Origin of the sequence: Pseudomonas macauensis (assembly GCF_047902425.1) — a bacterium.
In the GTDB taxonomy this organism is placed as follows: domain Bacteria; phylum Pseudomonadota; class Gammaproteobacteria; order Pseudomonadales; family Pseudomonadaceae; genus Pseudomonas.
The window spans coordinates 2,019,898-2,075,963 of the sequence record NZ_CP138377.1; the positions used below are offsets into that span (position 1 = coordinate 2,019,898).

Annotated in this window: 52 protein-coding genes and 2 pseudogenes (2 of these 54 only partly in view); 21 read left to right on the top strand and 33 right to left on the bottom strand. The window is 62.0% G+C overall.

Features of this window, described 5'->3' with window-relative positions:
• The 4 genes from SD196_RS09615 to modC form a co-directional block, all read left to right on the top strand.
• Positions 1–1,053, top strand: partial view of an ATP-binding protein gene (locus SD196_RS09615; RefSeq protein WP_416311353.1) — the 3' portion only. Its footprint begins 567 nt before the window's first position; 1,053 of the gene's 1,620 nt are visible here — the last part of the coding sequence; the start codon falls outside the window, past its left edge; the stop codon is at positions 1,051–1,053.
• Between the two features lie 277 nt (positions 1,054–1,330).
• The gene (gene modA, locus SD196_RS09620) at positions 1,331–2,086 is read left to right on the top strand and encodes a molybdate ABC transporter substrate-binding protein (RefSeq protein WP_416311354.1); all 756 of its coding nucleotides are present in this window, start codon (positions 1,331–1,333) and stop codon (positions 2,084–2,086) included.
• A gap of 24 nt (positions 2,087–2,110) precedes the next feature.
• Positions 2,111–2,791 carry a molybdate ABC transporter permease subunit gene (gene modB / locus SD196_RS09625; RefSeq protein ID WP_343577891.1) on the top strand — a complete coding sequence of 227 codons (681 nt, stop codon included), beginning with the start codon at positions 2,111–2,113 and terminating at the stop codon, positions 2,789–2,791.
• 7 nt (positions 2,792–2,798) lie between these two features.
• The gene (gene modC / locus SD196_RS09630; protein WP_416311355.1) at positions 2,799–3,902 is read left to right on the top strand and encodes a molybdenum ABC transporter ATP-binding protein; all 1,104 of its coding nucleotides are present in this window, start codon (positions 2,799–2,801) and stop codon (positions 3,900–3,902) included.
• A 243-nt stretch (positions 3,903–4,145) separates the two neighbouring features.
• On the opposite strand, the gene SD196_RS09635 is transcribed toward modC, so the two are convergent.
• Together SD196_RS09635 and SD196_RS09640 are read right to left on the bottom strand one after the other, a co-directional pair.
• Positions 4,146–4,859, bottom strand: coding sequence for a 4'-phosphopantetheinyl transferase superfamily protein (locus SD196_RS09635; protein WP_416311356.1), 714 nt, complete (start codon positions 4,857–4,859; stop codon positions 4,146–4,148).
• Positions 4,860–5,116: 257 nt separating this feature from the next.
• A complete protein-coding gene (locus SD196_RS09640) occupies positions 5,117–5,908 on the bottom strand; it encodes a dienelactone hydrolase family protein (RefSeq protein ID WP_275607874.1) in 792 nt (263 codons plus the stop codon).
• A 169-nt stretch (positions 5,909–6,077) separates the two neighbouring features.
• On the opposite strand from SD196_RS09640, the gene SD196_RS09645 reads away from it, so the two are divergent.
• Both SD196_RS09645 and SD196_RS09650 read left to right on the top strand, forming a co-directional pair.
• Positions 6,078–6,749 (top strand): polysaccharide lyase family 7 protein, encoded by a 672-nt coding sequence (locus tag SD196_RS09645; protein ID WP_275607873.1) that lies wholly within the window; start codon positions 6,078–6,080, stop codon positions 6,747–6,749.
• An 11-nt stretch (positions 6,750–6,760) separates the two neighbouring features.
• Complete coding sequence (locus SD196_RS09650) at positions 6,761–7,954, top strand: lytic murein transglycosylase (RefSeq protein ID WP_370601113.1); 1,194 nt, start codon at positions 6,761–6,763, stop codon at positions 7,952–7,954.
• Between the two features lie 359 nt (positions 7,955–8,313).
• Here the strand turns inward: SD196_RS09650 and SD196_RS09655 are convergent, their stop codons facing one another.
• From SD196_RS09655 to napE, 6 genes are read right to left on the bottom strand one after another with little or no spacing between them, the layout of a single operon-like run.
• Complete coding sequence (locus SD196_RS09655; RefSeq protein ID WP_275607872.1) at positions 8,314–8,913, bottom strand: cytochrome c3 family protein; 600 nt, start codon at positions 8,911–8,913, stop codon at positions 8,314–8,316.
• A gap of 10 nt (positions 8,914–8,923) precedes the next feature.
• Positions 8,924–9,409 carry a nitrate reductase cytochrome c-type subunit gene (locus tag SD196_RS09660; RefSeq protein WP_416311357.1) on the bottom strand — a complete coding sequence of 162 codons (486 nt, stop codon included), beginning with the start codon at positions 9,407–9,409 and terminating at the stop codon, positions 8,924–8,926.
• 10 nt (positions 9,410–9,419) lie between these two features.
• The gene (gene napA, locus SD196_RS09665; protein ID WP_416311358.1) at positions 9,420–11,924 is read right to left on the bottom strand and encodes a nitrate reductase catalytic subunit NapA; all 2,505 of its coding nucleotides are present in this window, start codon (positions 11,922–11,924) and stop codon (positions 9,420–9,422) included.
• Positions 11,921–12,223 (bottom strand): chaperone NapD, encoded by a 303-nt coding sequence (locus SD196_RS09670; RefSeq protein ID WP_331320122.1) that lies wholly within the window; start codon positions 12,221–12,223, stop codon positions 11,921–11,923. The genes napA and SD196_RS09670 overlap by 4 nt, the downstream gene beginning before the upstream one ends.
• 7 nt (positions 12,224–12,230) lie before the next feature.
• On the bottom strand, positions 12,231–12,707 hold the full coding sequence (gene napF / locus SD196_RS09675) for a ferredoxin-type protein NapF (protein WP_331320110.1): 477 nt from the start codon (positions 12,705–12,707) through the stop codon (positions 12,231–12,233).
• Positions 12,708–12,717: 10 nt separating this feature from the next.
• Positions 12,718–12,885, bottom strand: coding sequence for a periplasmic nitrate reductase, NapE protein (napE, locus tag SD196_RS09680; protein WP_331320109.1), 168 nt, complete (start codon positions 12,883–12,885; stop codon positions 12,718–12,720).
• A 201-nt stretch (positions 12,886–13,086) separates the two neighbouring features.
• On the opposite strand from napE, the gene SD196_RS09685 reads away from it, so the two are divergent.
• From SD196_RS09685 to SD196_RS09695, 3 genes are read left to right on the top strand one after another with little or no spacing between them, the layout of a single operon-like run.
• On the top strand, positions 13,087–13,698 hold the full coding sequence (locus tag SD196_RS09685; RefSeq protein WP_416311359.1) for a hypothetical protein: 612 nt from the start codon (positions 13,087–13,089) through the stop codon (positions 13,696–13,698).
• A 55-nt stretch (positions 13,699–13,753) separates the two neighbouring features.
• Entirely contained in the window at positions 13,754–14,431 is a 678-nt protein-coding gene (locus tag SD196_RS09690) for a response regulator (protein WP_275607865.1), read from the top strand.
• On the top strand, positions 14,428–15,771 hold the full coding sequence (locus SD196_RS09695; RefSeq protein WP_416311360.1) for an ATP-binding protein: 1,344 nt from the start codon (positions 14,428–14,430) through the stop codon (positions 15,769–15,771). Before SD196_RS09690 ends, SD196_RS09695 begins: the two co-directional genes overlap by 4 nt.
• A gap of 294 nt (positions 15,772–16,065) precedes the next feature.
• Here SD196_RS09695 and SD196_RS09700 read toward each other — a convergent pair whose 3' ends face one another.
• A complete protein-coding gene (locus SD196_RS09700; protein ID WP_275607863.1) occupies positions 16,066–17,067 on the bottom strand; it encodes an AraC family transcriptional regulator in 1,002 nt (333 codons plus the stop codon).
• Between the two features lie 370 nt (positions 17,068–17,437).
• On the opposite strand from SD196_RS09700, the gene SD196_RS09705 reads away from it, so the two are divergent.
• Positions 17,438–18,739: a dicarboxylate/amino acid:cation symporter gene (locus SD196_RS09705; RefSeq protein WP_275607862.1), complete on the top strand. Its 1,302-nt coding sequence runs from the start codon at positions 17,438–17,440 to the stop codon at positions 18,737–18,739.
• Between the two features lie 644 nt (positions 18,740–19,383).
• Here SD196_RS09705 and SD196_RS09710 read toward each other — a convergent pair.
• Positions 19,384–20,775 carry an adenylate/guanylate cyclase domain-containing protein gene (locus SD196_RS09710; protein ID WP_343577885.1) on the bottom strand — a complete coding sequence of 464 codons (1,392 nt, stop codon included), beginning with the start codon at positions 20,773–20,775 and terminating at the stop codon, positions 19,384–19,386.
• 141 nt (positions 20,776–20,916) lie between these two features.
• A pseudogene (locus tag SD196_RS09715) lies at positions 20,917–21,195 on the bottom strand (phosphohydrolase); the annotation flags it as partial.
• Positions 21,196–21,233: 38 nt separating this feature from the next.
• On the opposite strand from SD196_RS09715, the gene SD196_RS09720 reads away from it, so the two are divergent.
• Both SD196_RS09720 and SD196_RS09725 read left to right on the top strand, forming a co-directional pair.
• Positions 21,234–22,820: a recombinase family protein gene (locus tag SD196_RS09720; RefSeq protein WP_416311361.1), complete on the top strand. Its 1,587-nt coding sequence runs from the start codon at positions 21,234–21,236 to the stop codon at positions 22,818–22,820.
• 156 nt (positions 22,821–22,976) lie between these two features.
• Positions 22,977–23,282, top strand: a complete 306-nt coding sequence (locus tag SD196_RS09725) for a hypothetical protein (RefSeq protein WP_416311362.1) — start codon at positions 22,977–22,979, stop codon at positions 23,280–23,282.
• Positions 23,283–24,382: 1,100 nt separating this feature from the next.
• On the opposite strand, the gene SD196_RS09730 is transcribed toward SD196_RS09725, so the two are convergent.
• The 11 genes and pseudogenes from SD196_RS09730 to SD196_RS09780 form a co-directional block, all read right to left on the bottom strand.
• On the bottom strand, positions 24,383–25,072 hold the full coding sequence (locus SD196_RS09730; protein ID WP_416311363.1) for a recombinase family protein: 690 nt from the start codon (positions 25,070–25,072) through the stop codon (positions 24,383–24,385).
• A 733-nt stretch (positions 25,073–25,805) separates the two neighbouring features.
• Positions 25,806–27,143, bottom strand: coding sequence for a hypothetical protein (locus tag SD196_RS09735; RefSeq protein WP_416311364.1), 1,338 nt, complete (start codon positions 27,141–27,143; stop codon positions 25,806–25,808).
• A gap of 493 nt (positions 27,144–27,636) precedes the next feature.
• Positions 27,637–28,092: a hypothetical protein gene (locus SD196_RS09740; protein ID WP_416311365.1), complete on the bottom strand. Its 456-nt coding sequence runs from the start codon at positions 28,090–28,092 to the stop codon at positions 27,637–27,639.
• Positions 28,093–28,114: 22 nt separating this feature from the next.
• Complete coding sequence (locus SD196_RS09745) at positions 28,115–30,400, bottom strand: hypothetical protein (RefSeq protein WP_416311366.1); 2,286 nt, start codon at positions 30,398–30,400, stop codon at positions 28,115–28,117.
• Positions 30,401–30,808: 408 nt separating this feature from the next.
• Complete coding sequence (locus SD196_RS09750) at positions 30,809–31,381, bottom strand: hypothetical protein (protein ID WP_416311367.1); 573 nt, start codon at positions 31,379–31,381, stop codon at positions 30,809–30,811.
• A 115-nt stretch (positions 31,382–31,496) separates the two neighbouring features.
• On the bottom strand, positions 31,497–31,739 hold the full coding sequence (locus SD196_RS09755) for a hypothetical protein (RefSeq protein ID WP_416311368.1): 243 nt from the start codon (positions 31,737–31,739) through the stop codon (positions 31,497–31,499).
• The gene (locus SD196_RS09760) at positions 31,739–32,236 is read right to left on the bottom strand and encodes a hypothetical protein (RefSeq protein ID WP_416311369.1); all 498 of its coding nucleotides are present in this window, start codon (positions 32,234–32,236) and stop codon (positions 31,739–31,741) included. The genes SD196_RS09755 and SD196_RS09760 overlap by 1 nt, the downstream gene beginning before the upstream one ends.
• A 15-nt stretch (positions 32,237–32,251) precedes the next feature.
• Positions 32,252–32,407, bottom strand: coding sequence for a hypothetical protein (locus SD196_RS09765; RefSeq protein WP_416311370.1), 156 nt, complete (start codon positions 32,405–32,407; stop codon positions 32,252–32,254).
• Between the two features lie 3 nt (positions 32,408–32,410).
• Positions 32,411–32,641 (bottom strand): hypothetical protein, encoded by a 231-nt coding sequence (locus SD196_RS09770; RefSeq protein WP_416311371.1) that lies wholly within the window; start codon positions 32,639–32,641, stop codon positions 32,411–32,413.
• An 806-nt stretch (positions 32,642–33,447) separates the two neighbouring features.
• A pseudogene (locus tag SD196_RS09775) lies at positions 33,448–33,759 on the bottom strand (HD domain-containing protein); the annotation flags it as partial.
• Positions 33,760–33,902: 143 nt separating this feature from the next.
• Positions 33,903–34,706 (bottom strand): helix-turn-helix transcriptional regulator, encoded by an 804-nt coding sequence (locus tag SD196_RS09780; protein ID WP_343577884.1) that lies wholly within the window; start codon positions 34,704–34,706, stop codon positions 33,903–33,905.
• Positions 34,707–34,902: 196 nt separating this feature from the next.
• Here SD196_RS09780 and SD196_RS09785 point away from each other — a divergent pair, with 196 nt between their 5' ends.
• Positions 34,903–36,267, top strand: a complete 1,365-nt coding sequence (locus tag SD196_RS09785; protein WP_275607858.1) for an APC family permease — start codon at positions 34,903–34,905, stop codon at positions 36,265–36,267.
• Positions 36,268–36,282: 15 nt separating this feature from the next.
• Positions 36,283–37,380: a P1 family peptidase gene (locus SD196_RS09790; protein WP_343577883.1), complete on the top strand. Its 1,098-nt coding sequence runs from the start codon at positions 36,283–36,285 to the stop codon at positions 37,378–37,380.
• 193 nt (positions 37,381–37,573) lie between these two features.
• Here SD196_RS09790 and SD196_RS09795 read toward each other — a convergent pair whose 3' ends face one another.
• The 9 genes from SD196_RS09795 to gcl form a co-directional block, all read right to left on the bottom strand.
• On the bottom strand, positions 37,574–38,572 hold the full coding sequence (locus tag SD196_RS09795; RefSeq protein ID WP_331320100.1) for a sulfate ABC transporter substrate-binding protein: 999 nt from the start codon (positions 38,570–38,572) through the stop codon (positions 37,574–37,576).
• Between the two features lie 186 nt (positions 38,573–38,758).
• On the bottom strand, positions 38,759–40,006 hold the full coding sequence (sstT, locus tag SD196_RS09800; protein ID WP_343577882.1) for a serine/threonine transporter SstT: 1,248 nt from the start codon (positions 40,004–40,006) through the stop codon (positions 38,759–38,761).
• A 205-nt stretch (positions 40,007–40,211) separates the two neighbouring features.
• Positions 40,212–41,048, bottom strand: coding sequence for a diaminopimelate epimerase (gene dapF / locus SD196_RS09805; RefSeq protein WP_343577881.1), 837 nt, complete (start codon positions 41,046–41,048; stop codon positions 40,212–40,214).
• Between the two features lie 32 nt (positions 41,049–41,080).
• Entirely contained in the window at positions 41,081–41,983 is a 903-nt protein-coding gene (locus tag SD196_RS09810; RefSeq protein WP_343577880.1) for an urea transporter, read from the bottom strand.
• Positions 41,984–42,402: 419 nt separating this feature from the next.
• On the bottom strand, positions 42,403–43,833 hold the full coding sequence (gene pyk / locus SD196_RS09815) for a pyruvate kinase (RefSeq protein ID WP_331320098.1): 1,431 nt from the start codon (positions 43,831–43,833) through the stop codon (positions 42,403–42,405).
• A complete protein-coding gene (locus SD196_RS09820) occupies positions 43,830–45,101 on the bottom strand; it encodes a glycerate kinase type-2 family protein (RefSeq protein WP_275607851.1) in 1,272 nt (423 codons plus the stop codon). The genes pyk and SD196_RS09820 overlap by 4 nt, the downstream gene beginning before the upstream one ends.
• A 278-nt stretch (positions 45,102–45,379) precedes the next feature.
• Positions 45,380–46,270 carry a 2-hydroxy-3-oxopropionate reductase gene (locus SD196_RS09825; RefSeq protein ID WP_275607850.1) on the bottom strand — a complete coding sequence of 297 codons (891 nt, stop codon included), beginning with the start codon at positions 46,268–46,270 and terminating at the stop codon, positions 45,380–45,382.
• A gap of 105 nt (positions 46,271–46,375) precedes the next feature.
• The gene (gene hyi / locus SD196_RS09830) at positions 46,376–47,158 is read right to left on the bottom strand and encodes a hydroxypyruvate isomerase (protein WP_275607849.1); all 783 of its coding nucleotides are present in this window, start codon (positions 47,156–47,158) and stop codon (positions 46,376–46,378) included.
• Positions 47,159–47,254: 96 nt separating this feature from the next.
• Positions 47,255–49,030 (bottom strand): glyoxylate carboligase, encoded by a 1,776-nt coding sequence (gene gcl / locus SD196_RS09835; protein ID WP_275607848.1) that lies wholly within the window; start codon positions 49,028–49,030, stop codon positions 47,255–47,257.
• Positions 49,031–49,369: 339 nt separating this feature from the next.
• Here gcl and SD196_RS09840 point away from each other — a divergent pair, with 339 nt between their 5' ends.
• Positions 49,370–49,801, top strand: coding sequence for a GlcG/HbpS family heme-binding protein (locus tag SD196_RS09840; RefSeq protein WP_275607847.1), 432 nt, complete (start codon positions 49,370–49,372; stop codon positions 49,799–49,801).
• Between the two features lie 246 nt (positions 49,802–50,047).
• Here SD196_RS09840 and SD196_RS09845 read toward each other — a convergent pair whose 3' ends face one another.
• Positions 50,048–50,701: a TetR/AcrR family transcriptional regulator gene (locus SD196_RS09845; RefSeq protein WP_331320096.1), complete on the bottom strand. Its 654-nt coding sequence runs from the start codon at positions 50,699–50,701 to the stop codon at positions 50,048–50,050.
• 195 nt (positions 50,702–50,896) lie between these two features.
• Between SD196_RS09845 and moaA the strand changes: the two genes are divergently transcribed.
• The 6 genes from moaA to SD196_RS09875 all read left to right on the top strand — a co-directional run bounded on the left by moaA (position 50,897) and on the right by SD196_RS09875 (position 55,127).
• Entirely contained in the window at positions 50,897–51,892 is a 996-nt protein-coding gene (gene moaA, locus SD196_RS09850) for a GTP 3',8-cyclase MoaA (protein WP_275607845.1), read from the top strand.
• A gap of 49 nt (positions 51,893–51,941) precedes the next feature.
• Positions 51,942–52,769 carry a substrate-binding periplasmic protein gene (locus tag SD196_RS09855; protein ID WP_275607844.1) on the top strand — a complete coding sequence of 276 codons (828 nt, stop codon included), beginning with the start codon at positions 51,942–51,944 and terminating at the stop codon, positions 52,767–52,769.
• A 59-nt stretch (positions 52,770–52,828) separates the two neighbouring features.
• Positions 52,829–53,164: a low molecular weight protein tyrosine phosphatase family protein gene (locus tag SD196_RS09860; RefSeq protein WP_343577879.1), complete on the top strand. Its 336-nt coding sequence runs from the start codon at positions 52,829–52,831 to the stop codon at positions 53,162–53,164.
• Positions 53,161–53,643, top strand: coding sequence for a hypothetical protein (locus tag SD196_RS09865; RefSeq protein ID WP_343577878.1), 483 nt, complete (start codon positions 53,161–53,163; stop codon positions 53,641–53,643). Before SD196_RS09860 ends, SD196_RS09865 begins: the two co-directional genes overlap by 4 nt.
• Positions 53,644–53,811: 168 nt before the next feature.
• Positions 53,812–54,171, top strand: coding sequence for a PA2779 family protein (locus tag SD196_RS09870; RefSeq protein ID WP_370601658.1), 360 nt, complete (start codon positions 53,812–53,814; stop codon positions 54,169–54,171).
• Positions 54,172–54,182: 11 nt separating this feature from the next.
• Positions 54,183–55,127: a PA2778 family cysteine peptidase gene (locus SD196_RS09875; RefSeq protein WP_331320092.1), complete on the top strand. Its 945-nt coding sequence runs from the start codon at positions 54,183–54,185 to the stop codon at positions 55,125–55,127.
• A gap of 65 nt (positions 55,128–55,192) precedes the next feature.
• Here SD196_RS09875 and SD196_RS09880 read toward each other — a convergent pair whose 3' ends face one another.
• A protein-coding gene (locus SD196_RS09880; protein WP_343577877.1) for an FAD-binding oxidoreductase crosses the window boundary here: on the bottom strand, positions 55,193–56,066 show its 3' portion. It continues 410 nt past the right edge of the window; the window shows 874 of its 1,284 coding nt (coding positions 411–1,284); its start codon lies off the right edge, out of view; its stop codon occupies positions 55,193–55,195.

A 56,066-nucleotide genomic window follows, 5' to 3' on the forward strand; every position in this document is an offset into this window, starting at 1 on the left:
CGCGTGGAGGAGGGCGACACGGTGATGGCGCTGGGCAAGGACGGCGATTCCATTCGCGTGCTGGCCGGCATCCTCGATACGCCCTGGGTGCTGGAGCTGGGGCCGATCTATCAGATGAATCCTTATCCGCCTCAGTTGCTGTCGATCATCGTGATCGTCGCCCTGAGTCTGATCGGCCTGACCCTGTACCTGCTGATCAGCGGCCTGGAGCAGCGCCTGCGCAGCCTGGAGTCGGCGGCCACACGCATCGCCCGTGGCAGCCTGGATACCCGCGTGGAGGCGCGCGGCGCCGACTCGGTGGGGCGCCTGGCGGGGGCGTTCAACCACATGGCGGAGCAGTTGCAGCTGCTGCTGACGATGCAGCGCGAGCTGGTGCGCGCGGTGTCCCATGAGTTGCGCACGCCGGTGGCGCGCCTGCGTTTCGGCCTGGAGATGATCGAGTCCGCCGAAACCGAAACGGCGCGGCGCAAGTACATGGAGGGCATGGACGGCGACATCCAGGACCTCGACCAACTGGTGGACGAGATGCTCACCTATGCGCGCCTGGAACAGGGCTCGCCGGCGCTGACCTACCAGCGTCTGGAGCTGGCCGCTCTGGTGGCGCAGGTGGTTTCGGAAATCGCGCCGCTGCGGCGGGAGATTGCCGTCAGCATCGAGCCGGGGCCGCTGGTGCCGTTCGACCAGGGCAGCTGGGTGGAGGCCGAACCGCGCTACCTGCACCGCGCGCTGCAGAACCTGCTGACCAATGCCCTGCGCTATGCCGAGGGTCGGGTGCGGGTCAGCTTCCGGGTCAGCGTGGATCGCTGCCAGGTGGATGTCGAAGACGATGGGCCGGGAGTGCCGGAGTCGCAGTGGCCGCGCCTGTTCCAGCCGTTCTTCCGGGCCGACGACAGCCGTGCGCGGGGCACGGGCGGGCATGGGTTGGGGCTGTCGATCGTGCGGCGGATCGTCCATTGGCATGGCGGGCGGGCGTCGATCGCGCGCAGCGAGAGCCTGGGCGGCGCCTGCTTCACGCTGGTCTGGCCGCGCCGGCAGGCGCCCAAGGTCGAATGAGACGGGCGCTCAAAGCTGGGTGAGTTTACGCCAGCGTCTTTGTAATATTTGACCTTGAGGTCAAAAAATGCAGAATGCTGCCGGTGCCACTGCCTTGCCGGTGGCCATTCCGGTCTGCGCTGCTTTCTCCCTTTCGCTTGCGTTATCCCATGAGGGGTATTGCAGCTTCACGGCTATCGTTATGTAATTTTAGTTATAGCGAGCATGCCAACGCAGCCGGTGCGTTCGTCCGTCTCGATCTCGAAGCCTGATAACAACAACCCACTGGAGCCTCACGATGAAACACCGCTTCGCTCGTCTCTCCCTGCTGGTCGCTTCCTGCTTCGCCCTGCACTCGGCGCTGGCCGATGAGGTGCAGGTTGCCGTCGCCGCCAACTTCACCGCGCCGATCCAGACGATCGCCAAGGACTTCGAGAAGGACACCGGCCACAAGCTGGTCGCCGCTTACGGCGCCACCGGCCAGTTCTACACCCAGATCAAGAACGGCGCGCCGTTCGAGGTGCTCCTCGCCGCCGACGACAGCACGCCGAAGAAGCTGGAGGCGGAGAAGGAGATCGTCCCCGGCTCGCGCTTCACCTACGCCATCGGCACCCTGGCGCTGTGGTCGCCGAAGGACGGCTACGTCGACGCCAAGGGCGAGGTGCTGAAGAAGGACGGGTTCAAGCACCTGTCCATCGCCAACCCGAAAGCCGCGCCCTACGGCCTGGCCGCCACCCAGGTGCTGGACAAGATGGGCTTGAAGGACAAGGTCGCCGGCAAGATCGTCGAAGGCCAGAACATCGCCCAGGCGTTCCAGTTCGTTTCCACCGGCAATGCCGAACTGGGCTTCGTGGCGTTGTCGCAGATCTACAAGGATGGCAAGGTGACGGGTGGCTCCGCGTGGATCGTGCCGGCCGACCTGCATGACCCGATCCGCCAGGACGCGGTGATCCTCAACAAGGGCAAGGACAGTGCTGCCGCCAAGGCGCTGGTCGAGTACCTGAAGGGGCCGAAAGCTGCCGCGGTGATCAAGTCCTACGGCTACGAAATCTGATTCTCGAACAGGCAAGGAAGAGCAATGCCCCTGACACAGGAGGATTTCCAGGCCATCTGGCTCACCGTCGAGCTGGCGGCCCTGAGCACGGCAATTCTCCTGCTGATCGGCACGCCCATCGCCTGGTGGCTGGCGCGCACCCGCTCCTGGCTGAAAGGCCCGCTGGGGGCAGTGGTGGCGCTGCCGCTGGTGCTGCCGCCGACGGTGATCGGCTTCTACCTGCTGATCACCCTGGGGCCAAACGGTTTCATCGGACAGGCAACCGAGAGCCTGGGCCTGGGGCGTTTGCCCTTCACCTTCGCAGGCCTCGTGGTGGGCTCGGTGTTCTATTCGCTGCCGTTCGTGGTGCAGCCGTTGCAGAACGCCTTCGAGGCGATCGGCAACAAACCGCTGGAGGCCGCCGCAACGCTGCGGGCGAGCCCCCTGGATACCTTCTTCTCCGTGGTCCTGCCGCTGGCGCGGCCGGGCTTCATCACCGCCAGCATCCTCGGCTTCGCCCATACGGTTGGCGAGTTCGGCGTGGTGCTGATGATCGGCGGCAACATCCCGGGCAAGACCCGCGTGGTGTCGGTGCAGATATTTGATCATGTCGAGGCCATGGAGTATGCCCAGGCGCACTGGCTGGCCGGTGGCATGGTGGTGTTCTCCTTCCTCGTCCTGCTGGCGCTCTACGCGAGCCGCCGCAGCCGTTCGGCCTGGGCCTGAGGTGGGCATGAACGAAGCCGTCGGCGGGCGAGCCATCGAAGCGCGTTTCCAGATCGCCTACTCGGGCTTCAGCCTGGAGGTGGACCTGCAATTGCCGGGGCGCGGCGTCACCGCGCTGTTCGGCCATTCCGGCTCCGGCAAGACCACCTGCCTGCGCTGCGTGGCGGGCCTTGAGCGCGCGCCGCTCGGCCGCCTGGTGGTGAACGGGGAGGTCTGGCAGGACAGCGCCACGGGCGTGTTCCTGCCGCCGCACCGGCGTGCGCTGGGCTATGTGTTCCAGGATGCCAACCTGTTCGAGCACCTGTCGGTGCGGCGCAATCTCACCTACGGCATGAAGCGTGTCCCGCGCGACCAGCATCGCGTGGTGCTGGAACAGGCCACCGAGCTGCTGGGCATCGGCCATCTGCTGGAGCGCATGCCGGCGAACCTCTCCGGCGGCGAGCGGCAGCGAGTCGGCATGGCTCGCGCGCTGCTGACCAGCCCGCGCCTGCTGCTGATGGATGAGCCACTGGCGGCGCTGGATCTCAAGCGCAAGGCGGAAATCCTGCCGTATCTGGAGCGCCTGCACGACGAGCTGGATATCCCGATCCTCTATGTCAGCCACTCGCCGGACGAAGTCGCGCGGCTGGCCGACCACCTGGTGCTGCTCGACCAGGGCAAGGCGATTGCCAGCGGATCGGTGGCCCAGACCCTGGCGCGCACCGATCTACCGATTTCGCATCTGGAAGACGCCGGCGTGGTCATCGATGGGCAGGTACTGGGGCACAACGCCGAGTACGGCCTGCTAACCCTGGCGCTGCCGCACTGCGAGCAGCGCATCCGCCTGGCCCATGCGCCGATGGAAAAGGGCAGGGCGCTGCGCATCAAGGTACAGGCGCGGGACGTCAGCCTGAGCCTGGAGCCGGCGGTGCACAGCAGCATCCTCAACGTGCTGCCGGCGACGATGGTGGAGATGGTGCCCACGGACAACCCCGCGCACCTGCTGGTGAAGCTGGACGTGGCCGGCACGCCGCTGCTGGCGCGGATCACCCGCTATTCCTTCGACCAGCTCGGGCTGCATGCCGGGCAGGTGGTGTGGGCGCAGATCAAGTCGGTGGCGTTGCTGGCCTGAGGCTGCGTGCTTTTCGTAGGAGCGAGCTTGCTCGCGAACGGGGCCGCGACCCAGTGTCAGGTTGATAGGAAGAGCTTCGCGAGCAAGCTCGCTCCTACAGGATAGGCCCCGTGCCCAAAGGACACGGGCAAAGAAAAAGGACGACCAACACGGGCCGCCCTTTTTTCTTTCAGATTACGCCTTGCGCCCGTGACGAGCATCCTGGTCGCGCCGGGAGCCGGCGCCGATGCTGTGGCATGGCCGTCAGATGTCAGCGGGAATCGCCACCAGGCTGAGCAGACGATCACCGAGCAGGCTGAATTGCCCATCGATTTCCTTGCCGTGGTGCCACTCCGCCGACAGGTCGGTGAGCAAACGCAGGCGGGCATGGCCGCCGGCCGACCACTGGACCAGTTCGGCGTGCTCGAAGTAGAAGCGCTGGCGGACCAGCGGGAAGAGAGCCTTGAACAGGCTTTCCTTGAGCGAGAAGGTGAGGGTGACCTGCAGGGCGGCCTGCTCGGGGTTGAGCCGGGACAGCTCGTCCGGGGTGAGGATTTCACCGGCCAGGCGCTGGGCGCGGGTGCTGTCGAGGCGGCTCTCCACGTCCAGCCCCAGGCCGCGCCAGGCATGGCTCTGGGCGACCACGGCGGCTGCCCAGCCATCGCCATGGGTGATCGATCCGCAGAAGCCCGATGGCCAGATCGGTGCGCGCTCGTCGTCGGTGCCGGGCACCGTGGGGTCGGCACCGCTGGCCTGCAACGCCGCGCGGGCGCAGAGGCGGCCGGCGAGGTATTCGGCCTGACGCTTGGCGACGGCGCGCTGGATGTTCGCCGGGGCCGGCACCTGGCTGGCCTGGAAGTCATCGGGTAGCAGGCGGTTGCGATCGAAGTGGGTGCTGCGCAGCTGGCAGCCGGCCAGCGGGGTGGGCAGCGGCCAGTCGGCGGAGAGCGGGGTGCAGAAGGCGGGCAGGGTGGTCATGGCGAACATTCTGCCGCGCCGAAACGTGGCTCACCAGTCACGCGGCGATTACATTCCTTTGCAAACCTTCACCAAAGGCGTACGGATTCGCCGGCGCGGCTTTGCCAAACTGCCGGCCGCGTTTCCCAATGGGGACGCAGGTGAGGTTGTTGTCGGGGCGCCGCCAAGGCGGGCTCCGGCCTTTACACTTGATTGAGTGCGGGAGCCCCCAGGGGCTCCCGTTTTTTTTGCGCTGCGTTTTTGTTGACGGAGAAGGCTCAGGACTTCTCCTCGAAGATGTCCTTGAAGAACGCCTGCAGGTCCGCCCAGGACTTCTGGTCGGCGGTCTTGTCGTAGCCCACGTCGAGGCCGTGGCCCTTGTGCTTGTCGGCGTCCGGGTTGGTGAAGCTGTGCTTGGCGCCCGGCTGCACCACCAGCTTGTAGTCGGCCTTGGCGTTGTCCATCTCGCTCTTGAAGGCGGTCACGCTCTCGGCTGTCACCAGGGTATCGGCGCCGCCGTGCTCGACCAGTATCTTCGCCTTCACCGCGCCCGGTTGCGCCGGCGTGTCGGTGGCCAGCACGCCGTGGAAGCTCGCCACGCCGGCCAGCGGCAGGCCGGCGCGGGCCATGTTCAGCACCACCGCACCACCGAAGCAGTAGCCGATCGCGGCGATCTTGCTGGGGTCGGTCTGCGGTTGCTTCTTCAGCAGGTCGAGGCCGGCCTGGAAACGCGCCTTGGCGGCGTCGGGGTTCTTCAGGGCTTCGGCCATGAAAGTCTTGGCATCGTTGGGGTGCTCGGTGTGCTTGCCGCCGCCGTACATGTCGATGGCCAGCGCGCTGTAGCCCAGCGCGGCGAGGTCGCGGGCGCGGCGCTTGGCGTAGTCGTTGAGCCCCCACCATTCGTGCACCACCAGTACGCCAGGGCGGATGCCGGATTTGGCGTCGTCGTAGGCGAAGTAGCCGATCATCTTGGTGCCATCGGCGGACTGGTAGGGGATTTCCTGGGTCTTGATCGCGGCGCCGGCACTGGCGGCGAAGGCGAACAGCAACAGGGCGGTGAACAGGCGCATGGGACTCTCCGTGGCGGTGGCCGAAGGCAACCTTGAGAAGATAGACGCTTCTGCGGCGAGTGCTCGCCGACGTGGCGACGACCCGCTCAAGCTCGCGGCGATGGATGAAATGTAAGACGGCCTCGACTACCCTTGGCGCCATTCCCCGACCCCGGAAAGCGATTGGCCGATGCTGGACCTCAGTACCTGGAACCTGACCATTCCCCAGCGCGGCCCGGCCGCGACCATTTCCACTGCAATGCTGAATCGCGATTACCAGAGCCCGTACTTCCAGCGCAACGTCAACGGCGTGGAGCTCTGGGTACCGGTCAACGGCGCGCACACCAACGGCACCGAGTACCCGCGCACCGAACTGCGCGAGACGGCGCGCAACGGTGCGCTGTCTTTCTGGCGCTATCCGAAGGCCGACAACCTGCTGGTGGCTACCCTGCGAGTCGACATGGTGCCGTCGTCCCGACGCATGGTGATCGGGCAGATCCACAGCAACGGCAGCGGCAGTGCCGAAGCGCTGCCGCTGGTGAAGCTGGTCTACCAGCAGCGCCTGAACCTGGGCCGCGTGCAGGCGCTGGTGCGCGAGCATCCCGATGATGTCTCCACCCGTACCTATACCGTGTACGAAGGCATCCCCCTGGGCGAGGCGTTCAGCTACCGGTTGGGCGTATCGCGCAGCGGCCTGCTGACCGTCCAGGTCAAGGACGGCCAGGTGACCCAGCAACTGGACCCGCAGTGGGCCTTCCAGGGGCTGTACTTCAAGGCCGGGCTCTATCTGCAGGACAATCGCGGACCCGCGAGCGAAGGTGGCCGGGCCACCTTCAGCAACCTGACCATTTACCACCAATGAGGATGTTTTCCATGGCGTTGCGCACTTCCCTGGCCCTTTCCCTGCTGTTGCCGGCCGCGCTGGCGCAGGCGGTTCCCGGCGACGACTTCGGCGCCTGCCTGGATCGCCTGCAGGACAAGGCCCGGGCCAGTGGCGTCAGCGCCGCCAGCTACGCGCGCTTCACCCAGGGCCTGCAGGCGGACATGAGCGTGCTGCCGCTGCTCGATGCGCAGCCGGAGTTCACCACGCCGATCTGGGATTACCTGGCGGGGCTGGTGGACGAGCAGCGCGTGGCCGACGGCAAGGCGATGATGACCGAGCACGCCGAGCTGCTGCGCAAGGTTGCCGCGCGTTACCAGGTCGACCCGGCCGCCGTGGTCGCGGTGTGGGGCGTGGAGAGCGATTACGGGCGCATCACCGGCAAGCGGCCGCTGCTGGTGTCGCTGTCCACCTTGTCCTGCTACGGGCGGCGGCAGTCGTTCTTCCAGGGCGAGTTCATCGCCACCCTCAAGCTGCTGCAGGCGGGCGACATCCGCGACAGCGGCATCACCGGCTCCTGGGCCGGCGCCTTCGGCCAGACGCAGTTCATGCCGTCCACCTACGCGCGCATTGCCGAAGACTTCGACGGCGACGGCCATCGCGACCTGGTAGGCAGCACCGCCGACGCCCTGGCATCAACCGCCAACTACCTGCGCAAGGCGGGCTGGCGCGAAGGCCAACCGTGGGGCTACGAGGTGAAACTGCCAGCTGGCTTCGACCCGGCGCTGGCCGGGCGCACCAAGCGCCGGGCGCTTTCGGACTGGACCGCGCGCGGTGTGCGGCGCATCGATGGCAAGCCGATCCCGAGCCTGGATTCGAAGGCTGCCATCCTGTTGCCGGCCGGGGCGCAGGGGCCGGCCTTCCTGGTGCTGCGCAACTACGACGCGATCTACTCCTACAACGCGGCGGAGAGCTATGCGCTGGCCATTTCCCTGCTGTCCGATCGCCTGCGCGGCGAACCGGGGCTGCGCACTGCGTGGCCGACCGACGATCCGGGTCTGAGCCGGGTGCAGCGCAAGGAGTTGCAGGAACTGTTGCAGCAGCGCGGTTATGACATCGGCAAGGCCGACGGCATGATCGGCGACGTGACGCGCCGGGCGATCCAGGAAGAGCAGCGCAAGCGCGGCATCAGCCCGGCGGATGGGCGGGCGGGGCAGAAGATTCTCAAGGCGTTGCAGGGCGGGTAATTGGCGTCGTCTCTACGTCCCTGACAGCAGAGGCCCCGGCATATGCCGGGGCCTCTGCTTTTGTAGGGGCAGCTGTATTCTTCTGGACAGCCTGTGCCGGTCCATCCCCTCACCCCAACCCTCTCCCGGAGGGAGAGGGGGCAGATCGTGCCGGCTGATGCCGTGGTTTCATCCTGCACCGAACGGTCCCCTCTCCCCCTGGGAGAGGGTTAGGGTGAGGGCCGCCCCAAGCGCAGATGTATCTCGTAGGAGCGGACTTCGTCCGCGATTTAGCCTCGCGTGAGATTCATCGCGGACGGAGTCCGCTCCTACGAAAACCGTCCCGTGCCTGGCAGGAATCGCGCTCGCGCCTGCCCGCCTCACTCCCAGCCCTTCACCCCGCTCATGTCCGGCAGGTGGTGGGCGATGCCCTTGTGGCAGTCGATGCAGGTGGCGCTTCCGGAGGCCAGTGCCGTGGAGTGCATCTGCCGGGCACGCTGGCTCTGGCGGGTGAAGTCCATGGATTCGAAGTTGTGGCAGTTGCGGCACTCCAGCGAGTCGTTGGCCTTGAGCCGCGCCCATTCGTGCTCGGCCAGTTCGCGGCGGTGGTCGAGGAATTTCTCCCGTGTGTTGATGGTGCCGAAGATCTTGCCCCAGACCTCCTTGGACGCCTGCATCTTGCGCGCGATCTTGTCGGTCCACTTGTGCGGCACGTGGCAATCCGGGCAGGTGGCGCGCACGCCGGAGCGGTTGCTGTAGTGGATGGTGTCCTTGAGCTCGACGAAGACGTTGTCGCGCATCTCATGGCAGGAGGTACAGAAGGCCTCGCTGTTGGTCGCCTCCAGTGCGGTGTTGAAGCCGCCCCAGAAGATGATCCCGGCGATGAACCCGGCCAGGGTCAGGAAGCCCAGGCTGTAGTGCACGCTGGGTCGGCGCAGGACGGTCCAGTACCCCATGAGCCAGGCGAACAGAGCTTTCATGGGCGCCTCCTCAGGGTTTGCCGTTCGCAGCGGCGTCGCGCTGGAGGATCGTGTCGATGTCTTCGAAGGTGTTGCCCACCAGCGGCTTCACGTCCTTCTGCGGGACATGGCACTGCACGCAGAAGTAGCGCCGTGGCGCGACAGCGGCCAGCGGCTGGCCGTCGCGGTCCATGTAGTGGGTGATGCTGATCATCGGCGCCTGCACCCGCGCGCTGTTGGAGCGGCTGTGGCAGGACAGGCACTTGTTGCTGTTGCTGTCGATGCGGTAGCCGACGATGGTGTGCGGGATGGTCGGTGGTTGCTCGGGGTAATTGCGCTCGCGGCGGATGTCCTTGTTTTCGTCATTGGCCAGCGGCGGCGCGGGACGGTCCTGGCTGATGGTGCCGCCGGGGCGGCGGCCGTCAGGGGCCGGGGCATCCAGCGGATAGTTCACGTCGGCGGCCAGCGCGGTCAGGGTGACCAGCATCAGCACCAGGGTAGAGATCGTCTTGTTCATCGCGCGCTCCTCAGGCCAGGCTGACCAGTTCGATGCGCACCGCGCATTTCTTGTAGTCGGTCTGCTTGGAGATCGGGTCGGTGGCGTCCAGCGTGACCTTGTTGATCAGCTTGTTGGCATCGAAGAAGGGCACGAACACCAACCCTTGCGGCGGCTTGTTGCGCCCGCGCGTTTCGATGCGGGCACGGATTTCGCCGCGCCGGCTGATCACCTTCACCTCGCTGCCGCGCCGCATCTTCAGCTCGCGGGCGTCGTCGGGGTGCATGTACACCACGGCGTCAGGCACTGCCTTGTACAGCTCGGGCACGCGCTGGGTCATGCTGCCGGTGTGCCAGTGTTCGAGCACGCGGCCAGTGGCGAGCCAGAACGGGTACTCCTTGTCCGGCGCCTCCGCCGGCGGCTCGTAGGGCAGGGCGAAGATGATCGCCTTCTTGTCCGGGTAGCCATAGAACTGCAGGCCGCTGCCCTTGGCCACGTAGGGGTCGTAGCCTTCTCGGTAGCGCCAGCGGGTTTCCTTGCCGTCCACCACCGGCCAGCGCAGGCCGCGCGCCTCGTGGTAGGCGTCGAAGGGCGCGAGGTCGTGACCGTGGCCACGGCCGAAGCTGGCGTATTCCTCGAACAGGCCTTTCTGGATGTAGAAGCCGAAGGCCTTGGCCTCGTCGTTCTCGAAGCCCTTGGCGACCTGGTCGGCGCCGAAGGCGTCCACCTGGCCGTTCTTGAAGAGCACCTCATACAGCGTCTTGCCCTTGAGCTGCGGTGCCTTGGCCAGCAGCTCGGCGGGCCAGACCTCGTCGGTGGTGAAGCGCCTGGAGAATTCCACCAGTTGCCAGAGGTCGGATTTCGCCTCGCCCGGCGCCTTCACCAGTTGATGCCAGAACTGCGTGCGGCGCTCGGCGTTGCCGTAGGCACCTTCCTTTTCCACCCACATGGCGCTGGGCAGGATCAGGTCGGCGGCCTGGGCCGAGACGGTGGGGTAGACGTCGGAGACGATCACGAAGTTTTCCGGGTTGCGCCAGCCCGGCAGGACTTCCTGCATGACGTTGGGCCCGGCCTGCATGTTGTTGCTGACCTGGGTCCAGTACACGTTGAGCACGCCATCCTTGAGCATCCGGCTCTGCTGCACGGCGTGGAAGCCGATCTTTTCCTGGATGGTGCCGGCGGGCACTTTCCAGATCTTCTCGGCGGTCTCGCGGTGCTTCGGATTGGTCACCACCAGGTCGGCCGGCAGGCGATGGGCGAAGGTGCCCACTTCGCGCGCAGTGCCGCAGGCCGAGGGCTGGCCGGTGAGGGAGAAGGGGCTGTTGCCCGGCTCGCTGATCTTCCCGGTGAGCAGGTGGATGTTGTAGATCAGGTTGTTCGCCCAGACCCCGCGGGTGTGCTGGTTGAAGCCCATGGTCCAGAAGGACATCACCTTGCGCTTGGGGTCGGCATACATCTCGGCCAGGGCCTTGAGGCGTTCGGCCGGCACGCCGGTTTCCTTGGCGGTGCGCTCCAGGGTGTAGGGTTTGACGAAGGCGGCGAATTCCTCGAAGCCGATGTCGCTCCAGGTGTTGGCCTTGTCCGCGTTCTTCGCCTTCTTCTCCAGCGGGTCGGTGGGCCGCAGGCCATAGCCGATGTCCTCGGCGCCATGGGCGAAGCGGGTGTGCTTGTCGACGAAGTCGCGGTTCACCGCGCCGCTTTCGATGATGTGGTTGGCGATGTAGTTGAGGATGTAGAGGTCGGTTTGCGGCTTGAACACCATGGGGATGTCGGCCAGGTCGAAGCTGCGGTGTTCGAAGGTGGACAGCACCGCGACTTTCACCTGCGGGGCGCTCAGGCGCCGGTCGGTGACCCGCGACCAGAGCACCGGGTGCATCTCGGCCATGTTCGAGCCCCAGAGCACGAAGGTGTCGGTGGCCTCGATGTCGTCGTAGCAGCCCATGGGCTCGTCCATGCCGAAGGTGCGCATGAAGCCCATCACCGCCGAAGCCATGCAGTGTCGCGCATTGGGGTCGATGTTGTTGCTGCGCAGGCCGGCCTTGAACAGTTTGTTGGCGGCGTAGCCTTCCCACACCGTCCACTGCCCGGAGCCGAACATGCCTACCGAGCCCGGGCCCTTGGCCTTGATCGCGGCCTTGAACTTCTCGGCCATGATGTCGAAGGCGGCATCCCAGCTGATCGGCTGGAACTCGCCCTGCTTGTCGAACTTGCCGTCCTTCATGCGCAGCAGCGGGCGGGTCAGGCGGTCGCTGCCGTACATGATCTTCGACAGGAAGTAGCCTTTCACGCAGTTGATGCCGCGGTTGACCTCGGCCTTGATGTCGCCGTGGGTGGCGACCACCTTGCCGTCGCGGGTGGCGACCATCACGCTGCAGCCGGTGCCGCAGAAGCGGCAGGGCGCCTTGTTCCAGTCCAGGCGGGTCATGTCCGCCTCGGTGACCAGGTTGCTGGCGGAACTCAGGATCGGCAGGCCGGCGGCGGCCGCGGCGATGGCGGCGGCGTTGGCCTTGGCGAACTGGCGGCGGGTCAGGTTCATCGGGCACCTCCGGCCTGGGCGGGAACGGGTTCGGGTTCGATCTGCGGGTGTTCGGGGGACTCGACGATCTCGTGGTAGATCAGCACCGCGTTGAGCACACCGGGCAGGTTCTGAATGGCATTGAGGCTGTCGAGGATGCTCTGCTCATGCTCGGCTTCGAGCACCACCACCAGCTTTCCCTGGGGGCTCTGCTGGTGCACTTCCAGGTGCGGCAGGCACTGCAGGTTGGTCTTCACCGCGTCCAGCAGTTCCGGGCGCGTGTGCACGATCAGGCTGGCGATCTGGATGCTCTCGGGCAGCGTGTTTTCAGGCATGTAGGGCCTCAGGGTTCAGGTGAATGGCGTTGCCGGGGCAGGGCGCGAGACAGGCGCCGCAGCCGGTGCAGAGTTCGGTGTCGAGGGTGGGCAGCGCCGGGCCGCCCAGCTGTGGGCGGAAGCGGATGGCGCGCGGCTCGCAGGCGTCGTCGCAACTGCGGCAATGGATGCCGGCCTGGGCCAGGCAGTGCTCGTCGATCCGCGCGCGCCAGGGCAGGGCTTCGCGGCGCAGGTCGAATACCGGGGCCTCGCAGGCGCGCGCGCAGTCGCCGCACAGGCTGCAGCCGGCATGGCTGAAATCCAGCTGCGGATAGCCGCCGTCGCCCACGCGCAGCACCTGCTCCGGGCAGGCGTCGATGCAGGCGTTGCAGCGGGTGCAGCCTTCGAGGAAATCGCTGGCGGTCCATGGCGGGCGACGAATTTCGGACGCACCACCCAGGCGTCGCAGCAGGGCGCGGCGGGCAAGCACGGCGGCGCTCCTACGACGGCGGACCGGGCGGCCCCGCCAGCAGCTGGAACATCCACACGATGAAGCCGTAGCCACCGACGATGGCCACCGACAGCAAGGGGAACAGGCAGATCACGAGGAACAGGAACAGCCGGGTTTCTTTGCCTTTCTCCGCATCGGCGCCGGTCTTTTCTGTCATGGGGGTCAGCCTCCCGCCAACAATTGGGAATCAGACTAGACCCTGCTTTGTGTGTGGGCAAAGTTGCACTGGCGCTGTTCTTTTTTCCTATAGCGCTTTTCGTTCAGCCCTGGTTCAGCAGGCGGACAGGTTGCGTTCAGTGGCCCGCCCTTAACCTGCTCCCCGTCAACCAATCACTGAAGTCCTGACGGGAGAATCCCCATGAAAACCATGAAGAAAATCGCCCTCGCCAGTGCCATTCTCGGTGCCGGTTTTGTTGCCACCGCCGCTAATGCAGCCGAAACCTTCGTTGGCATGACCTGGGGCGAAACCAGCAACAACATCCAGAAATCCGCGGCGCTGAACCGCAACCTGGACAACCCGAAGTTCGACAGCGTGATCAACAACAGCAGCACCTGGGGCGTACGCGCCGGCCAGCAGATGGAGCAGGGGCGCTACTACATCACCTATGAAAACGTGTCCGACACCGACAGTGGCCTGAAGCTGCGCCAGCAGAACCTGCTTGGCAGCTACGACGCCTTCCTGCCGATCAATGACAGCGGCACCAAGCTGTTCGGCGGTGGCACCCTTGGCCTGGTCAAGCTGGAGCAGGATTCCAAGGGCTACAGTCGCGACAGTGATGTCGGTTACGCCATCGGCGCCCAGGCCGGTATCCTCCAGGAAATCGGCAGGAACGCCTCCGTCGAAGGCGGCTACCGTTACCTGCGTACCAACGCCAGTACCGAGATGAGTCCGCATGGCGGCGGCAAGGTCGGATCGCTGGACCTGCACAGCAGCTCGCAGCTTTACCTGGGGGCCAACTACAAGTTCTGACCGATACTGCAACCGGGCCCTGCTGGCCCGGTTGCCTGATTCAGGGAGCACGTGCATGAAACTGCTGGTGGTGGAAGACGAGGCGCTGCTGCGCCATCACCTGTACACCCGGCTCGGCGAACAGGGCCATGTGGTCGACGCCGTCGCCGATGCCGAGGAAGCGCTGTATCGCGCCAACGAATACCACCATGACCTGGCGATGATCGACCTGGGTCTGCCGGGCATGAGCGGCCTGGACCTGATCCGCGAATTCCGCAGCCAGGGCAAGACCTTCCCGATCCTGATCCTCACCGCGCGCGGCAACTGGCAGGACAAGGTCGAAGGCCTGGCCGCCGGCGCCGACGATTACGTGGTCAAACCCTTCCAGTTCGAAGAGTTGGAGGCGCGCCTGAACGCGCTGCTGCGCCGCTCCAGTGGCTTCTCACAGTCGACCATCGAGGCCGGCCCGCTGGTGCTCGACACCCATCGCAAGCAGGCGCTGGTGAGTGGTGAATCGCTGCAACTGACCGCCTTCGAGTACCGCATCCTCGAATACCTCATGCGTCATCACCAGCAGGTGGTGGCCAAGGAGCGGCTGATCGAGCAGCTCTACCCGGATGACGACGAGCGCGATCCGAACGTGATCGAAGTGCTGGTCGGCCGTGTGCGGCGCAAGCTGGAGGCGGCCTCCGGCTTCAAGCCCATCGATACCGTGCGCGGCCAGGGCTACATCTTCAACGAGTTGTGCAAATGATCCGTTCGCTGCGCCTGCGCCTGATGATCGGCGCGGCGACCCTGGCGATCCTGTTCATGGCGGCCCTGCTGCCGGCGTTGCAGCGGGCGTTCAGCATCGCCCTGGAAGATGCCATCCAGCAGCGCCTGGCGGCCGATGTGGCGACGCTGGTGTCGGCCGCGCGCATCGAGGGCGGGCAGTTGAGCATGCCGGACCACCTGCCGGTGGAGGACTTCAATCTGCCCGAGTCCAAGCTGCTGGGCTACATCTACGACCAGCACGGCCAACTGGTCTGGCGCTCCACCTCGGCGCAGGACGAGAGCATCGACTACTCGCCCAAGTACGATGGGCTGGTCGACGAATTCACCCGCATCCGCGATCGCACCGGCCAGGAATTCTTCGTCTACGACGTGGAAATTGATCTGCTCGGTGGCAAGCAGGCGGCCTACAGCATCGTTACCATGCAGCCGGAGAGCGACTTTCGCGAGCTGGTGCGGGGCTTTCGCGAGCAGCTCTACGTGTGGCTGGGCGGGGCGCTGCTGGTGCTGCTGGGGATGCTCTGGCTCGGCCTGAGCTGGGGTTTTCGCTCCATGCGCGGGCTGCGCGCCGAGCTCGATCAGATCGAGGCGGGCGAACGCGAACGCCTGAGCGACGAGCACCCGGACGAAATGCTGCGTCTGACCGGCTCGCTGAACCGCCTGCTCGACAGCGAACGCGCCCAGCGCGAGCGCTACCGCAACTCCCTGGGGGACCTCGCCCACAGCCTGAAGACGCCGCTGGCGGTGCTGCAGGGCGTCAGCGAAAACCTCGCCGGGCAGCCGCAGAACCGCGAGCAGGTGCAGGTGCTGCAGACCCAGATCGAACGCATGAGCCAGCAGATTGGCTATCAGCTGCAGCGCGCCAGCCTGCGCAAGAGCGGCCTGATCCGCCACCGGGCGGCTCTCGAACCACTGCTCGATACGCTCAGCGGCGCGCTGGACAAGGTCTACCGGGACAAGCGTGTAGTCCTGGAGCGCGATATCCCGCCGGGGTTCGCCTTGCCGCTGGAGCGGGGGGCGCTGCTGGAAATGCTCGGCAACCTGCTGGAGAACGCCTACCGCCTGTGCCTGACGAAAGTGAAGGTCAGCGCCAGCAGGCAGGGACGCTTCGTCGAGTTGGCCGTCGAGGACGACGGCCCCGGGGTTCCGGCCAGCCAGCGTGAACGCATCCTCAAGCGCGGCGAACGCCTGGACACCCAGCACCCCGGCCAGGGCATCGGCACGGCGGTGGTGAAGGACATCATCGACAGCTACGACGGCGAGCTGGCGCTGGAGGACTCCGAGCTGGGCGGTGCGTGTTTCCGGATTCGGCTGCCGGGGTAGTGACGCCGGTCGGTTTGGCGTAGGGCGTACAACCGTTCGCGGTTGTACGCCGATACACCTGGATCATCGGCTGGCGTATTGGCCGAGTTCGAAGCGCCAGCCGGTCGCAGTCCGTGCAACCGGAAACCAAGGTCAAACGGCGCATAACGTCGAACGTTATACGCCCTACGCTTCCGCCCTGGCCCTCGTAGGAGCGAGCTTGCTCGCGAACATTCCTCGCGTCGGAGGTGTGGTCGCGCCCATCGGGCGGACCTACCGGTTGGCGCCGCTCCTACAAGAGCATTCTCGCCAACCTCACTCTCCCTGCTGCGCCCGGTACGCCCCCGGCGTCAGCCCCGTCCACTTCTTGAACGCGCGGTGGAAGGCCGAGGGCTCGGAAAAACCGAGCTGGTCGGCGATGTCCTGGATCGAGAGCTCGTCGCGCCCCAGGTAGTAGATCGCCAGGTCGCGGCGCAACTGGTCCTTGAGCTCCTGGAAATTCGGCCCTTCCTCGCGCAGGTGGCGGCGCAGGGTCTGCGGGCTCATGTGCAGTTGCGCGGCGACCTGTTCCAGGTCCGGCCAGTTGCGGCAGTCGCGGCCGAGCAGGCGGCGAATCTGGCTGGTCAGGCTGTCGCCACCGTCGGGGCGGGCGAGCAGGTCGGCGGGGGAGTCCTTGAGGAAGTGCTTGAGGGTGCGTTCGTCCTGCAGCAGCGGCATGTCCAGGTAGCGCGCCGGCAGTAGCAGGCTGGTGCTGTCGGCGGCAAAGCGCCGCGGGCAGGGGAACAGCAGGTCGTACTCGGCCTGGTGCTCTGGCGTGGGATAGCTGAAGGTGGCTTCCTCCAGGCGGATGCGCTGGCCGATCAGCCAGCTGGCCAGGCGATGCCAGATCAGCAGCAGGCTCTCGGCGAGGAAGTGATCGGGGTCGCGCAGGTGGCTTTCGTCCAGGGTCAGGCGCGCCCGGTCGCCCTCGCGCATCAGTCGAATCGCCGGGGCCTCGGGAAACAGGCCATAGAACAGCGAGCCTCGGCTCAGCGCCTTTTCCAGCGTGCGGCAATGGATGATGGCATTGCACATCATGGCGAAGGTGCCGCGCTTGCTGGGGCTGCTGCCAAAGCCCATGTACTCGTCGTCCAGCGCCTCCCACAGGCGCTGCAGCAGCCGTGTGAACTGGTCGGGGTCGACGCGTGCGCGGGGCTCGTCGAGTACCGCCGTGGCGATGCCGGCATCGCGCAGCAGCGCCGCTGTATCCAGCCCCTGGCGCTGTGCGCCTTGTACGGCGGCACGGACGAAATGGCTGGCGATGGTGCGTTCTCGCATGGGAAGTCCTTGTTGTTCCGTCCGGGCGTCATTCGTGCGCGCGGTGTGCCCGGCTGCGTTGGGGCGACGGGGCCGGGGTCTACAATCTACGGTACGAAGGTCCTGGCGGATACCCGCCAGAGGGCGGGAAATCCGCCAGCCAGAAGGCGGGTTTCCGCCATTTCTGGTTGATAATGTGCCTTGCCTTTGCGTGCAAGTTATTGAAATTAAAGGATTAAATTGATTTTTAAAGGTCTGGCACAGCACTTGCCATAAGCGTTCAAGGCCTGCCTGTGGGCAAGCCCTGAAAACAAATTCTCCCAATGCAGGGAGATAACGCGTTCGGTCTTGCGTCCCTCTGCGGATGCACGCCCGTGAGGACAAAGCTGCCATGACCAAGCAACCCTTCTACAAGAGCCTGTACGTGCAGGTGCTGATCGCCATCGCCATCGGTATCGCACTGGGTCACTTCTACCCCGACACCGCCAAGTTGATGAAGCCGCTGGGCGATGGCTTCGTCAAACTGATCAAGATGGCCATCGCGCCGATCATCTTCTGCACCGTGGTCACCGGCATCGCCGGCATGCAGAACATGAAGGCCGTGGGCAAGACGGGCGGCATGGCGCTGCTGTACTTCGAAATCGTTTCCACCATCGCGCTGCTCATCGGCCTGTTTGTCGTCAACGTCGTGCAGCCGGGTGCCGGCATGCACGCCGACGTTGCCAGCCTCACCGCCGAAATGAGCAAGAACGCCACCCTGACAGCCTACGTGGCGTCCGGCGAGAAGCAGAGCACCATCGAGTTCTTCATGAACGTGATCCCGAACACCGTGGTCGGCGCCTTCGCCAATGGCGACATCCTGCAGGTGCTGTTCTTCTCGGTGCTGTTCGGCTACGCGCTGCACCGCCTGGGCGATTACGGCCAGCCGGTGTTCCAGTTCATCGATCGCATCACCCACGTGATGTTCAACATCATCAACGTGATCATGAAGGTCGCCCCGATCGGCGCCTTCGGCGCAATGGCCTTCACCATCGGCGCCTATGGCCTGGGTTCGCTGGTGCAACTCGGCCAACTGATGCTGTGCTTCTACATCACCTGCATCCTCTTCGTGCTGATCGTGCTCGGCGGCATTGCCCGCTACCACGGCTTCAGCATCCTGCGTTTCATCTCCTACATCCGTGAGGAGCTGCTGATCGTGCTGGGCACCTCGTCCTCCGAGTCGGCGCTGCCGCGCATGATCGCCAAGATGGAGAAGCTGGGCGCCGACAAGAGCGTCGTCGGCCTGGTGATTCCCACCGGCTACTCGTTCAACCTGGACGGCACCTCGATCTACCTGACCATGGCGGCGGTGTTCATTGCCCAGGCTACCGACACGCCGATGGACATCAGCCATCAGATCACCCTGCTGGTGGTGCTGCTGATTGCTTCCAAGGGCGCCGCCGGCGTCACCGGCTCGGGCTTCATCGTGCTGGCCGCGACCCTGTCCGCCGTGGGCCACCTGCCGGTTGCGGGTCTTGCGCTGATCCTGGGTATCGACCGCTTCATGTCCGAAGCTCGCGCCCTGACCAACCTGGTGGGCAACGGCGTGGCCACCCTGGTGGTCGCCAAGTGGTGCAAGCAGCTCAACGAGAAGACCCTGCACGACGAACTGGCCGCCGGCCCCGGCAACTCCACGGAGCTGCAGCCTTCCTGATGTGTGTATTCGGCCCGGTGAACGTGAAGCACCGGAGCCTTTCCAGCCCGCTCTCTTGAGCGGGCTTTTTTATGGGCAGGTGGATTGTGGGGGCGGTTGCAGGGGCGAGTTTTCCGGCAGCTCCTGAGCTGGGCGGTTCGCGAGCAAGCTCGCTCCTACAGGTGGGCGACAAACCAAGGCGCTTTCCTGTCAGCGCGGATTTCGCCGCGATGGATTTCGCGGACAAGGGCTAGGCGCCCCCGTCGCTCCTACGAAAGGCGGTTTCCAGAGAAGCATCCGCGCGCACCGGAGTGCCCCTTCAGGAGGCCGAGTGGAATCGGGGTTTCAGGGGGTGAGCGGCATGGATGCCGCGAGAGCCGCGATGGGCCATGGATGGCCCTTCGCGGCGTGCCCCTGGAGCAATGATGCAGGGAGGGAATCCCGGCGAAGCCGGGGCCGGATGCAGGGGCAAGACCTTTGGTTACTTTGCGTCGTTTGGCAAAGTGACTCGCCCGAGAGGGCGAAACAAAAAATCCCGGTGCACATCGAAGCGGCGCGGAAACACCCGACCCCCAGAAACGGCGGATAACGCTTTAGGCGTTATGCTCCCTACGAAGAGCGAAAGCATCGCGGACGGAGTCCGCTCCTGCGGGGATGGAGCACGATCAGAGAATGATCTTGTCCTTGAGCTTCTCGGCGGCCTGCTGCAGCGCCTCGATGACCCGCTCCTTGTCGTAGTTCTGCACATTGTTGGTGTCCAGATACATGGAGAAGCCCGGCACTTCGTGCTCGATGAAGCTGGGGTTGGAGCCCAGGTCGCGGCGGAAGTCGACCACCTGGTAGATCTGCACCGGCTTGCTGAAACCCTTCACCGTGATCTGGCCCTTGTCGCGGCACATCAGGATGTCCTTCACCAGCGAGTAGGTCTCGTGGCTGATGAGGATTTCGCCCGCTTCGGCGGCGTTTTCCAGGCGGCTGGCGAGGTTCACTTCGCGGCCGATGATGGTGTAGTCCATGCGCGTATCGGCGCCGAAGTTGCCCACGGTGCAGTAGCCGGTGTTCAGGCCCATGCGCACTTCCAGGGGCTTGGTGATGCCCTGGGCGCGCCACTGCTGGCGCATGACCTTCATGTGCTTGCGCATGGCGACCGCCATGGACACCGCTGCTGCCGCGTCCTTGCGCGCGCCCTGGGTGGAGGGGTCGCCGAAGAACACCATCACGCAGTCGCCGACGAACTTGTCGATGGTGCCGCCGTACTTGAGGGCGATCTTCGACATTTCGTTGAGATAGTTGTTGAGCATGTCGGTGAGGGCTTCGGCTTCCAGCTCTTCGGACAGCTCGGTGAAGCCCTTGATGTCGGAGAAGAACACGGTGAGCTTCTTGCGCTGGGTTTCCAGGCGCACGCTCTTCTTGCCGCTGAAGATCGACTCCCACACCTGGGGCGACAGGTACTTGGCCAGGTTGCTGGCCAGCCGCGCGGCTTTCTCCTGTTCCCGGGTGATTTCCGCGCGGGCCACGGCCAGGCGCAGGCCCTGCTGGTGAACGAAGAAGGCGGTGATGCAGATGTACAGCGTGGAGAACAGCACGCTGACCAGCGCCACGAGGGTCGGGGTGGCGCCCTTGTAGGCCGGGGAGAGCAGCGCCGCGGTGAAGACCGAGGCGCTGAGCATGACCAGCAGGCCAAGGCCCAGGGAGCGCAGGCCGCCGATGATCAGCGAGGAGAAGGCCAGCACCAGCACCAGCATCAGGCTCGGTACTTCCGAGAAGCCCATCAGCGCCGTGGCGGCGCCGGCGTGCAGGGCGTCGACGAACATCAGGACCAGGCGCGTGCGCTGCGGGTGGTCGTGCTTGAAGCGGCGGCTCAACTGCTGGGCGAGGTGCGGGTAGAGCAGGGCGTAGGGGACCATCCAGAGGATGTCGTAGCCGAAGTACTGGCTGAAGGTGCCGGCGGTGATGGTTGCCGCCGTTGCGACATAGGCCAGCACGCGGGAATGGTATTCGCGCAGGGGGGCGGAGGAGAGCGGACCGGCGGGGCGCTCGGTGACGATAGGCTTCATGCGCAGGAAAAGTCCCTGGTTAGTGTCGGCGCAATCCACATTGGCGCCTCCCGCGCGATTGCGGGTGTAGGAATCTTATTCCATGCGCAGCCCGCTGGGCCAGCGGCGGCACGCGACGGCTCGTCGCGCGCCGCTGCCGTATCAGACCATGCTGCCGTCGGGTTTCTGGTAGATCGAGCGGCGTGGCTGGGCGAAAACCCGGCGCAGCATGGGTTCGAAGAACTCCAGCGGCAGCACTTCGCCATCCGGATCGAAGGCGGCGGCGTCGTAGCGGGCGCAGAACTCGATGGTCCGGGCGTACTGCGGGTGGTCCTTGAACTGCTCGCGCAGGTGCCGGTCCAGGCCCAGGTGATGGAAGAAGTAGTAACCCTGGAAGATCGCGTGTTTCTCGATCATCCACAGGTTCTCCTCGCTGATATAGTGTGCATCTTCTTGATGAGATATCGGGGACGACCAGAATGGCCAAGGCATGGTCTTACATCCGCTTCAGCTCCATGAAACAAAAGGAGGGCGACAGCACCGACCGACAGAAAGCAATGGTCGCCAAGTGGCGTGATGAACACCCGGAGTATGAGTACATCGAGACAGCCTTTGAAGACTTGGGCGTGTCTGGTTGGACTGGGGAAACGCTGGCCGGGGGCATGGGCAAGCTGCACGCTGCTGTAGAGGCTGGGGTTATCCAAAGCGGGGATGTTGTCGTCTGCGAGGCCATTGACCGTACAGGCCGGATGGACACCTTCACCATGATGACCGAGGTGATTGCACCAATCCTCAAAGCGGGTGTGTCAATCATCACCTTGGACGATGGAAACGTCTACGACAAGGGATCGTTGAGCGGGCCGCTGTACTACCTCCTAGGAGCGCGGCTCCAAGCTGCGAATGCTTACAGCGAAGCCCTATCGAGACGACTGCGGAGTGTAAATAAGAAGAAGGTGCAGGCGGCGCGGGAAGGTAAGGGCGTCAAGCGGAGGTCCGCGTTCTGGCTTACGTCAGATGGGGAAGTGATTGAAGAGATCGCAGAGCCCATCGCAGAGGCATTCAACCTGTACGCCAACGGGCTAGGGGAGAGGCGGATACTTGCACGGCTACGGGAAATGAACCCTGTATTCAACGAGCGTGGCCCCAGCGTCGTGAAGAAGTGGCTCACGAACAAAACTGCGCTCGGCTACTGGGTCAGGAAGAACAAGCAGGGCGAAGTGATTGAAGAGATTGCGGACGTGTATCCGGCCATCGTCACGCCGGAACTGTTCTACACCGTACAAGCAAGGATCAAGGCAAAGGGACGGCCACGGTCGGCACCATCGAAGTATTTCCTATCAGGGCTAGTGAGGTGCGGACACTGCGGACGAAACTTCGGTGTCAGGAGCTACAAGCACGCGAATCATGCGATGGCGTGCAACTGGCGGACCTTCAAAGGCGCTGATGCTTGCGAGAACAGCAAGGAGGTGCCGTACAAGGTTCTTGAGTATGTGTTTCAGCAGACGAAGCACCGAGCTATTGCACAGCTCCAGCAGCAACAGGCGGAAATGGCGAATGCTCAAGACGAAGTGCGTGTGCGTGGGGAGCTGGATGACATCGATGCACAGATTGAGCGGCTTGTTGAACTGGTTGCAGCTACCGGGGGCAAGGTAGGGGCGATTGCCAAGCGTATGACGGGGCTACAGGAGCAGCGGGACGCACTTGCGACAGAGCTCCTGATCATCGAGCAGCAGCCCAAGGCACCGCCATTCGTGCTCCATGTGTACGATGCTGAGCTTCCACTGAGTGATATGGAACTGAACAGCCAACTCCAACAGGCAGGGTATGCAATCACTTGTCATGCGGATGGCACGCTGAATGTTGGTGATGTTGGTGTCAGGTTCCTAGGGGCGAGTAGGAAGGATGGCATTTACAATCTGATCATCGACGGGACGAAGCACATCATACCGCTACGTGGCGAAGCTGAAGAAGATTACCCGTATGTTGAGCCATTCCAAGGCGATGTTGGAGCATCGAACACGTGGACGGCAGACGATTATGAGAACCTGCGGAATCAGCATGAGTGAGGTAAGGTATTGATTTTAAATGGTTTGTCTTTTTCTGCTTGGTTGGTAAGCTTGTAGTGTTGTTGATTTTTAACGTAAAAAGTTAATGTTAACTATTGACTCTTAACGTTAAGAGAGTAGGATTCGCTCCATCAACAACGCACACGGAGCTAAATCATGAGCAAAGCTAAACGCTACACTCCCGAAGAGCGCGAAGCTCTTATTGCAGAATTCAACCTGTCGGGCTTGTCCATTAATGCCTTCTGCAAGCAGGAGGGTAAGCCGGCCTATCAAGTGTTTAAGAACTGGCTTGAAGGAACCGGGCACAGCGGTGGGGCGCCTGTCTCCCGCACTGGCCTCAGCCTGAAAGAAGAGTTCCAAGCTCGCCAAGAAGACGCCTACAAGGCTTTCTTGAAAGAGAAGATTGCAGAGCTTGAAGGGCAGCTCGCCGCTGTGAAAGGCGAGCTGTCGAAGCTCGGCTGATTGGTAGCTGAAAAGAAGAAGGGCACTCCATTGAGTGCCCTTTATTTTTGCCTATAGATAGCACTGCATGGTGGCCTGAGCGGGGTGTTCATCGGCTGAGGTAGTAATCAGAGAGGTCTTGCTGCTATCTGGCTGACGATTGCTGTTACCATACGTGAACTCGGTATGTAACGAGAAAAAACGGACCAGAGTTTTGGTTTGTTCGCAAGTCATTTCGTAGCGAGACGAAAAAAAGACGCCTCATGTGAAAAACGACTTTTTATGGGCAGAAATTGCCGGGTAAGATTTCGTTGTCTTCGGAAACGAAGGCATAGAAAAGCCTCAACCCCTTTCGGGGCTGAGGCTCATGCAAGGTCGATCTTCAGGGGCAGCCTGCAAGCATAAGCCCTAAAGACGACGAAACCCCACGCACGGCATGCGAGAGGCTTTAGCGGAGTGGAGTATCGTTTAGCAAATGCTAATTTACAACCTCCGGTTGTAGAAGTCCGACCGCTGACGTCAGTTTGTCGCCGGTTGTCTCGCATGTCCGTGTTTCACACTAGCCAATATGGAGCCTATGCCCATGGCACAACGTGGAACGCGGCGTCATCGCCGTCAGCGGTACAACCCTCAAGCTGTCCGTCCAGTGCACGTAAATCCGTATACCCGCCATCGGCGTGGCAAGACGGAGCATGTGTGCGAGCACTGGCGTAGCTTGCCGGGTACGCAACTAGCGTTTGACTTCTAACCCCGAGAGGTAATCGAAATGGCCAAGAAACACTCTGGGAGCAAGCATCCCGTAAATCACCGCAGCTCCATCACGGGTCGGTATGTCACGGAAGAGTATGCAAAGAAGCATCCGAAGACGACCGAGAAGGAAAAGCGTGACTAAGCGGTAGCTACAACGAGAGGAAGGGCGGCAGCAATGCCGCCCTTTTCATTTCTGAAATTCCAGTCCCGCCGTGAAAACAGAAGTGCACATTGCGGGTGATCTTGGATTCTGGTCTGGAAAATAATAAATCCGGGTTGTTGCCCGCATTGCTAAGCACGACACAACCGGCCAAATGAGAATCTGTCTTAATTCTAAAGTAAGTCTGTGCGCCTCTGAGAGTTGCAACGACTCAAGCAGCGAGGCGAGACACTAGACGTTGCACGGAGCAGGCGGTGTGTTGCTTGCCTTGGGCTGTGGTGACGCCATGTTCATTCAGGAAGCCAGCGATAGCGCGGAGCGAGCTGTGTCCCTTGGAGCGCGCTAGGGCGAGCATGGCCTCAGCCTTGCGGGCTTGTGTGTCGGCCTGATCCATCCGGGCCTTACGTGCCTTCACCACATTCTCACTACGGATGGCCTTGGAAGCGCCCTGAGAACGTCTCTGCACTTTGGCAACAGCTTCACTGTCTCCAGCATCAGCACGCATCTGGAGTGATTGCAGGGCCTCTTTTGTACGTTGGCTGATGAACTCTCTTTCTTGCTCCGCAAGGGCTGCGAATAGGTGAAGCTGGAACGTGTTGGCGTGGGGCATTGTCGCTACCTTGAACTCAACACGTTTCATCAGGCCTGCGATGTGTTCAACGTCCCGGCTCAGTCGATCCAGCTTGGCAACGACAACAGGCAGCTTGTGTGACAGGGCTTCTTTGAACGCTGGGCGCTCCAGTGGATGAATCGTCCCGCTCACTACCTCAATGCATTCAGCAACGATGCTCCAGCCTTGCTGAGCTGCTGCACTGGTGACGTATGAACGTTGTGCCTCAAGGCCAAGGCCGCTTTCACCCTGACCCTTGGTCGATACTCGGTAGTAAGCAACAACGTTCATTTTCAGCACCTGATGTGTTGGGTGTGTGTTGTGAGTGCTGAGTGTATCACGTAGTGATAGACGTGTCTTGAATGATACGGAGTTTGAGGAATGGGTTCTGATCGAAAAGTGATCAATTCATTTCCGTCGCATTATCTATAGAGCGGGGCGTGACACTCGCCGGGAGCTGGGTTGAGACTGGGCCTAGGGCCAGCCCTTCACATCTGCTCATTTTTACCGCCCCGGCGTTAATTCGCATGCTAACAATCCTTTCGAGCTTAACAACCTTGTGTCCTCCGGACTCACACCACAGCTACAAGGTGCGTAGATTCTGGCTTGTAGCAATCTTGGCTGTTTCACATTGTGGGTGGGATCATGTTGAATGCTCCGCATTCGGAGACGTTTACAACAGGTTGTTAAGGGATGTTCCAACGAAACCACTTGGTTTCATGAGCCACGACGAAAGCGTCGCTTTCATGTACAAACTTGGCTCATTCTTTATTTCCAAGGAAATGAAGTGATTTTATAATGCTCTATTACCAATGCGTAGCATTACGTGTTACCAGCCTTCAGCGGAGCTGATGTTGTTGAGGGGACAATTATACGAACTACGTTCGGTCCCCTCGCTCTTGATCTTCAATCGTCCGAAGGACAAGAGTGATTCCCTCGACAGCATACGCTGTCAGTATTAGTCCTGATGTCTTCCAGACGGGAGAAGAGCAGGGGGATGGACGTTAGTCCATTAGTTTCCCCCTTAACATGCTCTCAACTCCGTTGAGTGTCCCACTCTCAAAGCTTCGCTTTGGTGCATATATTCGAATTCGAATACTCCGGAACAGGCTGGAGCCCTAGTGAGAGTAGGTGTGCACTCTTCTAACGGTGTCACTGTTGTTCCTACCTTCCTTGTGCAAGATTCTTTAACAGCTCCCGCTGTTGCTTCTGCACGAATGCCAACAACAACATTGGCAAACACATCATCTTCATTCTCTTGTGCGAGAACATCGTCAGCTTGGCTGACATAACCCTCTCCGTGCAGCTTACGAAGCACATCATCAGAATTGTTCAGCAGAAGCTCCAGAGTGGTCCTGTGAGCACTGAACATGGCATCACGAGATTTGACGTAAGCGTGGTAATGAGAACTGCTGTACCTGTTCTCAAGCTGAGTGGCTTTGTACTCGTCATCTAGGGCGGTTGTATCGCAATCCAATGTCAGGCTAGCTGCTAGGTCAGCAATGTCAGCACGGAAAGCAGACAGACGAATGATTTCACTTTTCAGCACATATTCAAGATCAGATGCGGAGAAGCTGAAAGCACTAACGTCTTTCCCCTTGAGGCTGGCGATGATCTTGCCAAGCTCTGGAGTGGTTGTCTTGCCGTCTACAGCATTCTTCCAAATCTTCTGATGTTCTTTGTTAGAGAAGTCTAGGAGCTTTTCCAGAGTGTCAATGTGCTTGTAGCGTGTGGCGGGCTTTAGCCTCACTTTGATTGCAAAATCAGTGAACAGCTCCTTACCAATCACTTTGATAACACGATTGACAACATCGCTTTCTTTTTCGTCTTCGAAAACAATGTTGGAAGGTGTTAGGGATGTGCGAGGGATGTGACGACCAGCGTCAAGACTGAAAGTCTTAGCCCCTAGACGACGATTGAAGGAGCGGGGAGCAATCACCAGATTGTCAGCACGTAGCAAGCCAATGACGGAATGATGTTTTACAGGGACGATGTGCGACAGTTCGTAGGGGTCAGTTTTGTTGTCGCCCCATCCGTTGAAGTGTCCACAGTCTTTCCAAAGGCTGTACAGGGACTCCAGCTCTTCCATTGTGATTCCAGAAACAATATCAAGTGTGCGTGCACGGATGCATTGCTTGGCTAGGTAGTATGTGAATGGAGCGCGGACGTTGATTGTGTTGTGAGTCTTCTTACGCTTGTCTGCCGTCTTCTTGCGTTTGGCAGAATTGGCGTAGTCGTTTTTACAGTCTCTGTCACAGAACATGCGTGTGCGGCCTGTCTTCATCACTTCTTTGCAATGATTGCAGATGCACCAGCCGGAACTGTTCTTTTGAATTGTTGGTTTCTTATAAGATGCTTGCATTGTGTCTCCTAGTTCAGGTCAGACGGTAGTTATTATTAGTTGTTTGTGTTACGAGATTTGCGGCATTGTCTGGAGCAATAGAAACGAGGGCGTCTCGATAGAAAGAGGCGTCCGCAACAAATGCACGTGGTATAACTTCGAATATCGACAAACATAGTGAATCCCTCCACTGTTGGACGTTGTTGTGTGTTTGCGTTTTGTGTGAATCAGAGAAGCCCCGGCTAGATGCTGGGGCTTATTTCATTCTGCAATAGCTCTCAAACTCCGTGGGAGTTCGAAGTAGCTAAAGTCTTCATCCTGTACGGCCCTGGAAGGGGCCTTCCTTGCACGATAAGAATCAGGCAATGGCACAGGGTATTCTTGGCGAGATAACGCATCTATGAAGCTCTTAGCGGCCTCTGTGCGTTGGAATGCAGGAATGATTGTTGCGTGCTTGTTCAATAGAGTGAGGATGCCTCGCAATAGCTCCCCACTATCGAAGATGGGCTCTGTGTTATTCGTCATGGTATTCTTCTCTGTTGTGGTAAATGGGCGGACGATCAGGGGCAGGACTAGGCGGGGGATTACTTCCGTTTGAGTATTTGAGCGTTAGGCTTTGATCCAAGGATTTAAGCCTGTTCAATCTCATGGAGTCGTCTGTGTAACCAATGCACAAGCCATATTGCCTAGCTAAGGCAGCGTTTGTGCTGTAGAACTGTCCATCAAACTTGGTTGTAAGGTTGTTTTCCCTAGCTCTTGCGTTCTGATCGTATTCTTTCATTCGTTTCTCAACGATTTCTTCGACAGCTTGTTGATCAACTCCCTTCCCCAGCATGTTCTGCACGTAGGGCATTAGGACAATAAGTGCACCTGCAAGCCATTTGAGCCATGTAGGGCCGGGGAGGGTGTTGATTAGGTCTGTGAGTTGTTGAGTGTTGCCGCCTGCGTCTGTTGCATTGTTGTCAGCCATTGGCGGTATCCTAAGTTAGTGGTTAACGTCTCTCTGCCTGATTGGCTCTCATTTGGCCGAATGCGTCGCGGAGGGCGTCATGTGTTTCAGACTTGATCACTGGGCCAAGCTGCTGTTGTAGAGCTGCACTATCAACCTTGGAATCAATGTTGAATGTCTGATTGACAGTTACATCAGGAGCCATAACACCGCTAGCAGCTTTATCGGGTGTGTTTAGTCCCATGAATGCTGCTGTTACTGCTTGGATTGATTCAGGCGTCAATGCCACTGTTGGAACAACTGGTCTAGCGTCCATTGGTAGGAAGCTGTTATTCACTTGAGGGACAATCGGAGGGTTCATTAGACGTAGTTGGTCTGGTGTGAACATTGGGGCTCCACCGCCAAGCGTAAAATGGCGTGGGCCATCATCCATTGTCATCATGATAGGAGGCACTGCCTGACCAACTCCCCAATTACGAGAATCTTGAAGTTGTTGATACTGCGCAATCTGTGCATCAAGCGCTGTATCACCCTTGCCAAGAATGAAGCGCCAGAATTTATCAACTGGATCATTCTTTCTTGCACGTAGGTCTTGAAGCTTTGTTGATTTATCCACGTTAGGATCAACAGGGAGAATTAGACTTCCATTAGCAGCGGCGATTGCCTGTGCTTGTTGTTGTGCTGTTTTGTCTGTTCCATCCGCGTTCTTCCCCGTGAGTTCACGAATGAGACCAGCCTTTCCGCGTGTTAGAAGAATGTCCAAATTGAGCATTCCTTCTTTAACAGGCTGCATTGCCTCAGCTAGTTCACGCTCGGAACGAATCAACTCAGCGTTGGCTTGTTCAAGAGCTGTGCTTGAATTCAATGCCTGATCTTGCAAGAAGATTTGGTTGTCTCTCAATTGACGTTGAGCGGCTAGGCTCTTTAGAGAGCGATCAAAGGCTTTTTGATTGTCATTAATAAACTTTGTCCAAGCCTGTTCAAACCATTTGTTGGTAATCCCCTTGCCAGCTTTCAAATCGGCATTGAATTGGCCAATCTGCTTTTCTGCACTAGCTTTCTCAAGCTTGGTGCCTTTCATTGCAGCGGCTGCAAGGTATGGAACAAGGCCGGGGAATCGGTCTGTAATCTGTTCAACGTCAGCAGCGTCAGCACGGCCAGAGGTTTGAAGACGGGTAATCTCTCGGTTCATATCGCGTTGAGCTGCACTATCAAGGCCAGCAATACGGAAGCCCTTTTGGCGTTGCTCCCATTCAGCTTGAATCTTGTCAGCACTCTTACCCATCTTAGACATTACATTGAAGAAGTTACCGAACTCACGAGCACCTTCATTGCTAATCTCTGTTGCGTTTCGTGTAGCAATATCGATGTAAGCTTTACGTGCTTGGCCCTGAACTTTGGAGCTGTCAGATGTGTTCAGGAATGGAGCTTCAAAAGATTGTGCATCAATTGCACCTTGCTGCCGTTGTTCAACACGTTCATTGGCATAACCCAATCCCTTTCCAAGTGCGTACAGGCTTGCTGTAGCAACACCTAGAGCCCCAGTGAATGCACCAACAACAGAGAAGGGGCTGTTAGAGCCGCTGTTGTTACGTGTGGCAAGCCAATGCTGTTGTTTGGCCTGAGCCCATTGAAAGCGTTGTGCACGTTGTTGGGCTGCTTGTGCGAACTGGGCTTGTCGGGCTGCCTGTGCTTGCAAACGAGCTTGATGCATGGCCGCTTTCTGTTGCCCGGCTACTGTCGCCAATTGAATCTGTTGTTGCAGGCGCTGCATCTTCGTTTGTGTAGCTTGATAGGCTGCATTGGCCTTCTGTGTGGCGGCCTGTGTCTTGGCATGAATGGCAGCTAGTCGAGCTTGTTGCATCTGCTGTTGATGTAGTGCTGTAGCAGCGGAAACAGGGCGTCCACGTGGTTTGGGCTGTGCCTGTTGTGCGATGTTCTGTAGCTTGGCAGCTTGAACAGCAGAAACTTGTTTCGCAGCAACAGAGGGCGGGATTCTCCCGCTAGCCTTCTGGCCTGTAGCCTTGAGAGTCTTCTGCTGTTTCAACTCAGCTTGGAATGTCTTACGGCGTTGAGCCTCTAGGGCCTTTTCTGCACGAAGCTCGCGCTCCAGGGCACGGATGTACTTCTCTTTTGCTGCAAGCTGTTTGGAAGCATCCAAGCCCATGTTCTTTGCCATTTGCTGGGACATTTGTTCGTATTGCTTGCCGAACTGCTGCATTTTCTTTGCAACATTGTCTAGCTTACGGGAGAAGGCTTGTAGTTTTGCCATGCCTTCGATATCTAGGATTAGCTTTCCAGATAGCTTGGCGATTGTGTCGCTGATCATGGGCACCTCTTATTGTGGTCGTGTTGCGTCCCACGATTTGAAATATGGAATGGGGCAGTAACAACTAATGTAATGATTGAGTGTCTTCTTGAATGTTGTTCGCTGGCCTTTCTTGATCACTTGTTTGTAATCATCGATCCAGCCAAGAGATTTGGAGTGCTCAAGGTATGCTTCGAACATCTTCAATGTTTCTGGTGCTGCACTGAAGAGAAGGGCCTTTCCATAGGAAAGTGTCCACCAGCAATAATCGAATGGAAGGACGCACCCGTAATGCCATTCAAGGTGTTTGCGGAACTGTCGAAATACGATTGGAATGCTTGCTGTGTCGTCCCCGACGATGTACATAACAACTCTGGAGCGACGTTCTAGAACTTTGTCAATTTGCTTTTTAAATGGAATCTTCATTAATTACCTCTGCTGGGCTGCTCGCTTCATAAGTTCAGCCTGCGTGAATTGATGGAGACTAATTGTCTCGTTCATCTCGTAGATAGCCTCTAGCGTGCAATGATTGTGCAATGTGTAATAATCAACTTTGCACACTTCGCTAGTGAGAATTCGATATACAAGATTGTGTTGTGAATAAGCTTGGAATGCTTTTGTCACGCTCTGGGGGAGTGAGCTTTGTTCGGAGTCTTGCGGAGGGGTGAAATACTTATCAGGATTCTCAAGAAGAAATCCAAATGTAAACAACAGAATGTCATAAACAAGCGTGCAGATTGTCAGAGAGTCGTTTGCGGTAAAGCTCTCAATATCAATCGGCTCGTTATTGCTTGTTGTGTATTTCAAGAAGAGTGCTAGGTCTTCTTCAGTGTTGTCACTCAGGATATCTATGTAAGCGACAGGGCCTAGCGTCTTGTAAGACTCAGAAACTTTCGTAAAGCGTTCCCAGATGCGAGGCAGCATTTCTAGCGCCTCAACACCGGGAAACTGTTGTGTGACAAATGTGCATCCAAGAGCTTTGATAGTCTTGGATGGCAGCATGTGTTAACTCTCTTTAGAGAACTTCTTTAGAAGAGCGTCTAGCTTCTCAGGGGAAACGGTCTTCTGAATGAGTTCTCGCATTCTTAGCTTGCGGAACTCCTTTCGTAGCTCTTCATCAATGTTGTGCATACTTCTTCTCCAGAATCTCGGTAGTCTTATCAATGACAATTTCGCGTTGATAATCACGCATTAGAGACTCAAGTTTTTGGTGCCAACTGTAGAGGTCATCGATTCCGTAAAGCTGTCCAGCAGCATTTGCATAAGCTACAGGGTCATTCTGGAATACGTTTGCAAGGATATTGTTTTTGTACTCTTGAATGGCCTGTTTTGTAACACGGCGAATATTGTCTTTATTCATTAGCGGGCTCCTCTTACTTTTGCTGTAGCTAGTTCGCGTAGGGCTTCACGGCGTTGCATATCTTCTGCACGTTGTAGGCGGGCAATCTCCGCATCAATCTCGCGTTGAATGGCCAGTTCTTCAGCAGCAGCGGCAGTAGCGACGTTCTCTGCGATTCGGGCCTTGTATTGTTCATCAACATCAGCGAAGACTTTCTTTAAGTCTTGTTCCTGATTGGATGCAGGCTTCATGAAGTAGACAGTGTGGTAAGGACCAGCACCAACGGGGAATACTTCGCGGATGGCTGTGTATCCTTGGGCCGCAAGTTCAAGGGTCTTGAAGATTGCTTCTTCCATACCACTAAAGATGAACTGCTCTTTCGCGCCATAACCAATCTCGTTGGTTACAGGGTCGCGGCCAGAGTAGCCAATCTCATATTCAAACTTGGCTGTGTCTTTCAGGCGGGTCAGTTCTGCTTTGTCTGCTTTCAAAGATTGTGTTTGTACGTTTACTCTCATTTTGGGTTTCCTTGATTATCTGTCTTTGGCGTATGTGAACATTAGTGCTTGTAGAATATGAACATTGTTGCGAATTGCTGCTTCTTTGGCTCTGCTATCCCCAGAGCGTTCTGCTTGTTGCAATTGAATGATGATGTTGCGTAGTTGTGTGTCAGCGAATTCTAGTGTCATGTTTCACTCCATAATAAGTTTGTGTCGGCGAACGTAGTTCAGGTAAGCAATCGTGTTGCCTTTGTTGAGCAATTGGTTTGCATAACTCTTTTTGAGTCGAAGGGAGAGGGCTTGTAGAGCCTTCATTGTTTCCTCCCTGCGTTTTGCTGCTACTGCCAATTCTTCTGGGCTTGGTTGAAGAGGCTGGGGCTGTTGCACGTTGATATTGATAGTGATGTTTACATTGATGCTCATTGTGCAATCTCCATTACAGCGAGAATGGAGAAGAGAACTGCACCGACAATGCACATTGGAATAAAAATCATGGTAGTTACCTTTGTTTGCGTTAGATTGGGCGTTGTTGTGTTTTATTAGGCTGCTTGTTGCTGCTTCTTGTGGAAGTCTTTGCAACGGCATACGGTAGAGCAGTATTTGTGCGAGTCTCGAATACTCAAGAACTCTTTTTTACAGAAGATACAAATCCGTTGGATGCGCATATTGGCTCCTATGTCTGTTGTTGTTGAACGTGAACGTGAACGTATGAAGGACGAAAGAAAGGGCAAATACCTCTCGTGGAGTATTTGCCCAATCTAACGCACCGGAGATTGATTAATTTAATGTAAGCGACTTTTCTGGTTGTGGTCGCTTGGCACAAGGAGGCTGCCTGTTAACTAACTCCAACCTTGAGAGAAAAAGTTAGCCAACACCAGAGCTACGTTTCCCAGACGTAATAAAGGAACCAAACAGAGAAACTGTCTGGTTAAAAGAAGTTACACAAGTGCAACTTATAAGAACTGGGGAGGGAGTGAAACTGAGGAAGAAACCTTAACCCTATGTAGGTATTATATACCCTAATTCTATTCTGTCAAGCCTTTTATTTCATAGTTCTAGCAGTATACCTGATCGGCTCAAGTGCTTGCAACTGCTGGCGCTGGGCGGTGTTAGGGCGAAATCAGGGGCAGGGCTTGAGCCCACGGATTACGGGGCTTTCAGGGGTTTGGCACATGATCGTGTGACTGAGAATTCTTGTTAAATCATCATTGTATTGCACACCTAGTCCTGACGAACGGCTTGAGGATGGCCGCGGCAATGTCGGCGTGGTTGAACGAGCCCAGAGTGTCGCCGATGTCGTGGAGCAGGGCGCAGACCACGTACTCCTCGTCGCGACCGTCGCGGTGGGCCAGGGTGGCGGTCTGCAGCGAGTGGGTCAGGCGGTCCACCGGGAAGCCGCCGAAGTCGCCGTCGAGCAGGCGCAGGTGGGTGAGGATGCGGTCGGGCAGCAGGGCGGCGTACTGGGCGAAGTCCTTGGCGATGATCGCCCAGTCTTCGGCGCTGCCGTCTTCCATGTGGGTGAAGCTGGCGCGTGCGTTCATCGGGCTGTGCTCTTGTGATTGTCAGGGGGATGGCACGACCCTGAGTCTAGAACCGGCGAGTGATGGCGCTAGTGGCCTGGCGCGCCAGCCGGGTGTCCCGGCAGCCCGTGAATGCTTCGTCAGCAGCGACGTCGATGATGGCCTCAGGGGTTCTCCGGATCGTGTCCCAGTGACTGCAGGAACAGCGAGAACAGCTCCGGCTGGGAGGAGATGTCGAGCTTGTTGTACAGGTGGCGGCGATGGACCTTGACGGTCTCCGGGGAGATCGCCAGGCGCTCGGCCATCGCCTTGGAGGAGTAACCCCGCAGGATCAGCCGGGCGATCTCCAGCTCGCGTTCGGAGAGCACGCCGGCGCCGAAGTGGCTCAGCGCGTCGCGCACCTGGGTCGCCACGCCGTCGCTGGTGGCCGGCAGCAGGCGTTGGCTGCGCTGTTGCCAGTGCTGCTGCATCAGCGCCAGTACCCAGGGGCAGAGCATCGCCAGCAGGCCGGTCTGTTCGGCGTCGTACAGCCGGCGCATGCCCAGTGACAGCGACAGCGCGCCCTGGCCGGGCAGTTGCAGGATGAACTGCACCTCATCCTCCAGCACGTTGTCGTGGAAGTAGCTGAGGAAGTATTCGCTCTGACGGAACTGGTCCGGGGAGATTTCCTCCAGTCGATAAAGCCCGCTGGGTACGCCCTCGCGGCAGGCCTGATAAAAGGGGTCGAGCTGGTACAGGCCGTCGAGGTAGATGGCCATCGCCGCGGGCCCGGCCGTGGGCTCGGCGTCGTATTCCTCCAGCGCCACCGGCGTGCCGTGGGCGGGGTAGAACATCGCCAGGGCGTTATCGAACGGCAGCCATTGGTGCAGCAGCAGGACCAACTGCTTCCAGAAGCGCGGCTGGCCGATCTGCTCGACGGTGCGGCCGAGGTTGGCGTGCATGCCGACCTCACGGAACAGGCTGTGCATGCGTTGGCTCCCCGTGGATTCGGCCCACGGTTTCCTCCTTTTACCTGCCCGCCGTCAAGGGGGCGTAACCCCAAATGGTGATTGGCCGCCACTGCCGCCGTGCCCAGACTGCACCCCACGCAGCGCCCGGAGAGAGGGCGCGACAAGGTCTTCGTTCCTACCTCAACCACCAATAACAACACGAGGAAACAACGATATGAGCGCTTCCCCTGCGCCACAGAGCGCGCTCAAGCCCAGCCTGGGCGTGCTCGATGTAGTCGCCATCACCGTCTCGGCGGTCACCCCCGCCAGTTCCGTGTTCGTCATCGCGCCCTTCGCCATCCAGCAGGCCGGCAGCGGTGCCTTCCTGGCCTTCGTCATCGCCGGCTTCCTGGCCCTGATGTTCGCCTGGTGCTATGCCGAACTGGGCCGCGCCCACAGTTCCGCCGGCGGCGAGTACGTCTACGCCAAGCGCGTGTTCGGCGGCCTCGCCGGCTACGCCACCTTCCTCACCGTGCTGGTCTCGCTGCTGTTCATCCCGCCGGTACTGGCCACCGGCGCCGCGACATACCTCAACAGCGCACTGGGTACGAACTTCGACACCCAGACCGTGGCCCTGGCGATCGTTGCCGCCAGCTATGTGCTGGGCATTCTCAACATCCGCGTCAACGCCTGGATCACCGGTGTCTTCCTGCTCTGCGAAGTGGCTGCGCTGCTGGTGATCGTGGTGCTGGGCTTCGGCCACGTCAGCCAGCCGGTGAGTGTGCTGCTGCAGCCGCAGCACATCGATGGCGGCGTGCTGGCCGCCGCACCCTGGGCTTTGGTGATCGGCGCCGTGGGTACGGCACTGTTCTCCTACAACGGTTTCGGCGGCGCGGTGCTGCTGGCCGAGGACATGAAGTGCGGCGGGCGCAACGTGCACCGCGCGGTGATCTGGTCGCTGGCGCTGGTGGTGGGCATCGAGATCGTGCCGCTGATCGCCCTGCTGCTGGGCGCACCCTCGCTGCAGGAGATGATCGCCAGCCCCGACCCGGTCGGTTACCTGCTCACTGCCCATGGCAACGAAACGCTGTCGCGGCTGGTCAGCGCCGGCATCTTCCTCTCGGTATTCAACGCCATCGTCGCCATCGTCATTCAGGTCGGCCGGGTGATCTTCAGCAGCGGTCGCGACGAGCTGTGGACGCCGCTGATGAACCGCGCCTTCACCCGCATCCATCCGCGCTGGGAATCGCCCTGGCTGGCGACGCTGTTCCTCGGCATCCCGTCGGCGGCCCTGAGCTTCAGTTCGAACCTGGAGGAGCTGACCTCCTTCACCGTGCTGCTGCTGGTCATGGTCTACCTGGTGGTGGCGCTCTGCGCGCTGTTCAGCCGCGTGCTGCGCCGCGACCGCGAACACCCCTACCACATGCCGCTGTGGCCGCTGCCGGCGATGCTGGCGGTGATCGGCTCCGGCTACCTGTTGCTCAACCTGCTACTGGACGCTTCCTCGCGGGACGTCATGATCATTGTCGGGATACTGGCCGTGTCGGTGATTCTCTACGGCACCTACGGCAAGCTCAGCCCGGCCTTCCAGAAGCTGTAAATCGAAGGAGACAGCATGCGCGCTCGTCAACTCGGCATCACCCTGGGCCTGGGCACCCCCGGCCCGTTCAATGCCATCACCGATGTCCCCGGCATTCGGGTCGGCCACAGCACCCTGATCGGCGAGCGCGACGGCCGCGCCGTGCGCACCGGGGTCACGGTGGTCCAACCGCGCGACGGCGCGGCACGGCGGCAACCCTGTTTCGCCGGCTGCCATGTGCTCAACGGCAACGGCGACGCCACCGGCCTGGAATGGATTCGCGAGGCGGGGCTGCTGACCACGCCGATCGCCATCACCAACACCCACAGCGTGGGCGCGGTGCGCGACGCGCTGATCGCCGCCGAGCATGCCGAACTGGCGGACCCGTCCATCTACTGGTGCATGCCGGTGGTGATGGAGACCTTCGACGGCCTGCTGAACGACATCTGGGGGCAGCATGTCGGTCCGGACCAGGTGCGTGAGGCCCTGGCCGCCGCCGAGTCCGGCCCGGTGCGGGAAGGCCCTGTGGGCGGTGGTACGGGGATGATCTGCCATGAGTTCAAGGGCGGCATCGGCACCTCCTCGCGTCGGCTGCCGGCGGAGCAGGGCGGCTGGACCGTCGGCGCGCTGGTGCAGGCCAACCACGGCCAGCGTCGCGAGCTGCGGGTGGATGGCTACCCGGTCGGCCGCCACTTGGCTGACCTGCCTTCGCCCTTCGCCGAACAGGGCACGCCGGGGATGGGCTCCATCGTGGTGATCCTTGCCACCGATGCGCCGCTGCTGCCGCACCAGTGCCAGCGCCTGGCCCAGCGCGCCTCGCTGGGCATCGCCCGCACGGGTGGCGGTACGGATGATTCCAGTGGCGATATCTTCCTCGCCTTCGCCACCGGCAACCGCGACCTGCCGCCGGCGGATTACGGGCGCAAGGAGCTGCCCTTCGCTACGGCGCTGGAGATGGTCAACAACGACCACATCTCGCCGCTGTTCGCCGCCGCCGCCGAAGCGGTGGAGGAGGCCATCGTCAATGCGCTGCTGGCCGGGTGCGACATGCGTACCGACGACGGCGTGCTGGTGCCGGCGTTGAGCGGCGAGCGGTTGCTGGCGGCCTTGCGCGAAGCCGGCTGGTGCGGCTGAGGCCCTGTCGAGCGCTCGGCGGGCTGGCAAAACCTGTAGGAGCGAGCTTGCTCGCGAACGAATTTCCCGGCGGCAGCGGAGTTGGGTGGGTTCGCGAGCAAGCTCGCTCCTACGGAAAGCACTTTCGTGCCATGAAAAAAAGCCGGAGCTGCTGGGCAGCTCCGGCTTCGTTGTTGGAAGCAGGTATCCCCAATCAGTTCGGGGTATAGATCTGATCGAACACGCCACCGTCGACGAAGTGGGTCTTCTGCACGGTGCGCCAGTCGCCGAAGGTCTTCTCCACGGAGAAGAAGTCCACTTTCGGGAAGCGGTCGGAGAACTTGGCGAGGATTTCCGGGTTGCGCGGGCGCAGGTAGTTGTTTGCGGCGATGGTCTGGCCTTCGTCGGACCACAGGTACTTCAGGTAGGCCTCGGCCTCGGCGCGGGTGCCTTTCTTGTCGACCACCTTGTCGACCACGGCCACCGGCGGCTCGGCTTCGGCGGAGACGCTCGGGTAGACCACTTCGAAGCCGCCCCGGCCGAACTCGCGGGCGATCATCTCGGCTTCGTTCTCGAAGGTCACCAGTACGTCGCCGATCTGGTTCTGCATGAAGGTGGTGGTCGCCGCGCGGCCGCCGGTATCGAGCACCGGCACGTGCTTGAACAGCTGGCCGACGAATTCCTTGGCCTTGGCTTCATCGCCACCGTTCTTCAGGGTGTAGCCCCAGGCGGAGAGATAGGTGTAGCGGCCGTTGCCGGAGGTCTTGGGGTTCGGCACCACGACCTGCACGCCGTCCTTGAGCAGGTCCGGCCAGTCCTTCAGACCCTTGGGGTTGCCCTTGCGCACGATGAACACGGTGGCGGAGGTGAAGGGGGCGCTGTTGTTGGGCAGGCGTGCGGCCCAGTCCTTGGGCACCAGGCCGCCGTTGTCGGCCAGGGCGTCGATGTCGGTGGCCTGGTTCATCGTGATGACGTCGGCCGGCAGACCGTCGATCACCGCGCGGGCCTGCTTGCTGGAACCGCCGTGGGACATCTGGATGACGATGTTCTGGCCTTTCTCGGCCTGCCAGTGCTTCTGGAAGGCGGCGTTATAGTCCTTGTAGAAGTCGCGCATCACGTCGTACGAGACGTTGAGCAGGGGCTGGGCGGCCTGGGCCGCGGAGGCCAGGGCGAGGCCAGCGGCCAGCAGCGAGGCGCTGAACAGTCGTTTCACGATCCGATCCTTTTGGCAGTGTTGTTGGGGGGATTATGCCGTCGGGTTATATGGCCTTTAAATACTTAAAGGCTATTTGCTTATTCACCGCGTGCACGCGGGCAGCCGGAGATCGCAGCGTGATCAGCCTGCTGGGCGGGGGAATAGGTCGTGGGACGGCGGGGTGGGCCGCCGTCCCGGCCGGGGTCAGGCGCGTTCGCCGGCCTCGGCGCTGTCGGTGTCGCCCTCGGCCAGGCAGGCCGCGGCGGTGAACAGCACGTCGGTGGAGGAGTTCAGCGCGGTTTCCGCCGAGTCCTGGAGGATGCTGATGACGAAGCCGACGGCCACCACTTGCATGGCGACTTCGCTGGAGATGCCGAACAGGCCGCAGGCCAGCGGGATCAGCAGCAGCGAGCCGCCGGCCACGCCGGAAGCGCCACAGGCGCAGAGCGAGGCCACCACGCAGAGCAGCAGGGCGCTGGGCAGGTCGACGACGATGCCCAGGGTATTGGCCGCCGCCAGGCTGAGCACGCTGATGGTAATGGCGGCACCGGCCATGTTGATGGTGGCGCCCAGCGGAATGGAGACCGAGTAGGTGTCCTCATGCAGGCCCAGGCGTTCGCACAACTGCAGGTTGACCGGGATGTTGGCCGCCGAACTGCGAGTGAAGAACGCGGTGACGCCGCTTTCGCGCAGGCAGGTGAATACCAGCGGGTATGGGTTTCGGCGCAGCTTGACGAAGACGATCAGCGGGTTGACCACCAGCGCGACGAACACCATGCAGCCCAGCAGAACGGTGAGCAGGCGCAGGTAGCCCAGCAAGGCGTCGAATCCGGATTCGGCCAGGGTGCTGGCGACCAGGCCGAAGATGCCCAGGGGGGCGAAGGCGATGACGACGCGCACGATCAGCGTTACGCCGTTGGCCAGGTCATCCACCAGATCGCGGGTGGTCTGGCGGGCATAGCGCAGGGCGATGCCCAGGCCGACTGCCCAGCCGAGGATGCCGATGAAGTTGGCTTCCAGCAGCGCTTTCACCGGGTTGGTGGCGATGCTGAACAGCAGGGTGTTGAGCACTTCGCCAATGCCGCCGGGCGGTGTGGAGTCCGCTGCCGCCGCGGCCTTGAGAACCAGGGTGGAGGGGAAGGCGAAGCTGGCAGCCACCGCCACCAGGGCGGCGGCGAAGGTACCCATGAGGTACAGCAGCAGGATCGGCCGGATATGAGTGCGCTGGCCCTGCTTGTGGTTGGCGATGGAGGACATCACCAGTACCAGAACGAGTACTGGCGCGACTGCCTTCAGAGCCGAAATGAACAGGTTACCGAGCAGGCTGACCGCACGTGCCGCCTCGGGCCAGATCAGGGCCAGGGCGATGCCCAGGAGCATGCCGATGAAAATCCGCATGACCAGGCTGGTGCGCTTGAGTCGCTGCAGGAAGGTGGGGGCTGGAAGAGTCATGACATCTTTCGCTGCGTTGGAATGGGAACGCGCCCTGTGCCGGGCGCGGAAGGGGGCGGATTATGCCGTCTGCGTCGAGGAATTGCGCGGTTACCCGTCGATTGAGCGCCAGGTTCCGCTCTGGTACATGCCGGATGGCAGTCTGAATGAGGGGGCGCTGACCGGCATTGATCCACGACGGTTACAACGGGATTAGCGGCAGTGGTCAGCTGAGGTCGCTGAACGACTCCGGGTCGAGGTCGATACTGGCGACCCGTTGCACCGCGCCACGCATGGTCACCCGGAAGTCGTCCGCGACACGGATATTCAGCAGTCCGCCGGCCAGGTGCAGGTCGATGTGCTCCTCGCACAGGCCCAGGCGCCGTGCCACGGCGGCGGCCGCGCAGCTGCTGGTGCCGGAGGACAGGGTGTAGCCGGCGCCGCGCTCCCAGATTTCCACGCGCAGGGCGTTGCAGCCCAGCCACTCGACGAACTGCACGTTGGTGCGCCGCGGGAACAGCGGATGACGTTCCAGCAGCGGGCCGAGGCGGCAGGCCAGTTCGCGGCTGGTCCGCTCGACGAACACCACGCAATGCGGGTTGCCCATGGACACCGCATTGATCTTCAGCGCTTCGCCATCGATTTCCAGCGGGTAGCCCAGGGCCTCCGGCGCATCGATCAGCACCGGTATGGCCGCGCTGGCGAACTCGGCGCGGCCCATGGAAACCTCTACGGTGCGCCCTTCGTCGAATACCTGGCTGGTGACGGTGCCGCCGGCGGTGACGATGTCGAACGGCTGGTCGGCGACCAACCCGCAGTCCCACAGGTAGCGGGAGAAGATGCGCAGACCGTTGCCGCTCTTCTCCGCCTCGGAGCCGTCCGGGTTGAGAATGCGCAGGCCGAAGGCGCTGTCGGTGTGCTGCGCCAGCAGGATGCCGTCGGAGCCTATGCCGAAGTGGCGGTCACAGACGCGGCCGATCTGCGCCGCCGTCAGGGCGAACGGCGCGTCGCCCGCATGGACCAGGTAGTCGTTGCCCAGAGCCTGGTATTTCACGAAGTGCATGGCCGCGATCCGTCGCTGAACGAAGTCCTCGACTATACACGGGGACCGGCGCTTTCCGAATGCAGGTTGCGCAGCAGCGTCGACAGCAGGCGCTGACCCAGGATCACCAGCCAGCAGGCGAAGATGAACGGCGCCGTGAATGCCGGCAGGCCGATCAGCGCAAAGCACGGCTGCAGCAGGACGGCGAGCAGGATGCCGCACAGCGGCGCCAGCGCGCTGCGGTAGCGCAGCGACAGGGCAATGCCGGCCAGGGCGCCGTTCAGCCCGAGCAGGCCGGCTTGTGCCGAGGAGGCCGGCAGGCCGAACAGCGGCGCGATGACCAGCGCGCCGGCGGCGCCGGCCAGGGCCCAGAAGGCGGCGCGGCGATCGGCCAGCAACAGGCCGAGGGCGATGGTCAGGCCGGCCAGCGGCTCGCCGAGGAATATCACTTCGCCAAAGCCCAGCGCCGTCGAGTCCAGCAGCGGGTTCAACGTGCCGCAGGACAGGCAGGCGAGACCGTCCGCCGGGGCCAAGCCGATCGCATTGCCGAGCGCCACCGAGATCCAGCCCAGCAGCACGAAGGCCGAGGTGTAGGCCGGCAGGCCCAGGCGCCGGCGCGACTGGCGCAGCAGTACGGCCTGTACCGCGACGCTGGTAAGGATGGCGGCGACAGTCAGCATCACCAGGCCCAGCGACCACTGGAACTGGAAGGGCAGCAGCAGGCCGATGAGGGTCGGGTTGTAGTCGTGCAGGCCGGCGTCGATATCCGCCTGCGGCTCGCGGACGAAGCGCGCGGTGAGCGGGCCGAGCAGGGCGCCCAGCAACGCGCCGGGCAGCAGCTGCGGCGCGGACCAGGCGATGGTCAGCAGCAGGATCAGGCCGAAGCGGGCGTCGGCCTGCAGGTAGATCTGGCCGAAGCCGACCAGGCGGGTGCGGAGCAACTGATTGAGGGGCATTGGGGGTCTGGGCAGTGGAAAGTGATTCCGCAGCGCCTCGTGGGGTGTGGAGCTTCAAGGCTCCATCGGCGGGTGCTGCGTGAGCATTGTGTGACGCCGCCATACGGAGCCGCGCCACGGGGTTGGAAAAAGAAAAGAGGCTGTCGGCGGGATCACCGCCAACAACCTCGAAATTCCATGGCCAGCATGGGAGTTGCTCGTGGGGGGCCATGGACCGACAAGCATTCGGTCAAGGTCAAACCCGGACGGACGGGGACGCGGCCCCGTATTCCCGGCCCCGTCCGTCCGGGAGTGACTCGGTGCGGAGGCACGCCATGGGGCGTGGCTCCAGAACTCGGTGTTTCCTGTGACTCTTCGTATCCTTCACCCGAGCCGTCTCCCGGAGGGAGAGGGCTGGGGTGAGGGCGCTCTTCTGACGCTTAACCTTCCAGTGCCGGCGCGATCGTCTCGATGCGCAGCATGTTGGTGCTGCCCGGCTGGCCGAAGGGCACGCCGGCGGTGACCACCACGGTGTCGCCACGGCGCGCCATGCGCTGGGCCAGGGCGATGTCCAGGGCGGTGGAGCAGATCTCGTCGACATGGGCGAGCTGCGCATTGACCACCGAGTGCACGCCCCAGGCCACGGTCAGGCGGCGGGCGGACTTCAGCTGCGGCGTCAGGCTCAGGATCGGTGCTTTGGGACGCTCGCGGGAGGCGCGCAGGGTCGAGGCGCCGGACTCGGTGTAGTTCACCAGCACCGCTACCGGCAGGATGCGGCTGATCCGGCGGATGGCGCAGCTGATGGCGTCGGAGACGGTGGCGTCCGGTTCCGGGCGGTTGAGTTCGAGCTGGGCCTGGTAGTCCGGCTCGGCCTCTACCTGGCGGATGATCTTCGCCATCATTTCCACCGATTCACGCGGGTACTGGCCCGAGGCACTCTCGGCGCTGAGCATCACGCAGTCGGCGCCTTCGCTGACGGCGGTGGCCACATCGGTCACCTCGGCGCGGGTCGGCGCCGGGGAGAAGCGCATGGACTCCAGCATCTGGGTCGCCACCACCACCGGACGGCCGAGCTGGCGGCAGACCTGGATGATGCGCTTCTGGATACCCGGTACGCTCTCGGCCGGCATCTCCACGCCGAGGTCGCCACGGGCGACCATGATCGCGTCGGACAGGCGGGCGATGGCTTCGATGGACTGCACCGCCGAAGGCTTCTCGATCTTGGCCATGAGAAAGGCCTTGTCGCCGATCAGCGAACGGGCTTCCTCGATGTCTTCGGGACGCTGCACGAAGGACAGCGCGACCCAGTCCACGCCCAGCTCCAGACCGAAGTCCAGGTCACGGCGGTCCTTGGCGGTCAGCGGGCTGAGCTTGAGCACGGCTTCGGGCACGTTGACGCCCTTGCGGTCAGACAGCTCGCCGCTGTTCATTACGCGGGTCTCGATGGCGTCGGCGTGGGCGTTGACCACCTGCAGACGAATCTTGCCGTCGTCCAGCAGCAGGCTCATGCCCGGCTCCAGCGCCTGGATGATCTCCGGATGGGGCAGGTTGACGCGCTTCTCGTCGCCCGGTACGTCGCTGAGGTCCAGGGTGAAGCTCTGGCCCTTCTCCAACTGCACCGCGCCGTTGGCGAAGCGGCCGACACGCAGTTTCGGGCCCTGCAGGTCCATGAGGATGCCGATGGGGTAATCCAGCTCGGCTTCCACTTCACGGACCCAGGCGAAACGCTGGGCGTGGTCGCTGTACTCGCCGTGGCTGAAGTTCAGGCGGAACAGGTTGGCGCCGGCTTCCACCAGGGCGCGGATGTCGTCACGGCTTTTGATCGCCGGGCCCAGGGTCGCCAGAATCTTTACTTTTTTATCCGGAGTCATTTGTCGTTCTCGAGGACCAGGATGGCGCGGAAGTCGTTGACGTTGGTACGGGTCGGCTTGGTGATCACCAGGTCGCCCAGTTCGGCGAAGAAGCCGTAGCCGTTGTTGTTGTCGAGCTCGTGCAGCGGGTTGAGGCCGGCCTTGGCGGCGCGCTTGTAGCTGCACGGACTCATCAGGGCACCGGCGTTGCTTTCCATGCCGTCGATGCCGTCGGTGTCCCCCGCCAGGGCCCAGATGTTCGGTTCACCCTTGAGGTCGGCGGTGAGGCTGAGGAGGAATTCTGCGTTGCGTCCGCCACGGCCGTTGCCGCGTACGGTCACGGTGGTCTCGCCACCGGAGAGGATCAGGCAGGGCGCCTTCATGGGCTGACCATGCTTGCGGATCTGCCGGGCGATACCGGCGTGGACCTTGGCCACCTCGCGGGATTCGCCTTCCAGGTCGCCCAGGATCAAGGTCGGGATGCCGGCGGCTTCGGCCTTGGCGGCCACCGCGTCGAGGGCATGCTGGGGCGTGGCGATCAGCGTGAAGTGGCTGCGCGACAGGCACTCGTCGCCGGGTTTGACGGTTTCCGAGCGCGGGTCTTCCAGCCAGGCACGTACATTCGCCGGGACTTCGATGCCATAGCGCTTGAGGATGGCCAGGGCGTCGGCAGAGGTGGTCGGGTCGCCCACGGTGGGGCCGGAGGCGATCACTGTGGCTTCGTCGCCGGGCACGTCGGAAATCGCGTAGGTATACACGCTGGCCGGCCAGCAGGCGCGGGCCAGGCGGCCGCCCTTGATGGCGGAGAGGTGCTTGCGCACGCAGTTCATTTCGCTGATCGCTGCGCCCGATTTCAGCAGCGCCTTGTTCACGCTGCGCTTGTCGTCGAGGCTGATGCCTTCGGCCGGCAGGGCGAGCAGGGCGGAGCCGCCACCGGAGAGCAGGAAGATCACCCGGTCGTTCTCGGTCAGGCCGCTGATCAGTTCCAGCACGCGACGCGCGACGCGCTCACCGGCGTCGTCCGGCACCGGGTGCGAGGCTTCCACCACTTCAATGCTGCGGCACTCGGCGCCGTAGCCGTAGGGCGCCACGACCAGGCCCTGGACCTGGCCGTTCCAGTGTTTCTCGGCGACTTCGGCCATGGCCCCGGCGGCTTTGCCGGCGCCGATGACGATGGTGCGGCCGCCCTTGTCGGTGGGCAGGTGCTGCGCCAGTACCTGGGCCGGATGCGCGGCGGCGATGGCGGTGTCGAACAGCTCGCGCAGGAAGGCGCGTGGGTCCAGGCTCATGACAGGCTCCCGTGATTCTTGTTGTGGTGTTCCATGGCTCAGGCTTCTGCTTGCAGAAGACTCAGCGATGGAATCGAACGCCCCGGCCGGCGAGGCCGTGATTCCCTACGGCCGGGTGTTCGAATCGCTCTGCAGCGTGACGGGCGACGCCACTCCCATAACCTCGCCCGGCACCTTGCTCTTGCTGGCGGATAACGCCGTTGGCGTTATGCGCCCTACGCCTTGCTCTTCGTAGGATGGGTATCGCTTCGCTCCACGCCATCCTGCGAACGCACTTCTCAGTCCTTGCGGATCGAGAAGTTGGCCATGTGCTCCAGGCCCTTGATCAGGCCGGAGTGGTCCCAGTTGCTGCCGCCGATGGCCGCGCAGGTGCTGAACACTTGCTGGGCGTTGGCGGTGTTGGGCAGGTTCAGGCCCAGTTCGCGCGCGCCGGCCAGGGCCAGGTTGAGGTCCTTCTGGTGCAGGCTGATGCGGAAGCCCGGATCGAAGGTGCCCTTGACCATGCGCTCGCCATGCACTTCGAGGATGCGCGAGGAGGCGAAGCCGCCCATCAGCGCTTCACGCACCTTGGCCGGGTCCGCGCCGTTCTTGGCGGCGAACAGCAGGGCTTCGGCGACGGCCTGGATGTTCAGGGCGACGATGATCTGGTTGGCGACCTTGGCGGTCTGGCCGTCACCGTTGCCGCCGACGCGGGTGATGTTCTTGCCCATGGCCTGGAACAGCGGCAGGGCGCGTTCGAAGGTGTTCGGGCAGCCGCCGACCATGATGCTCAGGGTGGCAGCCTTGGCGCCGACTTCACCGCCGGATACCGGGGCGTCCAGGTACTGGGCGCCGGTGGCCTTGATCTTCTCGGCGAAGGTCTTGGTGGCGGTGGGGGAGATCGAGCTCATGTCGATCACGACCTTGTTCGGGCCTACGCCTTCGGCGATACCGTCCTTGCGGAACAGAACGTCGTCGACCTGTGGGGTGTCCGGAACCATCACGATGATGAATTCGGCTTCCTGGGCGACTTCCTTGGGGGTGGCCAGGGCGACGGCGCCGGCTTCTACCAGGGAGGCCGGGGCTGCATCGTGATGGGTGGAAACGAAGATCTGGTGACCGGCTTTCTGCAGGTTCTGAGCCATGGGCAGGCCCATGATGCCGGTGCCGATGAATCCGATTTTGGCCATGAGGTGTTCTCCTGGTTTCTCTTGTTGGGTTATCGGGACCCTGCGCTGGCGAGGGTGACGGGGTTCCCCGTCATTCCCGCAAAGGCGGGAACCCGGCAAAAAACATCAGATGACGTTGTGGCTCTTCAGCCAGCCCAGGCCGGCTTCGGTGGTGGTCTTGGGCTTGTATTCGCAACCGATCCAGCCGCGGTAGCCGATGCGGTCCAGGTGCTCGAACAGGAAGCGGTAGTTGATCTCGCCGGTGCCCGGTTCGTTGCGGCCGGGGTTGTCGGCCAGCTGGATGTGGTTGATGGCCGGGAGGTTCTTCTCCATGGTGCGGGCCAGGTCACCTTCCATGATCTGCATGTGGTAGATGTCGTACTGCAGGAACAGGTTGGCGCTGCCGACCTTCTCGCGAAGCTCCAGGGCTTGCTGGGTGTTCTTCAGGTAGAAGCCGGGAATGTCGATCGTGTTGATCATTTCCATGACCAGCTTGATGCCCGCGGCTTCGAGCTTGTCCGCCGCGTACTCCAGGTTGTTCAGGAAGGTGTTCTCGATGGTGGCGCAGTCATAGCCCTGCGGACGGATGCCGGCCAGGCAGTTGACCTGCTTGTTGCCCAGCACCTTGGCGTAGGCGATGGCCTTGTCCACACCGGCGCGGAATTCCTCGACGCGATCCGGATGGCAGGCGATGCCGCGCTCGCCCTTGGCCCAGTCGCCGGCGGGCAGGTTGAACAGCACTTGTTCCAGCTTGTTGGCGTCCAGGCGGGCCTTGATCACCTCGGCCTCGACGTCATAGGGGAAGAGGTACTCGACACCGGTGAAGCCGGCCTTGGCGGCGGCGTCGAAGCGGTCGAGGAAGTCCACCTCGGTGAACAGCATGGACAGGTTGGCGCAGAAACGGGGCATTGTGTGACTCCTTGATGGCGTGTTGCTCGAACAGCCCCCTCTCGGCAAGGAGAGGGTCAGGGGAGAGGGCCTTGCGACGCCTCTCCCACAGGGGGATCAATCCAGCAGCGAGATGGCGGTCGGGGCGTCGGCACCCTTGAGCGCCAGTTCCTCGAACTCGTTCACCGCGTTGATCTCGGTACCCATGGAGATGTTGGTGACGCGCTCCAGGATGACTTCCACGACAACCGGCACACGGTGCTTCTGCATCAGCTCGCGGGCCTGGGCGAAGGCAGCGCCGATCTGCTCCGGGTCGAAGACGCGGATGGCTTTACAGCCCAGGCCTTCAACCACCGCAACGTGATCCACGCCGTAGCCGTTGAGTTCCGGTGCGTTGACGTTGTCGAACGCCAGCTGCACGCAGTAGTCGATCTCGAAGCCGCGCTGTGCCTGACGGATCAGACCCAGGTAGGAGTTGTTCACCAGCACGTGGATGTACGGCAGGTTGAACTGCGCACCGGCCGCCAGTTCTTCGATCATGAACTGGAAGTCATAGTCGCCCGACAGTGCGACGACCTGACGGCTCGGGTCGGCCTTGACCACACCCAGGGCAGCCGGAATGGTCCAGCCCAGCGGGCCGGCCTGGCCGCAGTTGATCCAGTGACGCGGCTTGTACACGTGCAGGAACTGGGCGCCGGCGATCTGCGAGAGACCGATGGTGCTGACGTAGCAGGTTTCCTTGCCGAAGAACTCGTTCATCTCTTCGTAGACGCGCTGCGGCTTGACCGGCACGTTGTCGAAGTGGGTCTTGCGCTGCATGGTGCGCTTGCGCTCACGGCAGGATTCCACCCAGGCGCTGCGGTCCTTCAGCTTGCCGGCGGCTTTCCACTCGCGGGCGACTTCCAGGAAGACTTCCAGCGCGGAGCCGGCGTCGGAAACGATGCCCAGGTCCGGGGTGAAGACGCGGCCGATCTGGGTCGGTTCGATGTCGACGTGGACGAACTTGCGACCCGCGGTGTAGACGTCGACCGAACCGGTGTGGCGGTTGGCCCAGCGGTTGCCGATGCCGAACACCATGTCCGATTCCAGGACGGTGGCGTTGCCGTAGCGGTGCGAGGTCTGCAGACCGCACATGCCGGCCATCAGCGGGTGATCGTCCGGGATGGTGCCCCAGCCCATCAGGGTCGGGACTACCGGTACGCCCGTCAGCTCGGCGAACTCGACCAGCTTGTCGGAGGCATCGGCGTTGATGATGCCGCCGCCGGCGCAGATCAGCGGACGCTCGGCGTCGTTGAGCAGGGCCAGGGCTTTTTCGGCCTGGGCGCGGGTGGCTTTCGGCTTCTGTACCGGCAGCGGCTCGTAGGCATCGATGTCGAATTCGATTTCGGCCATCTGTACGTCGAACGGCAGGTCGATCAGCACGGGGCCCGGACGGCCGCTGCGCATTTCATAGAAGGCCTTCTGGAAGGCGTAGGGCACCTGGCCCGGCTCCAGAACGGTAGTAGCCCACTTGGTGACCGGCTTGACGATGCTGGTGATGTCCACGGCCTGGAAGTCTTCCTTGTGCATGCGAGCACGAGGCGCCTGGCCGGTGATGCAGAGAATCGGGATGGAGTCGGCAGAGGCCGAGTACAGGCCGGTGACCATGTCGGTGCCGGCAGGGCCGGAGGTGCCGATGCACACGCCGATGTTGCCGGCGGTGGTGCGGGTGTAACCCTCGGCCATGTGCGACGCGCCTTCGACGTGGCGAGCCAGGACGTGATCGATGCCGCCGAGTTTCTTCATGGCCGCATACATGGGGTTGATGGCGGCGCCTGGCACGCCGAAGGCGGTATCGACGCCTTCGCGACGCATTACCAGTACGGCAGCCTCGATTGCTCTCATTCTGGCCATAATTTGTTCCTCGGTTCTTATACTGATTGTGTACAAAAGTTGAGGCGATTCTATGCAGGCTCTGGTGAGAAGGTCAAGACGGGTTGTATACGTCGGACTGACGGGTCATTTTTTATAAAAATACATGTAAATCATGTACTTGCATTAAAAGCTGATCCTTGGGTCAAACTATCGTTTGAAAAAATGTATACAAAAATAGGTACTCATTGTCCTTTTGTGTTGCTTTGATCGGGGCGTTCGGCTACTAGATTGCGTACAGATTTCTGATGCGGATGTGTGCAGGCGAATTGCCAGTGCCGTTCGTGCCCCTGACTTATCGACCTTGAAGAGGAAAACCTCATGAGCACCATCAGTCTGGAAACCGCACTGGACATCACCCGCCAGGCCCTGGTCGCCAGCCGCGAGCTGTCTACCGCGCCGCTGACCATTGCCGTACTGGATGCCGGCGGACACCTGGTGACCCTGCAGCGCGAAGACGGCGCGAGCATGCTTCGCCCGCAGATCGCTATCGGCAAGGCCTGGGGCGCCGTGGCGCTGGGCAAGTCGTCGCGCGTGCTGGCGGCGGACGCGCAGCAGCGCCCGTCCTTCATTGCGGCGGTGAATACCCTGGCGCAAGGCAATGTGGTCCCTGCGCCGGGCGGCGTGCTGATCCGCAACTCGGCCAATGAAGTGATCGGCGCCATCGGCATCAGCGGCGATGCCTCCGATATCGACGAGCAATGCGCGATCCGTGGCGTACAGGCACTGGGCCTGGTCGCCGACGCGGGCTGACAGGCGCGAAGGGCGCGCGGTATTCCGCGCGCCAGATGTTTTACCTGTAGGAGCGAGCTTGCTCGCGAACCTTCGATTACGCCGGAAGTGTCAGGCGTGAAGCGGGTTCGCGAGCAAGCTCGTTCCTACGCGTTTGTGGGGTATGCGTTTCGCAGGACCGGGCGGACGAAGCGTTTTGACAGGCGAAAGGGCGCGCGGCACTCCGCACGCCAGATGCTTTACCTGGACGTTATGGCCGCGCTGCGCTCAGATCGACAACGGCCGCAGGCGCCCCTGGGGCTTGTGCTCGTTATCGTTGTCCGGGGCGGTGCCGCGTAGCACCAGGCGGGTGATGGTTTCGGTGGCGGCCTCGAAGTCGGCATCGCTGAGGCTGGTCTTGCCGGTGACCATGGAGATCTGCCAGTCGAAATCGGCGTAGGTCTGGGTCGCCGCCCAGATGGTGAACAGCAGGTGGTGCGGGTCCACCGGGGCGAGCAGGCCGCGGTCGATCCAGCTCTGCAGGCAGGCGATGTTGCGCTGGGCCTGGGCGTTCAGCTCGTCCAGGTACTCCCTGGGCAGGTGCGGCGCGCCGTGCATCAGTTCGCTGGCGAACACCTTGGAGGCGTGCGGCAGCTCCTGGGAAATCCTGACCTTGGAGCGGATATAGGCCTTGAGCGCTTCGCCCGGCTCGTCGTCCTCGCGGAACGGCGCAGAGGCCTGGAGCAGAGGTTCGACGATGCTTTCCAGAACGCAGCGGTAGAGGTTTTCCTTGGTCTGGAAGTAGTAGTAGACGTTAGGCTTGGGCAGGCCGGCGCGAGCGGCGATGTCGCTGGTCTTGGTCGCCGCGAATCCCTTTTCGGCAAATTCCTCACTGGCTGCGCGCAGGATGAGGCGCCGGTTACGCTCGCGAATGCTGGTCATGGATGCTGGTCTTCTTGTGCTGTTGTTGCCCAACCGAGCCGGGCATGGTAGCACCGGCCTTGTAACCCTCTCAAGGCGAGGGTTTGAGGCAAATTCCTGACTTGTGGGTCGAATTCGTGTATACATCGGCCCACAACTACTGTATTCCTAGCGCACTTTCGTCTGGCCAGCCTGCCAACCGGAACCTCACTGCCCATGCCTGACTCCCAACTGGTCGACCCCTTCGGCCGACGCATCACCTACCTGCGCCTGTCGGTCACTGACCGCTGCGACTTCCGTTGCACCTACTGCATGAGTGAAGACATGCAGTTCCTGCCGCGTGATCAGGTGCTGAGCCTGGAAGAGCTGGAAGCGGTGGCGGATGCCTTCATCGGCCTGGGCGTGCGCCGTATCCGCATCACCGGCGGCGAGCCGCTGGTGCGCAAGGGGCTGACCGGCCTGCTGGCCAAGCTGGGCGCGCGCCAGGAACTGGACGATCTGGCGATTACCACCAATGGTTCCCAACTGCGCGAGCGCGCTGCCGAGTTGCGAGCCGTGGGCGTGCGCCGCCTGAACATCAGCCTCGACTCCCTGCGCCGCGAGCGCTTCGCCGCCTTCACCCGCGCCGACAAGCTGGAGCAGGTGCTCGACGGCATCGATGCCGCGCGCGAGGCCGGCTTCGAGCGGATCAAGCTGAACACGGTGGTGCAGAAGGGGCGCAATGACGATGAAGTCTGCGACCTGGTGGCGTTCGCCCTGAGCAAGGGCATCGACATCAGCTTCATCGAAGAGATGCCGCTGGGCACCGTCAGCAGCCACGAACGCAAACTCACGCTGTGCAGCAGCGACGAGGTGCGCGCGCACCTGGCCGAACGCTGGCAGTTGTTGCCGACGCCTGAGCGCAGCGGCGGACCTTCTCGCTATTACCGCATCGATGGCTACGACAGCCGCATCGGCTTCATCTCCCCGCACAGCAACAATTTCTGCGGCGACTGCAATCGCGTGCGGGTGACCGCCGAAGGCAAGCTGGTGCTGTGCCTGGGGCATGAAGGTGCCCTGGACCTGCGCCGCCTGCTGCGCGAACACCCCGGTGACGTCGCGCGCCTGCGCGCCGCGCTGATGGAAGCACTGCGCCTGAAGCCCGAGCGTCACCACTTCGAAGCCGATCAGCAGGTGCAGGTGCTGCGGTTCATGAGCATGACCGGCGGCTGAGCCCGCCACGGCTCGCCCGACAGAACAACAATGTCACCAGGAGGGTACTTTGAAGCTCAAGGCTTTCTGCTGGGCGCTCGCCAGCATCGTTTCCACCGGGGCCATGGCGCAGACCTATGTGGTCGGCGTCGAGAACCTGCCATTCGCACCGCACTACGTGACCGACGCGCAGGGGCGCTACCAGGGATTCGCCCGCGACCTGCTCGACCTCTTCGCCACCTCCAGTGGCATCACCCTGGAATACCGTCCGCTGCCGGTGGATGCGCTGCTGCCGGCGTTGCTCAATGGCGAAGTCGATCTCAAGTACCCGGACAATTCCAACTGGGCGCCGGAACAGAAGGCCGCCAAGTCTCTGCGCTACAGCCAGCCGGTGACCCAGTACGTCGACGGTGTGCTGGTGGCACCGGATCGCCTCGGGCAGGGCGTGGGCGCGTTGAAGCGCCTGGCGCTGGTGGAGGGCTGGACACCGCGCGGTTACGAGCAACAGGTGCAGTCCGGGCAGGTCAGCATCACGCCCAGTGCCGATCTGCGCCAGATGATCCATACCGCGCTGAAGAAGCAGGCCGACGGCGCCTACTTCAACGTGGTGGTCGCCACCTACTACCTGGACAATATCCGCGCCCGCCCTGGCGCCCTGGTGTTCGATCCCTCGCTGCCGCACACGCGCAGCACCTTCCATCTCTCCACGGTGAAGCACGGCGAACTGATCGACCGCTTCGACCGCTTCCTTGCTGACCATGCCAAGGAGGTCGCCGCGCTCAAGGCGAAGTACGGGGTCGAGGCGAGCCTGGACTCCGAGCACCTGGGCGTCGAGCAGTGGAAGGTGGACTTTCTCGAACGGCAAAAAGCCAAGCAGAAAGCGGCGGCCTCGCCCTGAGCGCCGTTCTTCCCTAGAATCGCCGCTGCCGTTCGCGCGCCAGCCGTAGGGAGGATGAAGTGCGCCGCGCTTTGTTCATCTGCAGTCGCAACCGCTTGCGCAGCCCCACCGCTGAAACCGTCTTCGCCAACTGGCCGGAGGTCGAGACCGACTCCGCCGGATTGGCGCCGGACGCGGATGTATTGCTGAGTGCCGAGCAGCTTGAGTGGGCCGACCTGGTTTTCGTCATGGAGCGCCGCCAGCGGCAGTCACTGCTGCGTCGTTTCCCGCAGGCGATGCGCGGCAAGCGGCTGGTGTGCCTGGATATCCCTGACGATTACGCCTACCTGCAGCCGGAGCTGGTGCTTCTGTTGGAGCGCAAGGCCGGTCCCTTCCTGCGGCAGGAGGGGGCGTGAGCGAGATCCGCATTCCGCTGCGCGAGGGCGTGCTGGTTTGTCCGGGCTTCCGTATTCAGGCGCAGCCCGAACCTTCCCTGGCCATCGACGGCGACCTGCTCTGGGCGCTGGAGCAGCCGCAGTGGTGCGACCTGGCCGTAGAGCTGGAAGAGCGTGACGGCGCCTGGTGGATTGCGCCGCTGCCACTGAAGCGACAGGCTGGCTTCGATCCGCTGCGGGTGATCAACTGGCGCGACGAGCCAGTGCGCATCGAGCAGCCTGAAGGTATCGACGATGCCGAGGGTGCGATCCACTGGTGGCGCGGCGGTGTTGCCGATGTGCGCGGGCGCATCAGTCATCATCCGTGGGGGCGGCTGCTGCGGGTGGAAGGTGGTGGCTTCGGGCCGGAGCATATTCTCTTTCCCCGTGGCCACGCTTGCGTCTATCTGGGGCATCTAAACGCCAACTGGCGCACATTACGCTTCGAACTCTTTTCCTGACCTAGCATCTTAATAGTTAGCGGCCCAGCGGTTGGCGCCGACATGGCGGGAACGTTGCGGCTTGCCGGCTTTTGCGCCGGGCGGCAGCACGTCGTGCCTTCGTGCAAGTAGTCAGAGATGAGGAAACCCAGAATGACCATAACAAAGCGGGTGAAGAGCCTTGCAGCCATGCTGGTGCTGGCGCAGTTGGGCGTGGTGGCGGAGGTGCCGCTCGCGCAGGCGAGCATGGTTGCCACCGGCGAGGTGCTGCAGGCGCAGCAACAACAGGTCGACCGTGAACAATTGCTGAAGATGCTCGATGATCAGGGCGTGCAGAAGAAGCTGCAGTCCATGGGTGTTGAGCGAAGCAAGGTCGAGCAACGCATCAAGAGCCTCTCCAATGAGGAGCTGGCGCAGTTCAACCAGCAGCTGGACCAGGCCCCTGCCGGTGGCATCATCGGCATCATCCTGCTGTTCCTGCTGATCTTCGTCATCACTGACATGCTCTGCATCACCCACATCTTCACCTTCGTCAGGTGCCAGCGTTGAGTCGCACGGTCATGGCTGCCGCGTTGGCGGCGGCCATGGCGCTTGGTGGCTGTGCACAGGCACCGAAGTTGCCTTCCAGTGTGGAGGCGCTGCCCGAACGCGTGGAGTTGAGCGATGTGCAGTTCTTCCCGCAACAGGAGTTCCAGTGCGGCCCTGCCGCCCTGGCAACCATGCTCAACCAGCGCGGCGTGCGGGTTACGCCGCGGCAACTGAAGGATCGTGTGTTCCTCCCGGAGCGCCAGGGCAGCTTGCAGGTGGAGCTGGTCGCGGCGGCGCGGGAGAAGGGCATGCTGGTCTATCCGCTGAAGCCGCGCCTGGAGGATGTCTTGAGCGAGGTGGCGGCGGGCAATCCGGTGCTGATTCTGCAGAACCAGGGGCTGGATTGGTTGCCGGTGTGGCATTTCGCGGTGGTGGTGGGCTTCGATCGGCAACGCCACGAGCTGATCCTGCGTTCGGGGATCACCGAGCGGTTGGTGATCGACTTCACCGCCTTCGATGTCACCTGGGCTCGCAGCAAGCGCTGGGCGGTCGTGACAGTGCCGGCGGATCGTCTGCCGGCCACGGCAGAGCCCACTGCCTGGCTGCGCGCCGGGCATGATCTGGAGGAAACCGGCCAGCCGGCCTTGGCTGAGCGGGCATACCTCAAGGCAACGCAGGCGTGGCCGCAGGATGCGTTGGGCTGGTTCGCCCTGGCCAACGCGCAGTACGCGGGTGGGCATCTGCCCGAGGCGGAGTCGGCCTTGCGGCATAGCGTGGGCGCACGCCCCGATTTCGCCGCAGGCTGGTTCAACCTGGGCAATGTGCTGGGTGAGCGCGGCTGCCCGCAACAGGCGCGTGCAGCGGTTAGCTGTGCGGCTCGCTTGGCGCCGGCAGATTCGCGCTTCTCGGTGGTACCCGCTGGCGCTGCGAATTCCGCGGCACGCTGTGAAGCTTTGCCGGCTTGCCCGGGGAGCTAACTGGCTATCCCGGAAAAAGAAAACGGCGCCGTGAGGCGCCGTTTTTCTTCGTGCGGAGCGGAGCGTCAGACGCCCAGCTTGTCGCGCAGGTTGTAGTACCAGGCGCCGATCGCGGAGAACGGAACCTGGAACATGCGACCGCCCGGGAACGGGTAGTGCGGCAGGTCGGCGAAAGCGTCGAAGCGCTCGGCCTGGCCACGCAGCGCCTCGGCCAGCACCTTGCCGGCGAGGTGGGTGTAGGTCACGCCGTGGCCGGAGCAGCCCTGCGAGTAGTAAATGTTGTCGCCGATACGGCCAACCTGCGGCAGGCGCGACAGGGTCAGCAGGAAGTTGCCGGTCCAGGCGAAGTCGATCTTCACGTTCTTCAGCTGCGGGAATACCTTCAGCATCTTCGGACGGATGATCGCTTCGATGTTCGACGGATCGCGCGCACCGTAGACCACGCCGCCGCCGAAGATCAGGCGGTTGTCGCTGGTCAGGCGGTAGTAGTCGAGCAGGTAGTTGCAGTCCTCGACGCAGTAGTCCTGCGGCAGCAGGGTCTTGGCCATCTCGGCGCTCAGCGGCTCGGTGGTGATCACCTGGGTGCCGCACGGCATCGACTTGGACGCCAGTTCCGGCACCAGGCCGCCCAGGTAGGCGTTACCGGCAACCACAATGAACTTGGCCTTCACGCGGCCTTTCGGGGTGTGCACGACCGGGTTGGCGCCACGGTCGATCTTCACGGCAGGGGACTGCTCGTGAATCACGCCGCCCAGGGATTCCACGGCCGCGGCTTCGCCCAGGGCGAGGTTCAGCGGGTGGATGTGACCGCCGCTCATGTCGAGCATGCCGCCGACGTAGCTGTCGGTCGCGACGACTTCACGGATGCGCTTGGCGTCCATCAGCTCCAGCTGGGTGTGGCCGAAGCGCTCCCACAGCTTCTTCTGGGATTCCAGGTGG

Excerpts from the sequence above, each read along its gene's own strand:
- modA (WP_416311354.1), top strand. The coding sequence starts at position 1,331 with ATGAAACACCGCTTCGCTCGTCTCTCCCTGCTGGTCGCTTCCTGCTTC.
- modB (WP_343577891.1), top strand. The coding sequence starts at position 2,111 with ATGCCCCTGACACAGGAGGATTTCCAGGCCATCTGGCTCACCGTCGAG.
- modC (WP_416311355.1), top strand. The coding sequence starts at position 2,799 with ATGAACGAAGCCGTCGGCGGGCGAGCCATCGAAGCGCGTTTCCAGATC.
- SD196_RS09635 (WP_416311356.1), bottom strand. The coding sequence starts at position 4,859 with ATGACCACCCTGCCCGCCTTCTGCACCCCGCTCTCCGCCGACTGGCCG.
- SD196_RS09640 (WP_275607874.1), bottom strand. The coding sequence starts at position 5,908 with ATGCGCCTGTTCACCGCCCTGTTGCTGTTCGCCTTCGCCGCCAGTGCC.
- SD196_RS09645 (WP_275607873.1), top strand. The coding sequence starts at position 6,078 with ATGCTGGACCTCAGTACCTGGAACCTGACCATTCCCCAGCGCGGCCCG.
- SD196_RS09650 (WP_370601113.1), top strand. The coding sequence starts at position 6,761 with ATGGCGTTGCGCACTTCCCTGGCCCTTTCCCTGCTGTTGCCGGCCGCG.
- SD196_RS09655 (WP_275607872.1), bottom strand. The coding sequence starts at position 8,913 with ATGAAAGCTCTGTTCGCCTGGCTCATGGGGTACTGGACCGTCCTGCGC.
- SD196_RS09660 (WP_416311357.1), bottom strand. The coding sequence starts at position 9,409 with ATGAACAAGACGATCTCTACCCTGGTGCTGATGCTGGTCACCCTGACC.
- napA (WP_416311358.1), bottom strand. The coding sequence starts at position 11,924 with ATGAACCTGACCCGCCGCCAGTTCGCCAAGGCCAACGCCGCCGCCATC.
- napE (WP_331320109.1), bottom strand. The coding sequence starts at position 12,885 with ATGACAGAAAAGACCGGCGCCGATGCGGAGAAAGGCAAAGAAACCCGG.
- SD196_RS09685 (WP_416311359.1), top strand. The coding sequence starts at position 13,087 with ATGAAAACCATGAAGAAAATCGCCCTCGCCAGTGCCATTCTCGGTGCC.
- SD196_RS09690 (WP_275607865.1), top strand. The coding sequence starts at position 13,754 with ATGAAACTGCTGGTGGTGGAAGACGAGGCGCTGCTGCGCCATCACCTG.
- SD196_RS09695 (WP_416311360.1), top strand. The coding sequence starts at position 14,428 with ATGATCCGTTCGCTGCGCCTGCGCCTGATGATCGGCGCGGCGACCCTG.
- SD196_RS09700 (WP_275607863.1), bottom strand. The coding sequence starts at position 17,067 with ATGCGAGAACGCACCATCGCCAGCCATTTCGTCCGTGCCGCCGTACAA.
- SD196_RS09705 (WP_275607862.1), top strand. The coding sequence starts at position 17,438 with ATGACCAAGCAACCCTTCTACAAGAGCCTGTACGTGCAGGTGCTGATC.
- SD196_RS09710 (WP_343577885.1), bottom strand. The coding sequence starts at position 20,775 with ATGAAGCCTATCGTCACCGAGCGCCCCGCCGGTCCGCTCTCCTCCGCC.
- SD196_RS09720 (WP_416311361.1), top strand. The coding sequence starts at position 21,234 with ATGGCCAAGGCATGGTCTTACATCCGCTTCAGCTCCATGAAACAAAAG.
- SD196_RS09725 (WP_416311362.1), top strand. The coding sequence starts at position 22,977 with ATGAGCAAAGCTAAACGCTACACTCCCGAAGAGCGCGAAGCTCTTATT.
- SD196_RS09730 (WP_416311363.1), bottom strand. The coding sequence starts at position 25,072 with ATGAACGTTGTTGCTTACTACCGAGTATCGACCAAGGGTCAGGGTGAA.
- SD196_RS09735 (WP_416311364.1), bottom strand. The coding sequence starts at position 27,143 with ATGCAAGCATCTTATAAGAAACCAACAATTCAAAAGAACAGTTCCGGC.
- SD196_RS09740 (WP_416311365.1), bottom strand. The coding sequence starts at position 28,092 with ATGGCTGACAACAATGCAACAGACGCAGGCGGCAACACTCAACAACTC.
- SD196_RS09745 (WP_416311366.1), bottom strand. The coding sequence starts at position 30,400 with ATGATCAGCGACACAATCGCCAAGCTATCTGGAAAGCTAATCCTAGAT.
- SD196_RS09750 (WP_416311367.1), bottom strand. The coding sequence starts at position 31,381 with ATGCTGCCATCCAAGACTATCAAAGCTCTTGGATGCACATTTGTCACA.
- SD196_RS09755 (WP_416311368.1), bottom strand. The coding sequence starts at position 31,739 with ATGAATAAAGACAATATTCGCCGTGTTACAAAACAGGCCATTCAAGAG.
- SD196_RS09760 (WP_416311369.1), bottom strand. The coding sequence starts at position 32,236 with ATGAGAGTAAACGTACAAACACAATCTTTGAAAGCAGACAAAGCAGAA.
- SD196_RS09765 (WP_416311370.1), bottom strand. The coding sequence starts at position 32,407 with ATGACACTAGAATTCGCTGACACACAACTACGCAACATCATCATTCAA.
- SD196_RS09770 (WP_416311371.1), bottom strand. The coding sequence starts at position 32,641 with ATGAGCATCAATGTAAACATCACTATCAATATCAACGTGCAACAGCCC.
- SD196_RS09780 (WP_343577884.1), bottom strand. The coding sequence starts at position 34,706 with ATGCACAGCCTGTTCCGTGAGGTCGGCATGCACGCCAACCTCGGCCGC.
- SD196_RS09785 (WP_275607858.1), top strand. The coding sequence starts at position 34,903 with ATGAGCGCTTCCCCTGCGCCACAGAGCGCGCTCAAGCCCAGCCTGGGC.
- SD196_RS09790 (WP_343577883.1), top strand. The coding sequence starts at position 36,283 with ATGCGCGCTCGTCAACTCGGCATCACCCTGGGCCTGGGCACCCCCGGC.
- sstT (WP_343577882.1), bottom strand. The coding sequence starts at position 40,006 with ATGACTCTTCCAGCCCCCACCTTCCTGCAGCGACTCAAGCGCACCAGC.
- dapF (WP_343577881.1), bottom strand. The coding sequence starts at position 41,048 with ATGCACTTCGTGAAATACCAGGCTCTGGGCAACGACTACCTGGTCCAT.
- SD196_RS09810 (WP_343577880.1), bottom strand. The coding sequence starts at position 41,983 with ATGCCCCTCAATCAGTTGCTCCGCACCCGCCTGGTCGGCTTCGGCCAG.
- pyk (WP_331320098.1), bottom strand. The coding sequence starts at position 43,833 with ATGACTCCGGATAAAAAAGTAAAGATTCTGGCGACCCTGGGCCCGGCG.
- SD196_RS09820 (WP_275607851.1), bottom strand. The coding sequence starts at position 45,101 with ATGAGCCTGGACCCACGCGCCTTCCTGCGCGAGCTGTTCGACACCGCC.
- SD196_RS09825 (WP_275607850.1), bottom strand. The coding sequence starts at position 46,270 with ATGGCCAAAATCGGATTCATCGGCACCGGCATCATGGGCCTGCCCATG.
- hyi (WP_275607849.1), bottom strand. The coding sequence starts at position 47,158 with ATGCCCCGTTTCTGCGCCAACCTGTCCATGCTGTTCACCGAGGTGGAC.
- gcl (WP_275607848.1), bottom strand. The coding sequence starts at position 49,030 with ATGGCCAGAATGAGAGCAATCGAGGCTGCCGTACTGGTAATGCGTCGC.
- SD196_RS09840 (WP_275607847.1), top strand. The coding sequence starts at position 49,370 with ATGAGCACCATCAGTCTGGAAACCGCACTGGACATCACCCGCCAGGCC.
- SD196_RS09845 (WP_331320096.1), bottom strand. The coding sequence starts at position 50,701 with ATGACCAGCATTCGCGAGCGTAACCGGCGCCTCATCCTGCGCGCAGCC.
- moaA (WP_275607845.1), top strand. The coding sequence starts at position 50,897 with ATGCCTGACTCCCAACTGGTCGACCCCTTCGGCCGACGCATCACCTAC.
- SD196_RS09870 (WP_370601658.1), top strand. The coding sequence starts at position 53,812 with ATGCTGGTGCTGGCGCAGTTGGGCGTGGTGGCGGAGGTGCCGCTCGCG.
- SD196_RS09875 (WP_331320092.1), top strand. The coding sequence starts at position 54,183 with ATGGCTGCCGCGTTGGCGGCGGCCATGGCGCTTGGTGGCTGTGCACAG.